Origin of the sequence: Janthinobacterium sp. PSPC3-1, assembly GCF_049896105.1 — a bacterium.
In the GTDB taxonomy this organism is placed as follows: Bacteria; Pseudomonadota; Gammaproteobacteria; order Burkholderiales; family Burkholderiaceae_D; genus Janthinobacterium.
Genome location: NZ_JAFCTQ010000030.1, coordinates 1 through 57,671, shown reverse-complemented (window position 1 = coordinate 57,671; position 57,671 = coordinate 1). Strand labels below are relative to the sequence as shown.

At 63.1% G+C, this 57,671-nt stretch carries 49 protein-coding genes and 1 pseudogene (1 of these 50 running past the window's edge); 27 read left to right on the top strand and 23 right to left on the bottom strand.

The genetic code is table 11. The features are described from left to right. Positions 1-434: the beginning of an Hsp70 family protein gene (locus tag ACP7B7_RS24230; protein WP_426078397.1), read on the bottom strand. It extends 1,417 nt beyond the left edge of the window; only the first 434 of its 1,851 coding nucleotides appear in the window; the start codon lies at positions 432-434; its stop codon lies beyond the left edge, outside the window. Beyond that, complete coding sequence (locus tag ACP7B7_RS24225) at positions 431-1,006, bottom strand: DUF2760 domain-containing protein (protein ID WP_308921940.1); 576 nt, start codon at positions 1,004-1,006, stop codon at positions 431-433. The genes ACP7B7_RS24230 and ACP7B7_RS24225 overlap by 4 nt, the downstream gene beginning before the upstream one ends. Before the next feature lie 229 nt (positions 1,007-1,235). Between ACP7B7_RS24225 and ACP7B7_RS24220 the strand changes: the two genes are divergently transcribed. The 6 genes from ACP7B7_RS24220 (at position 1,236) to urtE (ending at position 7,861) form a co-directional block, all read left to right on the top strand. Beyond that, entirely contained in the window at positions 1,236-2,051 is an 816-nt protein-coding gene (locus ACP7B7_RS24220; protein ID WP_426078395.1) for a DUF4349 domain-containing protein, read from the top strand. 198 nt (positions 2,052-2,249) lie between these two features. Next, positions 2,250-3,503 (top strand): urea ABC transporter substrate-binding protein, encoded by a 1,254-nt coding sequence (gene urtA, locus ACP7B7_RS24215; protein WP_308921935.1) that lies wholly within the window; start codon positions 2,250-2,252, stop codon positions 3,501-3,503. Between the two features lie 102 nt (positions 3,504-3,605). Next, complete coding sequence (gene urtB, locus ACP7B7_RS24210) at positions 3,606-5,210, top strand: urea ABC transporter permease subunit UrtB (protein WP_426078394.1); 1,605 nt, start codon at positions 3,606-3,608, stop codon at positions 5,208-5,210. Then, positions 5,207-6,328, top strand: a complete 1,122-nt coding sequence (gene urtC, locus ACP7B7_RS24205; RefSeq protein ID WP_308921933.1) for an urea ABC transporter permease subunit UrtC — start codon at positions 5,207-5,209, stop codon at positions 6,326-6,328. The genes urtB and urtC overlap by 4 nt, the downstream gene beginning before the upstream one ends. Next, positions 6,325-7,161 (top strand): urea ABC transporter ATP-binding protein UrtD, encoded by an 837-nt coding sequence (gene urtD, locus ACP7B7_RS24200; RefSeq protein WP_374694199.1) that lies wholly within the window; start codon positions 6,325-6,327, stop codon positions 7,159-7,161. Before urtC ends, urtD begins: the two co-directional genes overlap by 4 nt. A gap of 1 nt (position 7,162) precedes the next feature. Beyond that, positions 7,163-7,861: an urea ABC transporter ATP-binding subunit UrtE gene (gene urtE, locus ACP7B7_RS24195; protein WP_308921932.1), complete on the top strand. Its 699-nt coding sequence runs from the start codon at positions 7,163-7,165 to the stop codon at positions 7,859-7,861. 1 nt (position 7,862) lies between these two features. Here urtE and ACP7B7_RS24190 read toward each other — a convergent pair whose 3' ends face one another. The 5 genes from ACP7B7_RS24190 to ACP7B7_RS24170 all read right to left on the bottom strand — a co-directional run bounded on the left by ACP7B7_RS24190 (position 7,863) and on the right by ACP7B7_RS24170 (position 11,086). Then, the gene (locus ACP7B7_RS24190; RefSeq protein WP_308921931.1) at positions 7,863-8,447 is read right to left on the bottom strand and encodes a chromate transporter; all 585 of its coding nucleotides are present in this window, start codon (positions 8,445-8,447) and stop codon (positions 7,863-7,865) included. Then, positions 8,444-9,046: a chromate transporter gene (locus tag ACP7B7_RS24185; RefSeq protein ID WP_308921930.1), complete on the bottom strand. Its 603-nt coding sequence runs from the start codon at positions 9,044-9,046 to the stop codon at positions 8,444-8,446. Before ACP7B7_RS24185 ends, ACP7B7_RS24190 begins: the two co-directional genes overlap by 4 nt. A 123-nt stretch (positions 9,047-9,169) precedes the next feature. Further along, positions 9,170-9,391, bottom strand: coding sequence for a hypothetical protein (locus tag ACP7B7_RS24180; protein WP_308921929.1), 222 nt, complete (start codon positions 9,389-9,391; stop codon positions 9,170-9,172). A gap of 180 nt (positions 9,392-9,571) precedes the next feature. Next, complete coding sequence (locus tag ACP7B7_RS24175) at positions 9,572-10,162, bottom strand: response regulator (RefSeq protein ID WP_308921928.1); 591 nt, start codon at positions 10,160-10,162, stop codon at positions 9,572-9,574. A 348-nt stretch (positions 10,163-10,510) separates the two neighbouring features. After that, positions 10,511-11,086, bottom strand: coding sequence for a phosphohydrolase (locus ACP7B7_RS24170; RefSeq protein WP_308921927.1), 576 nt, complete (start codon positions 11,084-11,086; stop codon positions 10,511-10,513). A 135-nt stretch (positions 11,087-11,221) separates the two neighbouring features. On the opposite strand from ACP7B7_RS24170, the gene ACP7B7_RS24165 reads away from it, so the two are divergent. Together ACP7B7_RS24165 and ACP7B7_RS24160 are read left to right on the top strand one after the other, a co-directional pair. Beyond that, positions 11,222-14,362 carry an NAD(P)-binding protein gene (locus ACP7B7_RS24165; RefSeq protein ID WP_308921926.1) on the top strand — a complete coding sequence of 1,047 codons (3,141 nt, stop codon included), beginning with the start codon at positions 11,222-11,224 and terminating at the stop codon, positions 14,360-14,362. Positions 14,363-14,400: 38 nt separating this feature from the next. Next, positions 14,401-15,294, top strand: coding sequence for an alpha/beta hydrolase (locus ACP7B7_RS24160; RefSeq protein ID WP_308921925.1), 894 nt, complete (start codon positions 14,401-14,403; stop codon positions 15,292-15,294). Here the strand turns inward: ACP7B7_RS24160 and ACP7B7_RS24155 are convergent. Then, positions 15,286-18,195, bottom strand: a complete 2,910-nt coding sequence (locus ACP7B7_RS24155) for a hybrid sensor histidine kinase/response regulator (protein WP_308921924.1) — start codon at positions 18,193-18,195, stop codon at positions 15,286-15,288. The two genes, ACP7B7_RS24160 and ACP7B7_RS24155, sit on opposite strands and share 9 nt — an antisense overlap. A gap of 147 nt (positions 18,196-18,342) precedes the next feature. Between ACP7B7_RS24155 and ACP7B7_RS24150 the strand changes: the two genes are divergently transcribed. Next, positions 18,343-18,972, top strand: coding sequence for a LysE family translocator (locus tag ACP7B7_RS24150; RefSeq protein ID WP_308925798.1), 630 nt, complete (start codon positions 18,343-18,345; stop codon positions 18,970-18,972). On the opposite strand, the gene ACP7B7_RS24145 is transcribed toward ACP7B7_RS24150, so the two are convergent. Together ACP7B7_RS24145 and ACP7B7_RS24140 are read right to left on the bottom strand one after the other, a co-directional pair. Then, entirely contained in the window at positions 18,935-19,651 is a 717-nt protein-coding gene (locus ACP7B7_RS24145; RefSeq protein ID WP_308921923.1) for a YceI family protein, read from the bottom strand. The genes ACP7B7_RS24150 and ACP7B7_RS24145 overlap by 38 nt on opposite strands. A 507-nt stretch (positions 19,652-20,158) precedes the next feature. Then, on the bottom strand, positions 20,159-22,828 hold the full coding sequence (locus tag ACP7B7_RS24140) for a M1 family metallopeptidase (RefSeq protein WP_426078393.1): 2,670 nt from the start codon (positions 22,826-22,828) through the stop codon (positions 20,159-20,161). A 211-nt stretch (positions 22,829-23,039) separates the two neighbouring features. Between ACP7B7_RS24140 and ACP7B7_RS24135 the strand changes: the two genes are divergently transcribed. After that, positions 23,040-23,663, top strand: a complete 624-nt coding sequence (locus ACP7B7_RS24135) for a glutathione S-transferase family protein (protein WP_308921921.1) — start codon at positions 23,040-23,042, stop codon at positions 23,661-23,663. Here ACP7B7_RS24135 and ACP7B7_RS24130 read toward each other — a convergent pair whose 3' ends face one another. Further along, the gene (locus ACP7B7_RS24130; protein ID WP_426078392.1) at positions 23,664-25,778 is read right to left on the bottom strand and encodes a prolyl oligopeptidase family serine peptidase; all 2,115 of its coding nucleotides are present in this window, start codon (positions 25,776-25,778) and stop codon (positions 23,664-23,666) included. A 186-nt stretch (positions 25,779-25,964) separates the two neighbouring features. Then, entirely contained in the window at positions 25,965-26,363 is a 399-nt protein-coding gene (locus ACP7B7_RS24125) for a RidA family protein (protein WP_426078406.1), read from the bottom strand. A gap of 131 nt (positions 26,364-26,494) precedes the next feature. Between ACP7B7_RS24125 and ACP7B7_RS24120 the strand changes: the two genes are divergently transcribed. Next, complete coding sequence (locus ACP7B7_RS24120) at positions 26,495-27,424, top strand: LysR family transcriptional regulator (RefSeq protein WP_426078391.1); 930 nt, start codon at positions 26,495-26,497, stop codon at positions 27,422-27,424. On the opposite strand, the gene ACP7B7_RS24115 is transcribed toward ACP7B7_RS24120, so the two are convergent. Then, a complete protein-coding gene (locus ACP7B7_RS24115; RefSeq protein WP_426078390.1) occupies positions 27,408-27,809 on the bottom strand; it encodes an RcnB family protein in 402 nt (133 codons plus the stop codon). The two genes, ACP7B7_RS24120 and ACP7B7_RS24115, sit on opposite strands and share 17 nt — an antisense overlap. 100 nt (positions 27,810-27,909) lie before the next feature. Continuing rightward, the gene (locus tag ACP7B7_RS24110; protein WP_426078389.1) at positions 27,910-29,541 is read right to left on the bottom strand and encodes a CehA/McbA family metallohydrolase; all 1,632 of its coding nucleotides are present in this window, start codon (positions 29,539-29,541) and stop codon (positions 27,910-27,912) included. A gap of 322 nt (positions 29,542-29,863) precedes the next feature. Between ACP7B7_RS24110 and ACP7B7_RS24105 the strand changes: the two genes are divergently transcribed. From ACP7B7_RS24105 to ACP7B7_RS24075, 7 genes and pseudogenes are all read left to right on the top strand, one after another. After that, entirely contained in the window at positions 29,864-31,156 is a 1,293-nt protein-coding gene (locus ACP7B7_RS24105) for an MFS transporter (RefSeq protein WP_308921914.1), read from the top strand. A gap of 10 nt (positions 31,157-31,166) precedes the next feature. Then, a complete protein-coding gene (gene nirB, locus ACP7B7_RS24100) occupies positions 31,167-33,719 on the top strand; it encodes a nitrite reductase large subunit NirB (protein ID WP_426078388.1) in 2,553 nt (850 codons plus the stop codon). A 3-nt stretch (positions 33,720-33,722) separates the two neighbouring features. Next, on the top strand, positions 33,723-34,085 hold the full coding sequence (gene nirD, locus ACP7B7_RS24095; RefSeq protein WP_308921912.1) for a nitrite reductase small subunit NirD: 363 nt from the start codon (positions 33,723-33,725) through the stop codon (positions 34,083-34,085). Next, complete coding sequence (locus tag ACP7B7_RS24090) at positions 34,082-35,320, top strand: NAD(P)/FAD-dependent oxidoreductase (RefSeq protein WP_426078387.1); 1,239 nt, start codon at positions 34,082-34,084, stop codon at positions 35,318-35,320. Before nirD ends, ACP7B7_RS24090 begins: the two co-directional genes overlap by 4 nt. A gap of 13 nt (positions 35,321-35,333) precedes the next feature. Continuing rightward, positions 35,334-38,021 carry a molybdopterin-dependent oxidoreductase gene (locus ACP7B7_RS24085; protein ID WP_426078386.1) on the top strand — a complete coding sequence of 896 codons (2,688 nt, stop codon included), beginning with the start codon at positions 35,334-35,336 and terminating at the stop codon, positions 38,019-38,021. A 273-nt stretch (positions 38,022-38,294) separates the two neighbouring features. Further along, positions 38,295-38,897 (top strand): adenylyl-sulfate kinase, encoded by a 603-nt coding sequence (gene cysC / locus ACP7B7_RS24080; protein WP_426078405.1) that lies wholly within the window; start codon positions 38,295-38,297, stop codon positions 38,895-38,897. A gap of 143 nt (positions 38,898-39,040) precedes the next feature. Next, positions 39,041-41,056: pseudogene (locus tag ACP7B7_RS24075) on the top strand (diguanylate cyclase domain-containing protein). Here the strand turns inward: ACP7B7_RS24075 and ACP7B7_RS24070 are convergent. Then, a complete protein-coding gene (locus ACP7B7_RS24070; RefSeq protein ID WP_308921907.1) occupies positions 41,053-41,568 on the bottom strand; it encodes a MarR family winged helix-turn-helix transcriptional regulator in 516 nt (171 codons plus the stop codon). The pseudogene ACP7B7_RS24075 and the gene ACP7B7_RS24070 overlap by 4 nt on opposite strands. A 328-nt stretch (positions 41,569-41,896) precedes the next feature. Next, entirely contained in the window at positions 41,897-42,658 is a 762-nt protein-coding gene (locus ACP7B7_RS24065; protein WP_308921906.1) for a DeoR/GlpR family DNA-binding transcription regulator, read from the bottom strand. A gap of 167 nt (positions 42,659-42,825) precedes the next feature. Between ACP7B7_RS24065 and glpD the strand changes: the two genes are divergently transcribed. The 8 genes from glpD to glpK all read left to right on the top strand — a co-directional run bounded on the left by glpD (position 42,826) and on the right by glpK (position 51,941). After that, on the top strand, positions 42,826-44,334 hold the full coding sequence (glpD, locus tag ACP7B7_RS24060; protein ID WP_426078385.1) for a glycerol-3-phosphate dehydrogenase: 1,509 nt from the start codon (positions 42,826-42,828) through the stop codon (positions 44,332-44,334). 76 nt (positions 44,335-44,410) lie between these two features. Beyond that, complete coding sequence (locus tag ACP7B7_RS24055; protein ID WP_426078383.1) at positions 44,411-45,502, top strand: ABC transporter ATP-binding protein; 1,092 nt, start codon at positions 44,411-44,413, stop codon at positions 45,500-45,502. 1 nt (position 45,503) lies between these two features. Beyond that, positions 45,504-46,595 (top strand): ABC transporter ATP-binding protein, encoded by a 1,092-nt coding sequence (locus ACP7B7_RS24050; protein ID WP_426078382.1) that lies wholly within the window; start codon positions 45,504-45,506, stop codon positions 46,593-46,595. Further along, complete coding sequence (locus ACP7B7_RS24045; protein ID WP_426078381.1) at positions 46,595-47,464, top strand: carbohydrate ABC transporter permease; 870 nt, start codon at positions 46,595-46,597, stop codon at positions 47,462-47,464. Before ACP7B7_RS24050 ends, ACP7B7_RS24045 begins: the two co-directional genes overlap by 1 nt. Beyond that, positions 47,464-48,267, top strand: a complete 804-nt coding sequence (locus tag ACP7B7_RS24040) for a carbohydrate ABC transporter permease (protein ID WP_426078404.1) — start codon at positions 47,464-47,466, stop codon at positions 48,265-48,267. Before ACP7B7_RS24045 ends, ACP7B7_RS24040 begins: the two co-directional genes overlap by 1 nt. Before the next feature lie 31 nt (positions 48,268-48,298). Next, positions 48,299-48,574, top strand: a complete 276-nt coding sequence (locus tag ACP7B7_RS24035) for a DUF2160 domain-containing protein (protein WP_308925794.1) — start codon at positions 48,299-48,301, stop codon at positions 48,572-48,574. A gap of 65 nt (positions 48,575-48,639) precedes the next feature. Then, on the top strand, positions 48,640-50,370 hold the full coding sequence (locus ACP7B7_RS24030; protein WP_426078380.1) for an ABC transporter substrate-binding protein: 1,731 nt from the start codon (positions 48,640-48,642) through the stop codon (positions 50,368-50,370). Between the two features lie 77 nt (positions 50,371-50,447). Further along, positions 50,448-51,941: a glycerol kinase GlpK gene (gene glpK / locus ACP7B7_RS24025; protein ID WP_426078379.1), complete on the top strand. Its 1,494-nt coding sequence runs from the start codon at positions 50,448-50,450 to the stop codon at positions 51,939-51,941. 4 nt (positions 51,942-51,945) lie between these two features. On the opposite strand, the gene ACP7B7_RS24020 is transcribed toward glpK, so the two are convergent. Both ACP7B7_RS24020 and ACP7B7_RS24015 read right to left on the bottom strand, forming a co-directional pair. Continuing rightward, positions 51,946-52,497 (bottom strand): YdcF family protein, encoded by a 552-nt coding sequence (locus ACP7B7_RS24020; RefSeq protein ID WP_426078378.1) that lies wholly within the window; start codon positions 52,495-52,497, stop codon positions 51,946-51,948. Between the two features lie 26 nt (positions 52,498-52,523). After that, a complete protein-coding gene (locus tag ACP7B7_RS24015) occupies positions 52,524-53,156 on the bottom strand; it encodes a cysteine hydrolase family protein (RefSeq protein ID WP_426078376.1) in 633 nt (210 codons plus the stop codon). Positions 53,157-53,278: 122 nt separating this feature from the next. On the opposite strand from ACP7B7_RS24015, the gene ACP7B7_RS24010 reads away from it, so the two are divergent. Continuing rightward, the gene (locus ACP7B7_RS24010; protein ID WP_426078403.1) at positions 53,279-54,250 is read left to right on the top strand and encodes a GlxA family transcriptional regulator; all 972 of its coding nucleotides are present in this window, start codon (positions 53,279-53,281) and stop codon (positions 54,248-54,250) included. Here ACP7B7_RS24010 and ACP7B7_RS24005 read toward each other — a convergent pair. The 5 genes from ACP7B7_RS24005 to ACP7B7_RS23985 all read right to left on the bottom strand — a co-directional run bounded on the left by ACP7B7_RS24005 (position 54,238) and on the right by ACP7B7_RS23985 (position 57,496). Continuing rightward, complete coding sequence (locus ACP7B7_RS24005) at positions 54,238-54,375, bottom strand: hypothetical protein (protein WP_426078375.1); 138 nt, start codon at positions 54,373-54,375, stop codon at positions 54,238-54,240. The two genes, ACP7B7_RS24010 and ACP7B7_RS24005, sit on opposite strands and share 13 nt — an antisense overlap. Before the next feature lie 49 nt (positions 54,376-54,424). Next, on the bottom strand, positions 54,425-54,661 hold the full coding sequence (locus ACP7B7_RS24000) for a T6SS immunity protein Tdi1 domain-containing protein (protein ID WP_426078374.1): 237 nt from the start codon (positions 54,659-54,661) through the stop codon (positions 54,425-54,427). Further along, positions 54,624-55,103, bottom strand: coding sequence for a GAD-like domain-containing protein (locus tag ACP7B7_RS23995; RefSeq protein ID WP_426078372.1), 480 nt, complete (start codon positions 55,101-55,103; stop codon positions 54,624-54,626). The genes ACP7B7_RS24000 and ACP7B7_RS23995 overlap by 38 nt, the downstream gene beginning before the upstream one ends. A 63-nt stretch (positions 55,104-55,166) precedes the next feature. Then, positions 55,167-55,832, bottom strand: coding sequence for a GAD-like domain-containing protein (locus ACP7B7_RS23990; RefSeq protein WP_426078371.1), 666 nt, complete (start codon positions 55,830-55,832; stop codon positions 55,167-55,169). 644 nt (positions 55,833-56,476) lie between these two features. Continuing rightward, a complete protein-coding gene (locus ACP7B7_RS23985) occupies positions 56,477-57,496 on the bottom strand; it encodes an IS110 family transposase (protein ID WP_426078370.1) in 1,020 nt (339 codons plus the stop codon). Positions 57,497-57,671 lie beyond the last annotated feature (175 nt).

Below are 57,671 nucleotides of genomic sequence, written 5' to 3'. Positions count from 1 at the left end.
CGCAAGTGCGTCAGGTAGCGCGTGGCGGCGGTGATCGGCGAGATGCGCGCCACTTCCGGCGGCGCGTCGTTCGGCAGAATCGCCGCCCGGCGATCCACACCCGGGTGGCACAGCCAGCTTTTTGCGCTCGACACCAGGCGGATCGGCGTGGTGGCGCCACGGCTGCGCGCCATCTCGCCGACCACGAACGGCGCCTCGGCTTCTTCCGTTACCCAGGGCAGGGCCAGGTCGCCGGGCGCCAGTTCATCGGCGTGCGGCAGGTAGACAAACGACGGCAGCAGCGGCAGCTCTTCCAGGGTGCCCGGGCTTGATAACTGCGATACCTGCAGCACGCCGTGGACGGATTTTTCGCCGTCGCTCTGGCCCAGGTTCACATACGACAGGGCGCTGTGGGTGGTGCCCAGGTCGATGCCGATGGCGTAGAGCGCGCTCACAGTTCCACCTCGGCCGGCGCCAGGATGGCTGCGTCGTGTTTGTCGTTCAGTTTCGGCAGGCGCACGGAAGCCGCGCGCCAGCCGCGGTGGCTCAAGGTACCCTTGAACGGAGCCGAGCCGACCACATTGCCGGTCAGGCGCACGCTGGCGGGATCAAAACCTTCCTGCAGCACGATGCGGCTGCCTTCGTTTTCCGCGCGCACGGGTTCGATGCTGAAGTACTCGCGCAGCACCTTGGCGCAGCCTTCGTGCACCACGCGGGCGGCCGCGCCGATATCGGCGTCGGCATGGCTGGCCAGGTTTTCCTGGGTAAAGTCGATCAGGCGCGCTTCGCGTTGCAGCAGGGCCAGCAGTTGCAGGGCAGCGTCCGGCGTGGCTTCCTTCAGGATCACGGGAGCGGCGGCGGGCGTTGGCACCGGTGCAGGCGCCGGTGCCGGAGCGACGGGCGCCATCTCGGGCAGGTTCAGCTTTTCCACGCGGGCGGCATAAGCGCCATCGGACAGGGTGCTGAAAAAGGCGCCAAAGGCCAGAGGGATGCGGCGCCAGAACGACGGATGATTGGGTGTGCTCATGATGGATGGTTTCTCTTATAGTATGGCGTCGGCGGCGCGCACGTGCGCGGGATCGCTTCGCGGTGTGTTGCAGGGCTGGGGCCGCCTGAGCGGCCAGCGTTTGCCCGCATGATACCAGTTAGCGGCGCTGGGCCAAAGCGGGCAGGTTCGTCGGCTTCTCCGCCGCGTTGGCGATAATTTACGTTTGACAATAAAATGCAAGCAATAACATATTAATAAAAAGGAAATCATGCAATTTTCTAACAAGCTGGTCAAGACAATGGCCGTCGCGGCGCTGCTCGCGCTGGCCGCTTGCAGCAGCAAGGGCGAGCTCGATGGCGGTGGCCAGTCGAGCGCCGCGCGCCTGCAAGGCAAGGAGAAGGGCGCCGAATTTCTCGCCTATGAACATTCGGTCGGCGTCGATACGGGCGAGGCGCGGGTGCGCCCTCTGTACGAAAAGGTGGTGGCCGCCTGCAAGGCCGATACAGCCAATGGCTGCATGCTGCTCGATTCCAGCCTGGACAGTGGCCGCTACATGCATGCGCGCATCAGCCTGCGCGCCAAGCCGGCCGGCGTGCAGAAGATCGTCGCACTGGTCGCGGCCGAAGGCGAGCTGACCAGCCAGGGGACCAAGGCGGAAGACCTGGGCCGTCCCGTCATGGACAGCCGCAAACGCCTGGAAATGCTCAGGCAATACCAGGCGCAGCTGCAGGCATTGGAAAAGAAATCGGGCAACAATGTCGACGCACTGATCAAGGTCACCAAGGAACTGGCGACAGTGCAGACCGAACTGGAAGAGGCGACGGCTGCCAATTCCCTGCTGATGCAGCGCATCGACACCGATTTGCTCAAGATATCGATCAGTGCGCAGGGCAAGCATTCGTTCTGGTCGCCGGTCAAGCGCTCGCTGGGCAATTTTACGGAGAACCTGTCCGAGGGCACGGCCAACGCCATCACGGCGCTGGCCTACATCCTGCCGTGGCTGGTCGGCTTCGGCATCCTGTTCCCGCTGTTGCGCAAAGGCTGGCGCCGCTTGCGTGCACCACGCAAGGGCGTTCAGAAGTAAAGCACCATCGCATTGCATGAATCAAACCCGGTTGCACAGTCCTTGTGCAGCCGGGTTTTTTTTCGTGCAACAAAACCACCTGCGCACCACATCGTGGCGCTTTTACTCCTGTCGCGTCATGGCCAATGCTGGCATGCATTCTGCTTTAACAACATTCGTATGCCCCTCTCGACTATCCATCCACACTCAGGAGTCCACATGTCACGACGCATCATCTTGAAAGCGGCAGCAGCAGGCGCATTGGCCATGGTTGCCTCGGCCTACACGCAGTCGGCCTTTGCCGCCGACACCATCAAGGTAGGGATACTGCATTCCCTGTCCGGCACCATGGCCATTTCCGAAACGTCGCTGAAAGACGTGGCGCTGATGACGATCGCCGAGATCAATGCCAAGGGTGGCGTGCTGGGCAAGAAGCTGGAACCGGTGGTGGTCGACCCGGCCTCGAACTGGCCGCTGTTCGCGGAAAAAGCGCGCCAGCTGGTGGCGCAGGACAAGGTGTCGGTGGTGTTCGGCTGCTGGACCTCGGTGTCGCGCAAGTCCGTGCTGCCGGTCTTCAAGGAACTCAACAGCCTGCTGTTCTACCCGGTGCAGTACGAGGGCGAGGAACTGGAAAAGAATGTGTTCTACACGGGCGCCGCGCCAAACCAGCAGGCGATTCCCGCCGTCGAATACCTGATGAGCGCCGATGGCGGCGGAGCGAAACGCTTCGTGCTGCTGGGTACCGATTATGTGTATCCGCGCACCACCAACAAGATCCTGCGCGCCTTCCTGAAAAGCAAGGGCGTCAAGGACAGCGATATCAGCGAGGTCTACACGCCGTTCGGCCATGCCGACTACCAGACCATCGTTGCCAATATCAAGAAGTTCTCGGCCGGCGGCAAGACGGCCGTTATCTCGACCATCAATGGTGATTCGAACGTGCCGTTCTACAAGGAACTGGGCAATGCGGGCCTGAAAGCGACCGATGTGCCGGTGGTGGCGTTCTCGGTCGGCGAGGAAGAGCTGCGCGGCATCGACACCAAGCCTTTGCTGGGCCACCTGGCGGCATGGAATTATTTCGAGTCCGTCAAGAACCCGGTGAATACCGACTTCATCAAGAAGTGGAAAGCCTATGCGGTGAAACAGAAGCTGCCGAACGCCGGTTCGGTGGTCACCAACGATCCGATGGAAGCGACCTATGTCGGCATCCACATGTGGGCGCAGGCCGTGGAAAAGGCCAAGTCGACCGATACCGACAAGGTGATCGCCGCCATGGGTGGCCAGACCTTCAAGGCGCCGTCCGGCTTCACCCTGACCATGGATGCCACCAACCACCACCTGCACAAGCCGGTGATGATCGGCGAGATCAAGGCCGACGGCCAGTTCAATGTGGTGTGGAAAACCAAGGAGCCGATCCGCGCCCAGCCATGGAGCCCGTTTATCAAGGGTAATGAGGCGAAGCAGAAACTGTAAGTTAGCTGTTGAAAGGCCGGGGTCAGACCCGACGGAACTCGGCGTTCCCGTCTGACCCCGGATTTTCGCTTGGGCTGAAGTAAAAATGAGAGGTCTACCCGCATGCGTCTGCTTAGCCGTATTTTGCTGTTACTCTGCCTGCTACCGTTGTATGCCCAGGCCGCCATCGATCCCGCACTATTGAAACCGCTGGCCGGCGACGACTCCGAAGCCCGGATCGCGGCCGTCGGCCAGATCGCCGCGCTGGCCACGCCCGAGGCGGCCCGCGTGTTGCAGGCCTTGCAGGCCGAAACCCTGTATGCCACCCCAGGCGGCGCTGTGCTGATCGTCGACGGCGATGGCGGGCAAGCCTACGATCCGTCCACCGGCAAGACCGCAGCAACGCCGGATGGCATCGATGGCGTGATGGTCAACAACCGCCTGCGCGGCGTGGTCGAGGGCGCGCTGTCGGGCCTGAAACTGCTGGCGCCGGAACGCGCCGCGCGTCTTGCCGCAGCCCAGGAATTGCAAAAAGCCGTCAGCCCGGCGCAGCTCCCGCTGATCCGCAAGGCGCTGGCGCAGGAGAGCGATGGCGAAATCAAACAGATGCTGCAGGTGCTGATCGCCAGCGCCAACCTGCATGCGCCGGACGCGGCCACGCGCAGGCAGGCGGTGCAGGACCTGGCCATCAGCAGCGACGCGCGCCTGCTGGCGCCGCTGCAGGCAATGATAGACAAGGGCGCGGACGGCAAGTCCGGCGAGCCGGACGAAGCCGTGCGCATCGCCGCCGTTGATACGATAGGCCAGATCAAGGGCCGGGTGCAGCGCACCGAATTCATCGGCAATATCTTCTATGGCCTGTCGCTGGGCAGCGTGCTGCTGCTGGCCGCGCTGGGCCTGGCCATCACCTTTGGCTTGATGGGCATTATCAATATGGCGCACGGCGAGCTGCTGATGATAGGCGCCTACACCACCTATCTGTGCCAGCTGTTCTTCCGCGCGTATTTGCCCGGCATGCAGGACTGGTATCTGCTGGCGGCGCTGCCGGCGGCGTTTTTTGTCGCCGGTTCGGTGGGCGTGGTGCTGGAACGCACGGTGATCCGCTGGCTGTACGGCCGGCCGCTGGAAACCCTGCTGGCCACCTGGGGCATCAGCCTGATTTTGATGCAGCTTGTCCGCACCATCTTTGGCGCGCAGAACGTGGAAGTGGCCAATCCGGCCTGGATGTCGGGCGGTGTCACCGTGCTCGGTTCCCTGGTGCTGCCGTACAACCGCATCGCCATCATCGTGTTCGCCATGCTGGTGGTGGTGGCCGTGTGGCTGATCCTGAATAAAACCCGGCTCGGCCTGTTCGTGCGCGCCGTTACGCAAAACCGCCGCATGGCCGATTGCGTGGGCGTGGCCACCGGCAAGGTCGACATGCTGACCTTCGGCCTCGGTTCCGGGATTGCGGGCCTGGGTGGCGTGGCGCTGTCGCAGCTGGGCAACGTGGGGCCGGACCTTGGCCAAAGCTATATCGTCGACTCCTTCATGGTGGTGGTGCTGGGTGGCGTGGGCCAGCTGGCCGGCACCGTGATCGCGGCGATTGGCCTGGGCGAAGTCAACAAATTCCTGGAACCGGTGGCGGGCGCGGTGCTGGCCAAGATCGCCATCCTGGTGTTCATCATCATCTTTATCCAGCGCCGGCCGCAGGGCCTGTTTGCCATGAAGGGACGCAGCGTCGAATGATTACCTCACTTCGTGTCAACCAGGGCCTGTTTTCGCGGCCCGTCTGGGCGGCGATTGCCGCCTTCACCATCGTGGCGGCCTTGCTGCCCATTTTTAACCTGCTGTTTGCCGAAGGCCATCCGCTGCATGTGTCGGCCTATACCGTGGGTCTCGTTGGCAAGTTCATGTGCTATGCGCTGGCCGCGCTGGCGCTGGACCTGGTATGGGGCTACACGGGCATATTGTCGCTGGGCCACGGCGTATTCTTTGCGCTGGGTGCGTATGCGCATGGCATGTATCTGATGCGCGCGATCGGTGCCGAGGGCCAGTATCAAAGCGCCTTGCCCGACTTTATGGTGTTCCTCGACTGGAAGACCTATCCCTGGTACTGGGCGTTTACGGAACATTTCTGGTACTGCATGGCGCTGGTTGTCCTTGTACCGGGCGTGCTGGCGTTCGTGTTCGGTTATTTCGCCTTTCGTTCGCGCATCAAGGGCGTGTATTTTTCCATTATCACGCAAGCGATGACGTATGCCTTCATGCTGCTGTTCTTCCGCAACGATACCGGCTTTGGCGGCAACAACGGTTTTACGGACTTCAAGACCATCCTCGGCCATAGCGTGACGGCGCCCGCCACCAAGGCCGTGCTGTTTCTCCTGACCCTGGCGTTCCTGGTCACCGCGCTGATCGGCGCGCGCGCCATCGTCAGCTCGAAACTGGGGCGGGTGCTGCAGGGCGTGCGCGACGGCGAGGCGCGGCTGATGTTTTTGGGTTACAACCCGCTGTGGTTCAAGCTCTTCGTGTGGACCCTGTCCGCCGTGCTGTGCGGCATCGCTGGTGCACTCTACGTGCCGCAGGTGGGCATTATCAATCCGTCCGAAATGTCGCCCGCCAATTCCATCGAGATGGTGGTGTGGGTGGCGGTCGGCGGGCGCGGCACCCTGATCGGCCCGATCCTGGGCGCATTTACCGTCAATGGCCTGAAAAGCTGGTTTACGGCCGCCTTGCCCGAGCTGTGGCTGTTCGCGCTGGGCCTGCTGTTTATCGTCGTCACTTTGTTCATGCAGCAGGGCATCCTCGGAGTGCTGGCCAAACTGAAACGCAAGAAAGCCGCCGTGGCGGCAGAGGAGGCCGCATGAGCATCCGCATGGTTCCCGGCATGGCTGGTTCGGAAGCGGGCTCCGGCTCGTCGTATGCGCGCGTGAAAGGCGAGGGTCTCGATACCACCCATGGCGCGATTTTGTACCTGGAAGACATCACGGTGTCGTTCGACGGTTTCAAGGCCATCAACAAGCTGAGCCTCGATATTTCGGTCGGCGAGTTGCGCTGCATTATCGGCCCTAACGGCGCCGGCAAGACCACCATGATGGACGTGATCACCGGCAAGACGCGGCCCACCTCCGGCACGGCCTGGTTCGGCCAGACCATGGACTTGTCGACCATGACCGAATATGCGATCGCCCATGCCGGCATCGGCCGCAAGTTCCAGCGCCCCACCGTGTTCGAGCAGCACACGGTGTTCGACAACCTGGAACTGGCGATGAAGATGAACAAGCGAGTGGCGCCGACCCTGTTTGCGCGCCTGAACTCCGAGCAGGAAGGCAAGATCGAAGCCATCCTGCGCCTGATCCGCCTGCACGGCCAGGAAGCGCGACTGGCCGGGCTGCTGTCGCACGGCCAGAAGCAGTGGCTGGAAATCGGCATGCTGCTGATGCAGGAGCCGCAATTGATCTTGCTCGACGAACCCGTGGCCGGCATGTCGGACGCGGAAACGGCGCGCACGGCGGAATTGCTCAACGAGTTGCGCGGCAAGCACTCCATCATGGTGGTCGAGCATGACATGGGCTTTGTCACGGAAATCGCCCAGCAGGGCATCGTGACCGTGCTGCATGAAGGCTCGGTGCTGGCGCAGGGCCGCATGGACGAAGTGCAAGCCGACGAACGCGTCATCGAAGTCTACCTGGGAAGATAACATGCTGGAAGTGACGCAACTGAACCAATATTATGGCTCCTCGCACACCTTGCGCGGCGTGTCCCTGACGGCAAAAAAAGGCGAATGCCTGGCCTTGTTGGGCCGCAATGGCGTCGGCAAGACCACCTTGCTCAAGTGCCTGATGGGCGTGCTGCCCGTGGCGCAGGGCAAGGTGGTGTTCAATGGCCGCGACATCACGAAGTTGTCGCCGCATGCGCGGGCAAAATTGGGCATCGCCTATGTGCCGCAGGGGCGCGATATCTTCGCCCGCCTGACGGTCGAGGAAAACCTGCTGATGGGCATGGCCGTTAAAAGCGGCCGGCAGGCCTCGCGCATCGACGACATGGTGTATGACCTGTTTCCGGTGCTGAAGGAAATGCTGCAGCGGCGCGGCGGCGATTTGTCCGGCGGCCAGCAGCAGCAGCTGGCGATCGCGCGCGCCTTGCTGGCCAGCCCGGAACTGATCATCTTCGATGAGCCGACGGAGGGTATCCAGCCGTCCGTGATCAAGGATATCGGCCGCGTGATCCGGCTGCTGAAACAGCGCGGCGATATCGCCATCGTGCTGTGCGAACAGTATTTCGATTTCGCACGCGAACTGGCCGACCAGTTCATCGTGCTGTCACGCGGCAGCGTGGTGGCCAGCGGTGGGGCGGACTTGATGGATGGCGAGGATGTGAAACGGCATCTGGCCGTGTGATTCAGATCAGCTGAAACCAGCCCAGCACGGCGCCTGTCGCCAGCAGCCACAGCAGATGTATTTTGGTGCGCCAGATGATCAGGCCGGCCACGATGGATAAACTCCAGATCGGCCAGTCGGTGGTGACGTTGTGGTTGGCGCCGCCGAGGATCATGCCGGTGGAGATCAGGAGCGCGACGACGATGGGCGCCATGCCCTGCTTGAAGGCGCGCACGCCGCGCAGGTGGCGGTTGCGGTGGCCCCAGCGCGCAGCCATATAGGTCAGGGTGGTGCTGGGCAGCATGATGCCCACCATGGTGACCAGCACGCCCAGGCAGGCGGCGGCCGTGCTGCCGGCGTTCATCCCCACGTTCCAGCCCATCAGGGCGACAAACAGCACGTTGGGTCCGGGGGCGGCCTGGGCGATGGCGATCGATTCATTGAATTGCGCCTGCGTCAGCCAGCCATGCTGTTCTACCAGGAAGCGGTGCATTTCGGCGGTGGTGGAAATGGCGCCGCCGACCGACATCAGGGACAGCATCAGGTAGTGGCCGAACAGGCTGAGCCAGTCGGAGGTGCTCAGCACCAGTTGCAGGGGCGGGCTCATGGCGACAGCCTGCGCCAGGTTAGCGTGCAGCCCAGGCCGCCCAGCACCAGCAGCACATACACCAGGGGCAGGCGCAGCACGGCCACGGCCAGCACGCCCAGCGCCACCAGGCTCAAGCTCAGCCATAGCGGCAGCGGGTGCCTGGCCAGGGCGGCGGCCAGCTTGATGCCGGTGGCGGCGATCATGCCGGCCGACACCGCCGCCATGCCACGCAAGGCGCCTGCCAGTTGCGGGTCGGTGCCGAAGCGCGTGTACAGCACGCCCAGTACCAGCACGATCAGCAGCGGCACGGCCAGCATGCCGGCCAGCGCCGCCAGGGCGCCGGGCAAGCCGAAATAGCGGCCGCCCACCATCAGCGCCAGGTTCACCACATTCGGGCCTGGCATGATCTGCGCCACCGCCCAGTCTTCCAGGAACTGTTCCTGCGTCAGCCAGCGCTTGCGCTCGACCATTTCGCGCTGTATCACGGCCAGCACGCCGCCAAAGCCCTGCAGGGCCAGCCAGGTAAACGAGAAGAACAGGTCGGACAGCGAGGCAGGCCGGGGCTGGCTGCCCTCGGGCGGGTCGGCGGCGGGCGGGGCGAAGGAGGGGGTGGTCATGTCAGATTATCACCGCGCCTGCGCGCCCTTGTCCATGGCTTTTGCCGCTACCTGAATTCAAGCGGCGGCGCCGCCGCAGTCCGCCTCGGCTACCCTTGCCAAGTTATTTGCAAATTGCAAATGTTATTGCAGAAAGCGTAGCACCAGGCTTGCCGAAATGATCATTGCGGCGCAGTTATGCACAAATGATGAGATCGCGAAATCCTGGAAATTATTTTCGGCTGTCGATAGATGGTTTTGTAACTGTTTGATTTTGTTAGGTTTTATTTTTGCTGCTTGATTGAGCAGTTTATTGAAAGCCGCACGGGCTGTGGCTTTGAGGGCTGTCAAGAGGCGCTTATCCACAAAGATATCCACAATCTGTGTGGATATCTGAAAAAGCGCTTAACAATCCGCCACTTAGCGCTTGTTCGGCAAAATACAGTGTTTTTTTTGGTTCCGGAGCCAGGGCCAGGCGGCAGGCTGGAAGTGCTGTATGCCCATCCAGTGCTGTTGTTTACCGAGCAAAAGTCACACGTGCCGGCATCAGCGTGCAGGGTGAGGCGGCAGCTCGATGCAGTGCTCGAGCGCCGCCGCCAGGTCGCTGACCTGCCGCTCGGCGTCGCGCAGGCTGGCGTAGGTGCGCAGCGAGGAAATCACGGTGGTAAACAGTTTGCGCGTGGTGAGATCGGTCTTGCACCAGAAATCGTTGATGTCGTAGTCGATGATGATGCGGTGCTCGAGCGCCTGGCCCGGCTGGCCGGTGCGCAGGATGATGCGCACGGCACTGTTGTGCAGGTCTTCGCGGATCTGGCGCGCCACGTGCAGGCCAGCATCCTGGGTTTCCATGATAACGTCGAGCAGCACCACCGCGATGTCTTGTGTACTGCGCAGCAAGGTCAGTGCTTCCTCGCCCGTATAGGCGTGCAGAAAGCTCAGCCTGCGGCCTTCGAAGCTGGCCTGGCTGAGAGCGAATTTGGTGACCACGTGGACGTCGACGTCATCATCGACGATCAGCACCCGCCACGGTTGCGCGATGGCCTGGGCGGCGTCTTCGTCATCGCCGTGCTGCGGATCGTCGACCAGCCAGTCGGGTTCATCATCCGCGTTGGCGGCTTTTACAGTATCGGTATTCATGCATTTCCCAGCGTTGAGCGTGCGCGCCGCATCTACCTTAGGCCAGTGCGCGCGCTTTGTCAAAGGGCAGGGCGGTTTTACGCCCCGCGCTTATGCACAGAAAAAATATTTTTCCTCATGGACAAAACATTGCTGCGCCAGCGCAAGGGTGGTGTTGCAAGTCATTGATTATATTCAGGAAAAAAATTGCCTGCGAATTCAGCAAATTATTGAAACCCGCATCAATACTGGCGTTGCGGCTTGTCAAGAGGGGTTTATCAACAACTTTATCCACAGTTGCTGTGGATATCTGAAAAAGCCGTGCAAAAACCGGGGCTTAGCGTGCCAGCACGCAATCAGCCCGCGGCCTCAAGCGCCGCGCAATGCATGGAAACGCTGCAGGAAGCATTGCTTCGCTTCGCCAGGATCCATGGCAACAATTATACCGGGCAAGGGGGCGATGCCGTCAAGGTAGGCCCAGCGCTCGGCGGAATGGGGCATCAGGTCGCGCTTTTCCGTGGCCAGCGCGATCAGGTCGGCCCGCTTGATGGGCGCGTAGTCGGAAAAGTCGATGCCGTAGGTGGCGGCGATAATCGCCGTCACCTGGTCTTCCAGCGCGGCAAATTCCGGCATCAGCACTTTCAAGGGCTTCACCATGTCGCCCAGGTAGGCTTCGGCCGCGTCATGCAGCAGGGCGGCCAGGCGCAGCGGCGGCGGCACCAGGCCGGCGACGATCAGGCTGTGCTGGGCAATCGAATAAAAGGTTTTCGTCTGGCCATTGAAGCGGCACTGGTAGGCCAGGCCGTGGGCGATGTCCTCGATGGCGACCCGGTCGATATGCGGCCGCAGCGGATAGAAGCGATTGCCGGAAAAGGTGGAAACGTAATCGGTGGTCACGGTAGCGGCTTGCATGTCGATAGTCTGGTTGGCGGGTGCGAGTGGCATGCCGCCATCGTACACCGCGCGGCGCGCCGGGGTGGGTTCGCCTTGGCGAGCCCGGCAATTAATTTCATATCGTTAATCTTTCATTTTCACCTAGACTATATGCAACATTTTTTCTTCAGCTGCGGGGGCAAGGCGATGATGGCAAGACCTTCTTATATCTACCAGGGCGGCTCGGTGATGATGCACTCGCCGCTGCAACTGAAACAGTCCGAAATGTACGGCTACTTCGTCAAGGGCGACCTGGCGAAGCTGCAGGCCACCGTCAACGCCTGCCTGAACCAGGTGGCAGGCAAGCGCATGACGTTCAAGGCACTGTCGCCGTACGTGATGCTCACTTTTACCAGGGTCAACCATGCCGATTCGGCCAACCCGGTCGACCAGGCCAAGGGCTGGATCACAGAAGTCGATATCGTCACCTGGATCATGGTCGGCGAGATGGACCAGCACGGCAAGCTGGCGCATATCTACTGGTATCCCTGCCATATCTTTGTCGATGACGCGATGGCCCTGATTAACGGGCGCGAATTGTTCGGCTACCCGAAATACCTGTGCGAGTACGAGATCCCCGAAGCCGGCAGCGAGCCGCTGCGCTGTTCGGTGGCCGCCAAGGGCTTCCACCCTTTTTCGCCCGAGACGAAAATCGCGCTGCACCCGCTGCTGGAAGTGAACGCCACCGTGCAGACGGGGCTGCACAAACCCGTCAACAGCTTCCTGGAGCTGATCGAGCAGGCCTTCAAGATTTTCCTGTCGATCCCCGACTTTTTCGACCTCGATGCGGCCGGCTGGCAGGATATCCTGTCGCTGCTGCGCAATCCGCGCATCGACCAGATTTTTCTCAAGCAGTTCCCCGACAGCGCGGGCGTGAAAGCCGTCTACCAGGCGCTGGTGGCGGCGCCGGCCGAAATCAACCGCCTGCACAGCGGCCGTTTGCTCGGCCATGAATACGAGTGCACCTTGCACGCCTTCGACAGCTTCCCGCTGGACCAGACCCTGGGACTGAAGCTGGGCACGCAATCGGCGATCCTGCCCTTCAATATCAATTTCGACTTTACCGCCATGCCGGGCGAGGAACTGGTCGACAACTCGGCCATCGCGCCCGAGAAAATCGCTATTCTCGGCGGCGGCGTCGGCGCGCTGACTGCGGCGTATTACCTGAGCGACCAGCCGGGCTGGCAAAACCAGCATGAGATCACCGTCTACCAACTGGGCTGGCGCCTGGGCGGCAAGGGCGCCAGCGGGCGCAATGCGCAACTGGGCCAGCGCATCGAGGAACACGGCCTGCATATCTGGTTCGGCTTCTATGCCAATGCCTTCAGGATGATCAAGGAGGCGTATGCCAGCCTGGATCGCCCGCCCGGCGCGCCGCTGGCCACCTGGCGCGACGCCTTCAAACAGCAGGATTACGTGGCGCTGTCGGAAGACGTGCGCGGCGAATGGCGCAACTGGTCGATCGTGTTTCCCACCTTGCCGGGCGAACCGGGCGAGGGCGGCGAAGACGTCACCCTGTGGCAGATGGCGGTGGCGATGGTGGGCTGGATCGAGCAGTGGATACGCCAGATCCGGCAGGTGGCCGAGGCCGACGCGCGCATCGCTCGCGCCGCGGCCGACCTGGGCCAGGGTGGCGAAGGCAAGTGGCCGGGCTGGCTGCGCCGGCTGGCCGATGAAGTGGTGGAGCAGGCCGACGAGCTGGGGCTGGACGTGGGGCTGTCGGTAGGCGCGCTGGTGGCGCTGGTGGCCGACCTGGCGCCCGACTCCACGCGCCACGATGCGGCCCGCCACCAGCTGCTGGCCGGTACGCTTGCCGGCATCCGCGCCTGGCTGCGGCTGCGCTACCGGGCGCTGATCGACGCCGACGATGAATTGCGCCGGCTGTTTACCTGCCTGGACCTGGGCATCACGGTGCTGAAGGGCTGTTTCGAGGACGGCGTGTTCAAGAACGGGTTTGACGTCATCAACGATATCGACTTCCGCGACTGGCTGCGCAAGCATGGCGGCGACGAGCGTTTCAGCGTCGATTCGGCTCCCGTGCGCGGCTTTTACGACCTGGTGTTCGCCTACGAAGGCGGCGATTTTTCGAAGCCGAACATCGAGGCCGGCACCTTGCTGCGTTCGATGGCGCGCATCGGCCTGGCCTACAAGGGCGGCATCATGTTCAAGATGCAGGCCGGCATGGGCGACACCATTTTCACGCCGCTGTATGAAGTGCTGAAAAAGCGCGGCGTGCGGTTCAAATTCTTCCAGCGGGTGGAAGAACTGGTGCCTGGTAACGGAACCGGCGAGATCGACAGCATCCGCATTACCGAACAGGTGGCGCTGCGCGACCCGGCCGATGGCTACGCGCCGCTGGTCGACGTGAAAGGCCTGGCCTGCTGGCCCAGCGCGCCCGATTACGCCCAGTTCGAGCCGGCCCAGGCGGCGCTGTTGCAACAGGCCGGCATCAACCTGGAATCGTACTGGAGCGACTGGCCGCAGCAGTACCGGCAGGCCTTCGGCCAGCCGCTGCCCGTCACGGTATTGAAGAAGGGCGTCGACTTCGACAAGGTGGTGTTCGGTATTTCCATCGGCTCGCTGCCGGCCCTGTGCCCGCAGTTGCTGGCGGCCAGCCCCGCGCTGGCGCAGACGGTCGACAAGGTGAAAACCGTGGCCACGCAAGCCTACCAGGTGTGGCTGAACAAGGACCTGGCGCAGATGGGCTGGACCAGGCAGCCGGGTGGCCAGCAGCCGGTGCTGTCGGCGTTTACGGAACCCTACGATACCTGGGCGCCGATGGACCAGCTGCTGGCGCACGAAGACTGGCCGGCGGGTCATGAACCCAAAAACGTCTCGTACTTTTGCAGCGCGTTTCCGGTCGCCAGCTATCCGCCCGTCACCGATACGGGGTTTCCGGCCCGCTGCGCCGCGCAGGCGAAACAGGGCGCCGTCAATCAGCTGGAAAACCAGATCGCCGCGCTGTGGCCCGAAGCGGGGCCGGCCGGCGCATTTCCCTGGCAATGGCTGGTCGATGCGAAAGAGGCCAGCGGGCCGGCGCGTTTCGACAGCCAGTACTGGCGCGCCAATGTCGACCCGTCCGAGCGCTATGTGATGTCGGTGGTCGGCAGCACCCAATACCGGCTGGCCACGGACGGCTCGGGGTTCGGCAATCTGTTCCTGACCGGCGACTGGATCAAAACCGGCTTGAACGCCGGCTGCGTCGAGGCGGCCGTGATGGCCGGCATGCAGACCTCGCGCGCCATGACGGGGCACCCGGCCGTGATCAAGGGCGAGACGGATTTTTAGACTTGCTATCATGGTGCATCCTGTTTTTCGGAGCGCCCATGAAACGCCTGCCTGGTCTATGTCTTGTGTTTGCCAGCCTGCACGCGCTGGCCATGCCGCCCGGCGCGATCGCCCTGTGGCCCGGCGCGCCGCCCGGTGGCGCGGCTGGCGGGCCGCAGCAGGCGAGCGGCAAGGGCTCGATCACGCAGGTGGCGCAGCCCTACCTGATCGCCCACCTGCCGGCGCGGAGCACTGGCATGGCCATGCTGGTGATCAGCGGCGGCGGCTATGCGCATATCGAGGCGGGCAAGGAAAGCGGACCGGCGGCAGCGTGGCTGCAGGCGCAGGGCATTGCCGCCTTTGAACTGGTCTACCGCCTGCCGCGGGAGGGTGGCGGCACGCAGGCGCCGTTCCAGGATGCGCAGCGCGCCATGCGGCTGCTGCGCTTCCACGCGGCGCAGTGGCAGATCGATCCGGCGCGCATCGGCGTCCTCGGTTTTTCCGCCGGCGCGCATCTGGCCGGCATGACGGCGGTGCGGCCCGATGCGCCACTCACCACCGCCATCGACAAGGTCGATGCGGTGTCGGCGCGGCCCGACTTTGCCGTGCTGTTATACCCCGTGTTGACCATGCAGGCGCCGTTCGACACCACGCATGCGAAAAAAATCCTGCTGGGCGCGGCGCCCTCGCACAGTGCGCGCGATGCGCTGTCGGTGGAATTGCAAGTCGATGGCCGCACGCCGCCGGTGTTCCTGGCACAGGCGCTGGATGATCCGATAGCTCCGGTCGACAACAGCCTGCTGATGTTCGCGGCCCTGCGCCGCGCACAAGTGCCGGCGGAACTGCATGTGTTCCAGCGCGGCGGCCATGGATGGGGCATGGGCAAGCCCGGCAGCGAGCCGGCCGCCTGGCCGCTGCTGCTGCAGGCCTGGCTCAAGGCCCGTTCAGATTGACGCGCCCAGGTCGCGCCGCGCCTCTTCCAGCGCGGCCTCGATCTGCGGCAGATGGTCTTCCACTTCGTCGAGCTTGCCTTCCGACGCCAGCGTTTCCATCTGGTGGCACAGGGCGTGCAGTGTGGGACGGCTCAGGTAGCCCGCGCTGCCTTTGAGCGCATGGAAGGCGGCCGCCACCGCGCTGGCGTTGCCGTCGCGTACGGCGTGGCGGGCCAGGTCGAAGCGGCGCGGCGCCTCGCCAAGAAACGCCTGCGCGATGCGCTGCAAATGCTGCTCCGACAGGCCGGCCAGCGGCAGGATGTGCACGGGCGCCGTCATCGGGTCGAGCGCGGCCGGCGCGCTGGCTTCCTCGCGGACGGGTTTGCCCAGGCCAAACTGGCGTGCCAGCGCATCTTCGTGCATTTGAGGCGGCGGCAGGGGCGCGGTGGATGGCAGCGCATGGCCGCGCGCCAGCAGCAGGTCGATCAGCGCGTCGATCTTCTGGAACAGCAGCGCTTCGTCAACAGGCTTGCTGAGGAAGTCGTCCATGCCGGCGTTCAGGTAGCGCTGGCGGTCATGTTCGCTGGCGTTGGCCGTCAGCGCGATAATGGGGATCTGCGGGTCCGGAATCGGGAAAGCCTGGTTGCCGCCGGCGCGTATCAGGCGCGCCGCCTGTTCGCCATCCATCAGCGGCATGCGCCCGTCCATCAGTACCGCGTCGTAGGCGCTGCCGGCCAGCGCGCGCAGCACTTCCTCGCCGTTTTCGACGATGGTCACGGTGTGGCCCATGCCTTCCAGCAGGGTGCCGATAATGATCTGGTTGGTGCGCACGTCTTCCGCGCACAGGATATGCAGGCGGCACTCGTGGCGCGCATTGCGCGGCACGTGGCGTGCGTCGGCCAGCGGCGCGCTGCCTGCGGGCAGGGGCAGGGTGAAATGAAAGCGCGAGCCGATGCCGACCCGGCTTTCCACGCCGATGCTGCCCTTCATCAGTTCGACCAGCTGCTTGCAGATGGCCAGGCCCAGGCCCGTGCCGCCGTAGCGGCGCGTGGTGGAGTGGTCGGCCTGCTCGAATTTCTGGAACAGGCGGGGCAGGGTGTCGGCGTCGATGCCGGCGCCGGTGTCGCTGATGACAAAATCGATCTGGTGGCAATCCTTGTGGTGCGACGGCGTGCTGCTGCAGCGGACTTCCAGCAGCACTTCGCCGTTGGCGGTGAATTTGATGGCGTTGCCCAGCAGGTTGATCAGGATCTGGCGCAGGCGCGTGGGGTCGGCCCGCACATAGCGCGGCAGGTCCAGCGCCAGTTCGCGCCGCAGCAGCAGGCTCTTGGCGTCGGCCTGGCCCTGCACGATGCCGGCCGCGTCGCCGATCAGGGCCAGCAGGTCGAAGTCCACCGTTTCCAGGGTCAGCTTGCCGGCGTCGATCTTGGAAAAATCGAGGATGTCGTTCAATATCGTCAGCAAGGATACGCCGTTGTGCAGGCCGATGCGCAGGTATTCCTGGGTGCGCCCGCGCACGGTCTGGTCGCGCAGGGCGAATTTCAGCATGCCGATCACGCCGGCCAGCGGCGTGCGGATATCGTGGCTCATGGCCGACAGAAAATCGATGCGGTGGCGGCTGACCACCTCGGCCTGGGTCTTGGCCGCCAGCAGCGCTTCATTGCTATGGGTGAGGGCCTGCGTGCGTTCCTGCACCCGCTGTTCCAGGTGGTTGCGCAGCAGCCGGATCTGTTCGGCCAGCGCAAACGCCAGCAGCAGGCCGTCGAGCGTGCCGCCCAGCAGCGTCAATAGTTGCGCGTTGCTGACCACGGCCGGTATCAGGCCCAGGTTGGCCGGCAGGATCACGAAGCCTGGCAGCATCAGGGCGACAAAGCCCAGCACGAAAAAGCGCGCCGGCTGGTAGCCGCCGCGCCACACGACGATGCCGCAGACCAGGGCCAGCACCATCCAGATGGTGATGGCGATGGTGGCCAGCGCATGCGCATACTGCGGATAAAAAAAGCAGCTGGGCATCAGCAGCAGCGGCAGCACCAGGTTGATGCTGCTCCACCGGTGGAGCCGGGGCGCCAGCTCGCGCAGGCGCAGGAAGTGCGTGTAGAACAGGGTGCTCAGTAACGGCAGCAGGAAGAACGGCACGTAATGGAACTGCAGCCAGCGCCAGTCGAACAGGTCGGAAAACACGTGGAAGGTGATGGCCCACGCCAGGCCATAGGTCAGCACATACAGCGCGTAATAGAACGAGGCTTTTTCGCGCGTCAGGGAAAAAATGAAGAAATTGAACAGGCCCAGCGCCAGCAGGGCGCCGAGCGAGGCGATGATCTGGAAGTTTTCCCTGCCCACCAGCTTGCGGTATTCCAGCTGGGTCTTGACGGCAAACAGCGGCGGACGCGCGTAATAGGGACTGGAAAAGTGAATCAGGATGTCATACGTGGCGCCCGGCGCCAGGCTGATGTTCTTGCCATAGTGCAGCAAGTATTCGTGCGGCCGCTGGTAGCCGGACAGCAGGGTGACGGGCGCGCCTGCCTGGCCGGGGCCATACACGTGAATGTCGACGGTGTCGATCAGGGTGTCGTTCGGGTCGATCACCCAGGCTGTCTGACTGGAGTCGTTGCGTACGCGCGCATGCAGCCAGTAGGCGCCGCCGAACAGGTCGACCTCCAGCGCCGGCCGCTGGCGCGCCAGCCAGGCGGGCAGGGCGCTGGCGTCCAGCGGCGCCGCGTCATTGCTGGCGCTGTAGAGTTTTCCTTGCGTGCCCAGGTGATGAATGCCCTGCAACGGCAAGGCGATGCTGGCCGTTGCCGCCTGCCCTTGCGCGCGCGCGCCGCCGGCCAGGCAGACCAGCATCAGCACGGCCAGCCACGCCACCAGGCAGCGGCGTGTCAGGCAAAGACGGCGGTGGAAAGGGAAGGAAAGGGCTGGCATCGTTAGGCATGGTGGCCCTGGGCTGGGATCTCTCATTCTAATCGACAAGTACAGGGCGGATGCAAGTACTTGCATTTAAGGCATTAAAGCTGATGCAGCCGCAACAGTTTCTGTATCATGGCAGTTTTTCCCTGCGAACCGAAAATCATGCTCAGTCCCGAACAATTGATGGCCTTCCTGGCCGCCGCCATGCTGGTCACGGCCAGTCCCGGTCCCGACAACCTGATGGTGCTGGGCGTGGGCATGTCGCGCGGACGGCGCCAGGGCATGGCCTTCGGCCTGGGCTGTGCGCTGGGCTGCCTCACCCATACTCTGCTGGCGAGCATAGGCGTGTCGGCCCTGCTGGCGGCCTCGCCGACGGCGTTTACGGTGCTGAAAGTGGCCGGCGGCCTGTACCTGGTGTGGCTGGGCATCGGCGCTATTCGCAGCCGCGGCGGCGCCAAAGTCGATGGCGCGGCAGCCTTGCCCGACGAATCGCTGGGGCGCCTGTTTGCCAAGGGATTGTTCGCCAACAGTATCAATCCGAAAGTCGTGCTGTTCTTTTTGTCGTTCCTGCCGCAATTCGTGGTGGCTTCACAAGGCAATGCCAGCTGGCAAACAGCGCAGCTTGGCCTGGTCTTCACGGCCCAGGCTTGCGTGCTGTTCGGCCTGCTCGGCTACTTTTCTGGCGCCGTCGGCAAGTGGCTCAACCGCCGCCCGCGCGCCGGCCTGTGGCTGGACCGCGTGGCCGGCACCATCTTCATTGCGCTGGGGCTGAGGCTGATCCTGGCGCGCTAGCCGGGGCAGTGGCGGTGATATCGAAAGCCAGCTCCATCGGGTCCTGCACCGCCATGGCGCCACCGAGGATGGCGAACGGCACGATGTCGAAGTCGCTCTGTTTCAGCACCAGGGCGCCGCTGGCGCGCAAGCGGCTGCCATCGGGCGCCTGCGCCAGCGTGACGGGCACCACCACCTGGCGCGTCACGCCGTGCAGGGTGATGGCGGCGTCGACGGCGTTGCCGCTGGCCTGCAATGTCGCCCGCACCCTGACCTCCGGATAGCGTTCGGCATCCAGCACGCGCACCAGCATATTGTGGCGCGTGCCGGCAATCGCCTCGGCCGATGGCGTGGTTTCCAGCCCGGCCCTGGTACGCAGCGCGCTTTCATCGACGCTCATGGCGTCGAGCCGGAACTGGAAGTCGGCCTGTTTCAAGTCCGGCGCCACCCAGCCCGTGACCGTGCGGCTGGCCACCACATGATCGTGCCCCAGCCGCGCCAGCGCGCCGCCGCGCCGTACGGTAATCGTCAGCAAGGTGGCTTGGGTATCGATGGTCAACAGCTTTTCCCCCCTGGCAGGCGGCGCCAGCGGCACGCTGGCCGCCGCCGGGCTGGCGGGGACCGGTGGCGTGACGGCCAGCGGGGTGCAGGCGGCCAGCAGCAAGCAGGTCATTAATAAAGGCAGGCCAAGATGGCGCATGGTGGTTCCCAGGCAAAGATAATGTGCTGATGGTAAGCGATTGCGGCATGGACAGAAAGCACACAGTTGGCGCACGTCATACTGGCGTCATATCGCGCTGTTATTCTCTTTTTGTTGGCACAGCATGTGTGGCGCAGATCACTACGCTCCGGGAGCGATAGGATGCCCATATGACTCAACAGCTTAGCCGGTGAGCTCAACCATCGGCACCAATTCAGCAGGGAAATAATAACGGGGTGGAAAATCAGGCGGGCTTAATGAAGTCCTAAGCCTGATCAAAGGCAGGACTGGCATAGTACGTACATGGCGCACGGACATCACCGGGCGCAAGGTTGCCGGACACCTCAATGACCGGCACGAATATGTTGTACGTACCGTACCGCGGTGTATTGCCTGAATCACTGCCCCCTGTTTATCCCTGCGCTCTGAACAAGCGTTTCAACCGGCTGCCGCTTAGTGCGAAGCCGGTTTTTTTTTGCTGATTGTTAACCCTTGAATGACTGGGGTTTAACTCTGCGTAGCCAGCCACTTGTCGATCGCCGGCAGCCGTTGCGCCCGCACCTTGATGCGGTACTGGATATCGGCAATCGAGGTGTCGGCGTCGCCGCGCGCGGTGGCGGCCAGGTGGGCCTTGGCGTAGGCGTCCAGCTTGCCCAGCATGGCTGCTTCGCCGGAAGCGGCGGCCAGGCGCGGGAAGTAGCGGCTGCGCGAGCTGGCGTCGATGCGCTGGTTCACCTGGTCGATATGGGCCAGCGCAAAGTCAAACGCCAGGTCCGGGTGGGCACGCGCCACGCGGCTGATCATGGCCGGGCTGTTGGTGAGGCCCGGTTCGTCCGTCAGCGCCAGCGCCAGGGCGCGCTGGGCCAGGGCCGTGTCGTCGCTCGAGGCCAGCAGGTCGTACAGCTGGTTGCGGATCAGCGGCGTTTTCTCGGCCTGCGCCTCGGCGTGCAACTGGTCCCAGGTGGCGCTGTCGGCGTGCTGGGCCACCACGCCCAGGATGGTGCGGCGCAGCGCGGCCGGCATGGCGGCTGGGTCGCTGACGCGCACGGCATGGCGGCGGCGGGCTTCGGCGATCACGGCGGGGTCGCCCAGGTCGCTCAGGGTGCCGATCAGCTGGCTGCGCAAGGTGGCCACCGTGGCCGCCTCGCCTTCGCGCGCCTGCCAGCCGGTCTGCGCCATCACCGGGGCCAGACGGGCGATGGCCCAGGTATCGAAGCGGCGCTGGCGCGCCTGGTCGCCCGCATATTGGTCGTGCAAGCCATTCAAGGCGCTGGCCACCTTGCCCCACACTTGCGGGTCGGCGGCCAACGGCGTGGCTTTCACCAGCTCCAGGAAGTCGGCCGGGTTTTGCAGGCCGGCCAGGCCCAGCGACTGGCTGTCCGACAGCAGGCCCAGCTGGTCGATGGCGGGCAGCCGGGCAAAGCTTGCCGCCAGCGCACCGGCCTGTTTCGGCGCATACAGAGTGCGGTAGTAGCCGCTCTGGCCGGCGTTCACCAGCAGCGGGCCGCAGCCGGGCACGCTCAATGTCGCCTTGCCGTTCTGTACCAGCACTCTTGCCTGTTTTGCATTGCCGACGGTTTGCGCGATCACCGGCACGCGCCAGGACAGCGGTTTTTTCTGTTCGCGGTCCTTGGTAAATTCGCCTTGCGTCAGGGTGACGCTGGTATTGCCGGCCTTGCAGACGGCCTCGCCCACGCGTATCAATGGCACGCCAGGCTGCAGGGTGAAATCGTGCGCGATCGCGCTGACCGGCTTGCCGGCGGCGGCGTCGACTTCGCGCCACAGGTCGTTCGACACGGTATTGCCGTAGGCGTGCTTGCGCATATAGTTGCGCACGGCCGTGCGCCAGGTGTCGGCGCCCACATAGGCTTCCAGCATGCGGATCACCGACTCGCCTTTTTGATAGGTGATGGTATCGAAGGCCTGGCTGGCCTGTTCGACGGTGGCGATGCGCTGCACCACCGGGTGCGTGGTGGCCAGCGCGTCGCGGCTCATCGCGCCTTCGCGCACGCGCACGCTGGACAAGGCCGTATTCCATTCCGGGTGCATGCGTTCGGTGGTGCGGCTTTCCATCCACGAGGCAAAGCCTTCGTTCAGCCACAGGTCGTCCCACCAGCGCATGGTGACCAGGTCGCCGAACCACTGGTGCGCCATTTCGTGCGACAAGGTGGTGTAGATGTTTTCCTTGTCCGACTGGGTGGAAATGGCCGGGTCCAGCAACAGGCTGTATTCGAAGGTGAACACGGCGCCCCAGTTTTCCATGGCGCCGAAGAACTGGCTGCGGCCCGGCGCGGCGATATTGTCCAGCTTCGGCAGCGGGTAGCGCACGCCGAAATAGTCGTTGTATTCGCGCAGCAGGGCGGCTGACTCGTCGAGCGCGAAGCGGCTTTGCGCCAGCGCGCCTTTCTTGGTGATCACGCCCACTTCGGTGCCGTCGGCCATGGCCGTGGCGCGCTCGAAGTCGCCCAGGCCGAAGAACAGCAGATAGGTCGACATGCGCGGCGTGACGGCAAACGTCACGCGTTTCTTGCCATTGCCCAGCTCCGTGCTGCTGGCAATCGGCATGTTGCCGACCGCCATCTGGGTGCTTGGCACCGTCACGTCGAGCGCGAAGGTGGCCTTGTAGTCGGGTTCATCCCAGGAAGGGATCACGCTGCGCGCGTCCGAATTTTCAAACTGCGTGTACAGCGCGCGCTGGCGGCCGGCCGGCGTATCGTAGTCGAGCGAGAACAGGCCCGTGGCCTGGGTGCCGATCTTGCCGCTGTAGCTGATCGCCAGCGTATGCTTGCCCTTGGCCAGCGGCTGGGCAAAATGCAGGGTGGCCGTCTGCGTGGCCGCATCGACATCGATCTTGCTGGCCTGCTGCGTGCCGCCCGCGCCTTCGGCGGTGGCACCGACAAAGGCCAGTTCCAGCGCATTGAGGGTAACTGCGTTGGTCGGCGCGGCGACGTCCACCGTGATCACCACATTGGCCGTAAACGTGGCCGCCTGCGCATCGGGCGTCAGTGACAGCGCGTAGTGGCTGGGCGTGACGCCGCGCGGCAATTGCGTGGTGGTGGAAAGGGCGTGGCTGGCCGACGCCTGAGGCGCCGTTGCATGCGCGGCATGGCTGGTCAAGGACGCCAGCGCGAGGATGACGGCGGCGGCGATACGGTTGCGTGAAAGATTGCGGTGCATGAAAACCCTGTTGATAAAGAGTGTGGCGCCAGCCGGCCTTGTAAGCGGATGGCGCAATGGAAGAGGGGTGGGTGCGCTGGCGTCGGCATGGCGTGGCCAGCATTCCCGTCCAGCAATCTAGTTGTAAACCGGGGCAAAGTCAAACGCCGGCGCCTGCGGCGGCTGATAAGATACAAGCTGTAATAAACAAGACGACAACCCGGAGACCCCCATGAAACTGTATGTCAGCCCCCGCACGCCCAATCCACGCCGCGTCACCATGTTCATCGCCGAAAAAGGCATCGCCGGCATCGCGGAAGTCTCGCTCGACCTGATGGCGGGCCAGCACCGCGATCCGGGATTTTTGGAAAAAAATCCGATGGGCAGGGTGCCGGCGCTGGAGCTGCCGGACGGGCGCGTGCTGGCCGAAACGCGCGCCATCTGTACCTATCTGGAAGGGCTGCAGCCGGAACCGAACCTGATGGGCGAAGGGTTCGAGGAGCGCGCCTTTATCGAAATGGCCGACCGCCGGGTGGAACTGCATCTGTTCCTGGGCGTGGCCAACTGCGTGCGCCACAGCCATCCGGCGCTGGCGGTGCTGGAAAATCCGCAGTTCCCCGACTTTGGCGCGGCGCAGGGCGCCAAGATGCGCGAGACGGCGCAGTGGCTGGATCAATTGCTGGCGCGCCAGCCGTATGTGGCCGGCGCGCGGTTTACCATCGCCGACATCACCGCGTTCTGCGCGCTGGAATTCGCGCGCGGCCTGATGAAATACCGGCCGGGCGCGGAAGGGTTGGAACATCTGCAAGCCTGGCGCGACCGGATTGCCGAGCGGCCAAGCGCGCAAGCCAGGTAATTATTTCAACTGCCCCTGCAGGAAGGTATACGTCAGCGCCCACATCAGCGCCTGCTGGTCGTTATTGGCGGCGCCCGCATGGCCGCCTTCCGTATTTTCCCAGTACAGCACGTCGTGGCCTTGCTCTTCCATCTTGGCCACCATCTTGCGCGCGTGGCCGGGGTGGACCCGGTCGTCGCGGGTCGAGGTGGTAAAGAACACGCGCGGATATTTTTTATCCTTGAAGACGTTCTGGTAGGGCGAGTATTTGCTGATGTAGGCCCATTGTTCCGGCACATCCGGGTCGCCATATTCGCCCATCCAGGAGGCACCGGCCAGCAGCTTGTTATAGCGGCGCATGTCGAGCAGCGGCACCTGGCTGACCACGGCGTTGAACAGGTCCGGCCGCTGCGTCAGCACGGCGCCCACCAGCAGGCCGCCATTGCTGCCGCCCATGATGCCCAGGTGGCGCGGGCTGGTCAGCTTGCGCTTGATCAGGTCCTGCGCCACCGAGATGAAATCGTCATAGGCGCGCTGGCGGTTTTCCTTCAGCGCCGCCTGGTGCCAGCGCGGGCCGAATTCGCCGCCGCCGCGGATATTGGCCAGCACGTACACGCCGCCCTGGCTCAGCCAGGCAGTGCCGGTAATGCTGCTGTAGCTGGGCTTGAGCGAGACTTCGAAGCCGCCATAGCCGTACAGCACCGTGGGGTTCTTGCCGTCGTACTTGGTCTTCTTGTTCATGATGACGAAATACGGCACTTTGGTGCCGTCCTTCGAGGTCGATTCGAACTGTTCCACCTTGTACGGACTGGCGTCGAAATAGGCGGGCAGCGACTTGATCTTCGTGCGCTGGTCGCTGCCGGCGGTGGCCAGGTACAGCGTGGTGGGGGTCAGGAAATCGGTCACGGTCAAAAAGTACTGGTCCGAGTCGACCGCATCGAGCGGGCTGGCCGCCAGGGTGCCCAGCTTGGGCGCGTCGACCACGCGGCGCTGCCATTTGCCATTCACATGGCGCAGTTCCGTCAGGCGGTTTTTTACCTTGTCCAGCGTGGTCAGCAAGATGGCCGATTTGGTCACCGACATATTGTCGAGCGAGGAGGTGGCGGTGGGCGCAAACAGCACCTCGAATTCCTGCTTGCCCTGCATGAAGGACTTGAAGTCGGTCACCAGCACGGCGCCTTGCGGGTAGGTCGTGCCGTTGACTTTCCAGTCCGAGCGCAGGTTGATCACCAGCTGGTCGCGCATGGTAGCGGCCGTGGCGTCGTCCGGTTTCGGTACCTTGTTCAGGCTGTCGCCTTCGCGCAGGAACATCTCGCCGCTGTAGAAGTCGATCTGGCGCTCGACGAACTGATATTCATGGCCGGGCGTGAAATCCTTGTAGGCGCCGGCGCTCATGTCGTCCGGCCTGGCTTCGTACAGCGTTTTGGCCTGCTCCAATGGCGTGCCGCGCTTCCACTCCTTGATGATGCGCGGATAGCCCGAGCTGGTCATCGAACCGGGGCCGAAATCGGTGGACACGAACAGGGTGTCGTCATTGATCCAGCTGGCGTTGCTTTTCGCCTCAGGCAAGGTGAAACCGTCCGCCACGAAAGCGCGTTTGGCGACATCGTATTCGCGCACCACCTTGGCGTCGCCGCCGCCGCGCGACAGCGAAATGAGGCAGCGTTCGCCTTTCGGATACAGACAGGACGCGCCGCCCCAGACCCAGTTCTCGTTCTCGCCGGCGGCCAGCTGGTCGAGGTCGATCACGGTTTCCCATGCCGGCTCGGGCAGCTGGAACTGCGCCAGCGTGGTGCGGCGCCAGATGCCGCGCACATGCTGGGCGTCGCGCCAGAAATTATAGTAATACTCGCCTTCCTTGCTCACATACGGAATGCGCTCTTTCGAATTGAGGATGGTCTTCAGCCGCGCCTGCAAGGCCGGGAATGTTGGCTTGCCTTCCAGTTCCTTGGTGCTGACGGCATTATGCTGGTGCACCCAGGCCATCGGTTTTTCGCCGGCGACTTCTTCCAGCCATTGCAGCGGATCGGTGGGGGGCGTGGAAGCGGCGGCGGTAGACGGCGCTTGCGCATGGGCGGCGCCCGCTGCGGCCATGCCGAGCAGCATGCTGCCGGCAAACTTGCGATAAAAAGACATGGACAGGGTTCCTTGACTATGGTCGGTTGTTGCGCGTTGCTTGTCAGAACGGCGCAGCCATGTTGCCATGGATTCCAGACTGGAACCAGAGGCCAAGGACGCCTGGCAAGGAAAAACCATGCTTTTCCAATATTGTTTGCTGGAATGGACGATGGCCGCAGAATCTGCGGCCTTCTTCCCGTCCGCTCAGCCGTTCGGCAGCCTGGCCACCACCTTGATCTCGAAGTCAAATCCATACAACCACGTCACGCCCACGGCCGTCACTGTCGGATGCGGCGCCGCGCCCCAGTAGTCGGCCTGCACGATATCCCAGATGCGCTGAAAGTTCGCTTCGGGATTGACGATAAAGATGGTGACGTCCTGCACGTCGTCGAAGGTGCAGCCGGCGGCGGCAAGGATGGCGTTCAGGTTGTCGAAGGCGCGCCGCACTTGCGCTTCGAGCTCGGGTTCGGGCGAGCCGTCTTCGCGGCTGCCGACCTGGCCCGAGACGAACAGCATGCCGTTGGCGCGTACGGCCGGCGAATAGCGGTTCTTTTCATACAGGGCCTGGCGGCCGGGTGGAAAAATTACGTCTCGTTTGCTCATCATTCACTCCTGTCGTCATGCAGCGCGAGGCTGCGGAAGACTTCACTGTAAGCGCCTGCGGCCTGCCGATAAACAGGCAACGGTGCGCTAGACTGTTTGTATAATCCAAACAATCAGAGCAAGGAGCGTACATGGACAGGTTTGACGCAATGAGCGCTTTTGCGCGGGTGGTCGAGACGGGCAGCTTTACCAAGGCGGCGCAGACGCTGCACATGAGCCGCACTACGGTGACGCAGCTGGTGCAGCAGCTCGAAGCCCGCTTGCGCCTGAAGCTGCTCAACCGCACCACGCGCAAGGTCAATGTCACGGCCGATGGCGCCGTGTATTACGAGCGTATCGTCGAGGTGCTGGCGGCGCTGGAAGACGTGGAAACCAGCCTGCCGAATGCGTCGGCATTGCCGCGCGGCCAGCTGCGGGTGGACGTGCCCAGTCCGCTTGCGGCCATGCTGCTTGTGCCGGCGCTGCCGCAGTTCCATGTCTTGTATCCCGATATCGTGCTCGACATGGGCGCCAGCGACCGCATGGTCGATGTGATCGGCGACAATGTCGATTGCGTGATACGCGGCGGTGAAATGAGCGACCAGTCGCTGATGGCGCGCAAGCTGGCCGACTTGCAGTTGGGCGTGTATGCGGCGCCCAGCTATCTGGAACGGGCGGGCACGCCGGTGCATCCCGGTGAGCTGGAAGACGAGCGGCACAGCATCGTGCGTTTTCGTTGGTCGAGGCGTGGCAACGGGTTTCCGCACGTGATGCAGCGCGGCGGCGAGACCGTCAGGATACAGGGGCGATACATATTGTCGATTGACGATGGCAACGCCTATCTGGCGGCGGGGGTAGCGGGCTTGGGGGTCTTGTGGCTGCCGGACTATATGGCGAAAAAGCATGTGGCGGCGGGCGAGCTGGTAGCGCTGTTTGCGGCGTGGACCATCGAGCCGATGCCCTTGTATCTGGCCTATCCACCCAACCGTCATGTCAGCAAGAAGCTGCGCGTGTTTATCGATTGGGTAGTGGCACTGATGGACCGGCATGCGCCGGTCGGCAAAATCAATTCCCCAGAATAATCTGCGCGATCAGGCCGGTGGCGGCCGCCATCAGCACATAGTCGTTATCGACCTTTACCCACTGGTGGCCACGTGGCGGCGCGCTCAGGCGGCGGGCGCGCCAGTCGTTGACGACATGTTTCCGGTTGCGGTACTCGGGCGGCAAGCGATTGCCCTTGTACAGATTGTGGCGCGGACCGACGCCGCGGTTGCTGGCACGCGGGTTGCCGTTGTTCGGACGCGCATGGTCGTTGCCGCGCTCATCGTGGCGCTCGCCACGCTGGTCATGCTGGTCTTGCTGTTGTGGCCGGTGGTCATTCCGGTCATGGCGGTCCTGGGCAAAGGCCGAGGTGCTGCAAACCATGAAGGCTGCGATCAGGGAGGAGACGAGGATTTTCTTATTCATGTGGTGTTCCTTTTTTGACAGGACCGAGCAGGGCAGCTGGCCAATAGTTGCAGTAGACCACCCTTGCTGCACGGCTTCAGTCTGCTAGCGCACGTAGTCTTCAAGGCAGCTGGTTGACCCACACGGGCGCCGACCACAGCAAGTTGCCGTCGTCCTGCGTCACGCGCGCATAGTAGAAGTGGGGGCCGGGCGAGGGCGTCAGGCTCAGGCTGGCCTGGTCCGACAGCGCGGTGACGCTGCCGTTGCCGCCCGGTACGCCCTGGAACACGGTGATGGCGGCCACCCGGCGCCCGCGCGTATTGCTGAAACCGACGGCCAGTTGCAAGGGGCCGCGATTGTCGAAGCGTTCGCCCATCATCCTGCCGTTGGCCGTGAAGATCAGTCGCGCATGCTTGTCCATGGTGGCAAACACGCGCCGCGCGCGCAGGGCTTCGAACAGGCTCTCGCGCGACAGGGCGGCGTCGCGATCGATCAAGATGGCGGTGCGGTTGCCGTAGGCGGCGCCCCAGTTGGCGCAGTGATTGTCCTGGTTGCTGCTGAAGGCCAGGTGGTAGCCGGCCGCCAGGGCCTTGTTGCAGGCCGCCTCGAAATTGCTGCGCCGGGTTTCCGTTTCCTGCTCGTTGGTGGAAAAAGCCGAGGTGTTCATCACTTCGCACAACACCATGGCGGCATCGCCATCGGGCGTAAAGCCGAGCGGCTCGCCACCCACCAGGAACTGGCCCGAACGGGCCGGGTGGTTGAACTGGCCCAGCCAGCCGCGCTCGCGCATCAGGGTGTACAGGCCGGCATAATCGCCTTTCGGCGTGTTGATTTCCGCCAGCAATTGTCCACGGCCATTTTTTTCCCAGCCCAGCAACTGCTCGCTGTTGAAGATGTTCAGGTGGCCGCCCTTGTTGATCACGCCCCATTCCATGCCGTACAGGGCCAGGAAGCCGGGGTGGGCCGTGGTGTAGGCGGCCGCTTCGGCCAGGCCGGCGTGGTACAGGGCGATCGCATCGAACGGCTCGGCCGCCGCATTGGTGCCGTCCGAACCGTCATACATATGGTTGTGCTCGGAAGTGAGCAGCACGTCCAGCCCATGCTGTTGCGCATAGCGGTAGGCGTCGAGCGGGCCATAGGGCGCCGATTGCGGCTCCTGCGCGCCCTTGCAGGCACCCGTCGCGGCGCCGCCGTCGCTGTGGCGGGTCTGGCTGTGCAGGTTGGCGTAGACGACGCGATAGGGGAAGGTGTTGTCGACCTTTGGTGTGGACATGGACGCCATGGCGGCCATGCGCGACGAGGCCGGCGCGCCACGGTCGACGGCGATCTGCCATTGCTGCTCCACAATATCGTCGCCGCTGCCCGCCACCAGGCGCAGCTCGTACAGGCCTGCCGGCGCGCGGCGGCCATCGCTGCCGCGGCCGTCCCAGTGCAGGCGCAAGGTGGCGCTGCCGCCATCCAGAACTTGCCGCCCCGACCAGCTGCGGCGCAGCAACCCCTGCGGGCCTGGACCGGACAAGGTCAAGTTCCAGTCGATGCCATGCGTGCTTGCGCCATCGGGATGGTCCAGCTGCACGACAAACGTGCGCGCCTGCGTGCGGCGCTGTGCCGCTGCCGCGTGGAACGGCGCGGCCACGGTCGCTTCCAGTTCGCTGTGTTCCTTCGGTTCGGCCGCCTGCGCGGGCCAGGACATCACCGAAAAGGCCAGCGCACACGCGGCACCGGCCACCATTTGCCGCCATCGTCCAGGCATGATCGCCTCCATCGGGATGACTCCAGTAGTATTTAGACAAGCTCTGCCATGTTTCGGTTCCCCTCATGCACCACGAAGTGGCAATGCTGCACCGCGATATGCCATGACAGGGCGCAAACGGGCTGCATTTGATACGCCAGCCCCTGGGAAAACCTGGCACGGCGCTTGCTAAAGAATAGAAACGGATCAACGGCGATCCCCTGAACAAACAACGGTCCAACGACGGACCACCATGGACAACGGCGTCCGCTCAAACTGATTTCATGATCGGTGGGAGCGGGCGCCGTTTTTGTTTTTCTAACGGGATACTTCGGGAACCATCATGGCCAGCAAAGCTACCAGCATCACCCTCTTTTCCCTCGCCACGCCACCCATGCGCGCCTTCCACCTGACCTGGATGGCGTTCTTCGTCTGCTTTTTCGCCTGGTTCGCCTGCGCGCCGCTGATGCCCATCATCAAGGGCGAGTTCGGCCTGTCGCTGGCGCAGGTGGCCAATATCAATATCGCCGCCGTCGCCATCACCATCCTGGTGCGCCTGATCGTCGGCCCCATGTGCGACCGCTACGGTCCGCGCAAGACCTATACCGGCCTGCTGCTGCTGGGCGCGATTCCCGTGCTGGGCGTGGCCGCTTCGCAAAGTTATGAAAGCTTCCTGTTCTTCCGCCTCGGCATCGGCGCGGTCGGTGCGAGTTTTGTCATCACCCAGTACCACACCTCGGTGATGTTCGCGCCGCGCGTGGTCGGCACGGCCAATGCGGCCGCCGCCGGCTGGGGCAATGCGGGCGGCGGTGCGGCGCAGGCGCTGATGCCGCTGATGCTGGGCGCACTGGTGATGTTGGGCGTGTCCGAATCGCTGGGCTGGCGCGTGGCGCTGCTGGTGCCGGGCGTGCTGATGCTGGTGATGGCCGCCCTGTACTGGCGCTTTACGCAGGACTGCCCGGAAGGCAATTACTCGGACCTGCGCAAGGCCGGCATCGCCATCGAAGGCGGCAAAAAGGGCGGCTGGGCCAGCTTCAAGGCCGCCAGCGCCAACTACCGCGTGTGGCTGCTGTTCGTTACCTACGGCGCCTGCTTCGGCATCGAAATCTTTATCCACAATATCGCCGCCGTCTACTACGTCGACCATTTCGGCCTGTCCCTGAAATCGGCTGGCCTGGCCGCCGGCAGCTTTGGCCTGCTGGCCCTGTTTGCCCGCGCCCTGGGTGGCTGGATGTCCGACAAGCTGGCGCTGCGCGGCAACCTGAACAGCCGCGTCACCCTGCTGTTCATGCTGATGATCGGCGAAGGCGTGGGCCTGCTGTGGTTCGCCAAGGTCGACAGCGTCACCTGGGCCGTGATCGCCATGCTGGTGTTTGGCCTGTTCACCCATATGGCTTGCGGCGCCACCTATGCGCTGGTGCCGTTTATCGACAGCAAGGCGCTGGGCGGCGTGGCCGGCATTATCGGCGCCGGCGGCAATGTCGGTGCGGTGGCGGCCGGTTTCCTGATGAAGGGCACCGGCGATATCCGCCAGACCCTGATCATTTTGAGCGTGCTGGTGGTGGTGTCGGCGCTGTGTGCCATTGCCGTGCGTTTTACCAGTAGCACAGCCGAATCGAAGATGGCTGCGGCCTGAGGAGAAGAAGATGAGCAACCCCCTGAAAATCGTCGTCCTGGGCCATGGCATGGTCGGGCATAAATTCCTCGAACGCCTGGCGCTGGAAAACAATACGCGTTTGTCGGTGACGGTACTGTGCGAAGAGCCGCGCCCGGCCTACGACCGTGTGCACCTGTCCGAGTTTTTCAGTGGCAAATCGGCGGACGACCTGTCGCTGGTGGCGCCCGGCTTTTTCGACCGGGGCAATGTGGCGTTGAAGTTGAATGCGCGTGCCATCGCGGTCGATCGGGCGGCGAAAACCGTCACCGTCAGCACCGGCGAGCTCCTCGCCTACGACAAGCTGGTCTTCGCCACCGGCTCGACCCCGTTCGTGCCGCCGCTGCCGGGCAAGGACCGCGACGGCTGCTTCGTCTACCGCACCATCGAAGACCTGGAAGCGATGCTGGCCTGGGGCGACAAATCCAGGACCGGCGTGGTGATCGGCGGGGGGCTGCTGGGCCTGGAATGCGCAAAAGCGCTGCGCGACCTGAAACTCGAGACCCACGTGGTGGAATTCGCGCCGCGCCTGATGGCGGTGCAGGTCGATGAAGGCGGCGCGCGCGTGCTGCGCCGCAAGATCGAGGAACTTGGCGTCACCGTCCACACGCAAAAGAACACGCTGGCCATCGTCGACGGCGAGGCGGCCACGCACCGCATGCAGTTTGCCGACGGCAGCCACCTGGAAGCGGACATGATCGTCTTCTCGGCCGGCATTCGCCCGCGTGACGAGCTGGCGCGCGCCTGCGGCCTGGAAGTGGGCCCGCGCGGCGGCATCGCCATCGACGACAGCTGCGTCACCTCCGACCCGGACATCTACGCCATCGGCGAATGCGCGCTGTGGGGCGGGCTGATCTTCGGCCTGGTGGCGCCTGGCTACGAAATGGCCCGCATCGCGGCGCGCCATGTGCTGCAGGAGGAGGGCGAGGCGTCGTTCAAGGGCGCCGACATGAGCACCAAGTTGAAGCTGATGGGCGTGGACGTGGCCAGCCTGGGCGACCCGCACGGCAACGCGCCGGGCAGCCGCTCCTACCAGTTCATGGACGAGCGCAAGCAGATCTACAAGAAGATCGTCGTCTCCGACTGCGGCAAATACCTGCTCGGCGGCGTGATGGTGGGCGACGCCAGCGAATACGGCACCCTGTTGCAGATGATGCTCAACAAGATCGAACTGCCCGAGTCGCCAGAATTCCTGATCCTGCCGCAGGCGGACGGCCAGCAGAAGGTGGGCCTGGGCGTGGACGCCTTGCCCGATGGCGCGCAGATCTGCTCGTGCAATGACGTCTCGAAGGGAGCGCTGTGCGCGGCGGTGGCCGATGGCGCCACCACCATCGGCGCTTTGAAGTCCTGCACGAAAGCCGGCACCGCCTGCGGCGGCTGCGTGCCGCTGGTGACGCAGATCATGAAGGCGGAAATGAAGAAGCAGGGCATGGCTGTCAACAACCATGTCTGCGAACACTTTGCCTACACGCGCCAGGAGCTGCACCACCTGGTCCGGGTCGGCAAGATCCGCAGTTTCAATGCGCTGCTGGCCGCGCACGGCCACGGTCTCGGTTGCGACGTGTGCAAGCCTTTGGCGGCCAATATCCTGGCCTCTTGCTGGAACGATTTCGTGCTCACGCCCGTGCATGCCAGCCTGCAGGACAGCAACGATTATTTTCTCGGCAATATCCAGAAGGACGGCACGTATTCGGTGGTGCCGCGCATGGCCGGCGGCGAAGTGACGGCCGATGGCCTGATCGCGGTCGGCACGGTGGCGAAAAAATACGGCCTGTACACCAAGATCACGGGCGGCCAGCGGGTCGACCTGTTCGGCGCGCGCGTGGATCAGCTGCCGGCGATCTGGGAAGAACTGATCGCGGCCGGTTTCGAGTCGGGCCACGCCTACGGCAAGTCGCTGCGCACGGTGAAATCGTGCGTCGGCTCGACCTGGTGCCGTTACGGTGTGGCCGACAGCGTGGGCTTTGCAATCGAACTGGAAAACCGCTACAAGGGCTTGCGCACGCCGCACAAGATCAAGTTCGGCGTGTCCGGCTGCACCCGCGAATGCGCCGAAGCGCAAGGCAAGGATATCGGCCTGATCGCCACCGAAAAAGGCTGGAATCTGTACGTGTGCGGCAATGGCGGCATGAAGCCGCGCCATGCCGAACTGATCGCATCCGATCTTGATGAAGCCACCCTGGTGCGCTATGTCGACCGCTTTCTGATGTTCTATGTGCGCACGGCCGACCGCCTGCAGCGCACCAGCGTGTGGCGCGACAATCTCGAAGGCGGCCTCGATTACCTGAAGCGCGTGATCATCGACGACAGCCTGGGCCTGGGCGCCGAACTCGAAGCGGACATGCAGCACGTGGTCGACACCTATGCGTGCGAGTGGAAGATGGCCGTCAACGACCCGGCCGTGCGCCAGCGTTTCCGCCATTTCGTCAACAGCGACAAGAACGATGAAAACGTGGTGTTTGTCGAAGAGCGCGGCCAGATCCGTCCCGCCACCGAACTTGAACGCCGCAGTACCGTGATCCCCATCCTTGCCGTGGAGGCTTGATTCATGAACGCGATTAACGAACTTTCCGGCGTCACCGCCGACAACTGGATGGCCATCTGCCAGCTCGACGATATCGTGCCCGACACGGGCGTGTGCGCGCTGCTGAAGGGCCGCCATGTGGCCGTCTTCCGCATCGGCGACAGCAGCCCGAAGATCTTCGCCATCGATAATGTCGACCCGAACGCGGGCGCCTCGGTGCTGTCGCGCGGCCTGGTGGGCAGTTTAGGGGAGCGCATCGTGGTCGCCTCGCCTATCTACAAGCAGCATTTCGACCTGCACACGGGCGAGTGCATCGAAGCGCCCGAGCATTCGGTGGCCGCCTGGCCAACGCGCGTGTTCGGCGGCATGGTGTGGGTGGCGCTGTGAATGCCGCAGTCAATGCCAACGCCCGGCCATCCTTGGTGGTGGTCGGCAACGGCATGGCCGGCATGCGCACGGTGGAGGAATTGCTGAAACTGGCCCCGGACCTGTACGACATCACCGTCTTCGGCGCCGAGCCGCACGGCAATTACAACCGCATTTTGCTGTCGCCGGTGCTGGCTGGCGAAAAGACGGTGGATGACATCATGCTGCACACGCGCGAGTGGTATGCGCAGAACGGCATCACCCTGCATGCGGGCGACCCGGTGGTGCGCATCGACCGCAAGGCGCGCACCGTGCAATCGCTGTCGGGCATCAAGGTGAGCTATGACCGCCTGCTGCTGGCGACCGGCTCCACGCCATTCATCGTGCCGGTGCCGGGCCATGAACTGCCAGGCGTGATCGGCTTTCGCGATATCGACGACGTCGACACCATGCTGCGCGCGGCGCGCGAGCACCGCCACGCGGTGGTGATCGGCGGTGGCCTGCTGGGACTGGAAGCGGCCAACGGCCTGCAGCGCCAGGGCATGGACGTCACCGTGGTCCACATGAGCGGCAGCCTGATGAACCAGCAGCTCGATGCCCCGGCCTCGATGTTGTTGAAAACGGCACTGGAAGCGCGAGGCCTGCGTTTTCTGATGCAGGCGCAGACGGCCGAAATCCTCGGCACCGGGCGCGTGCAGGGCGTGCGTTTTGCTGACGGCAGCAGCATCCCGGCCGACCTGGTGGTGATGACGGCCGGCGTGCGGCCCAATATCATGCTGGCCAGGGAAGCCGGCCTGCACTGCGAGCGCGCCATCGTCGTCGACGACTGCCTGCAAACTTACGATCCGCGCGTGTATGCCGTCGGCGAATGCGTGCAGCACCGGCGCGCCACGTTCGGCCTGGTGGCACCGATCTGGGAACAGGCGCGCGTCTGCGGCGCGCATCTTGCCGGCGCCGGGCACCGCCGCTATGTGCAGCAGGCCAGCGCGACGAAACTGAAAGTGACCGGCATCGACCTGTATTCGGCCGGCGACATTATCGGCGGCGAGGGCAGCGAAGACCTGGTGCTGCGCGATCCGCGCCGCGGCGTTTACAAGCGCCTGGTGGTGCAGGGCAACCGCCTGGCTGGCGCCGTGCTGTATGGCGAGGTGCAGGACGGCCCGTGGTATTTCGACCTGATACAGAAGCGCAGCGACATCAGCCGCCTGCGCTCGCACCTTTTGTTTGGCCAGGCCTTGTGCGACCTGGCTGCCTGACTGGAAAACTCCCATGACGACCTGCACGCCCGTGAAAACCACTTGCCCTTATTGCGGCGTCGGCTGCGGCGTCGAAGCGACGCGCCTGCCCGATGGGGCGATCCGCATCGCCGGCGACGCCAGCCATCCGGCCAACCTGGGCCGGCTGTGCGTGAAGGGCTCGGCCCTGGGCGATACCGTCGATCTCGATCAGCGATTGCTTTACCCGCAGGTACGCGACAACGGAGTATTGGCGCGGGTTTCCTGGGATAACGCGCTTGACAAGGTCGCCGGCGGCCTGCGCGCGATTATCGATGAACACGGTCCCGATGCGGTGGCGTTGTATGTCTCGGGCCAGCTGCTGACGGAAGATTATTATGTCGCCAACAAGCTGATGAAAGGCTATGTCGGCAGCGCCAATATCGACACCAATTCGCGCCTGTGCATGTCGTCGGCGGTGGCCGGCCACAAGCGCGCGTTCGGCGAAGACATCGTGCCGGGCTGCTACGAGGACCTGGAACTGGCCGACATGGTGGTGCTGGTGGGCTCGAACACGGCCTGGTGTCACCCCATCCTGTTCCAGCGCATCGCGCGCATCAAGGAAAGCCGGCCACAGATGAAACTGGTGGTGATCGACCCGCGCCGCACCGCCACCTGCGAGCTGGCCGACCTGCACCTGCCCGTCAAACCCGGCACCGATGTGTGGCTGTTCAACGGCCTGCTGTGCCATCTGGCGAAAGAGGGCGTGATCGCCGACGATTTCGTCACGCGGCACAGCAGCGGTCTCGATGAAGCCCTGGCGGCCGCCCATGTCGACTGTGCCGACCCCTTGCAGGTGGCGAAAATCTGCAAGGTCGACCCGCAGGCGCTGCTGGCGTTCTACCGCGATTTTGCGGCCACGCGCAAGGTCGTCACCGCCTATTCGCAGGGGGTGAACCAGTCGTCGAGCGGCACCGACAAGGTCAACAGCATCATCAACTGTCACCTGGCGACGGGGCGCATCGGCCAGCCCGGCATGGGGCCGTTCTCGCTGACGGGCCAGCCGAACGCCATGGGCGGGCGCGAAGTGGGCGGCCTGGCAAACATGCTGGCGGCCCACCTGGACCTGGACAAGCCACGGCACCGCGAAGCCGTGCAGACCTTCTGGGATTCGCCCGCCATCGCCGGCAAGCCGGGCCTGAAAGCGGTCGAGCTGTTCCAGGCCATCGAGGCGGGCACCGTCAAAGCCGTGTGGATCATCGCCACCAATCCGCTGGTCAGCATGCCGGACGCCGATCAGGTGCGCCGCGCGCTGGACCAATGCGAACTGGTGGTGGTGTCCGACATCAGCGCGCAGTCCGATACCAATGCTTACGCGGACGTGCTGCTACCGGCTTTGGGCTGGGGTGAAAAAGACGGCACGGTGACCAATTCCGAGCGCCGCATCTCGCGCCAGCGCGCCTTTCTGCCGGCGCCGGGCGAAGCGCGCGCCGACTGGTGGGCAATATGCCAGGTGGCCACGTGCATGGGCTACGACGGTTTTGATTTCACCTCGCCGCAAGCGATTTTCGACGAGCATGCGCGCCTGTCCACCTTCCGCAACGAGGGCGAGCTGGCGCGCCTGTTCAATCTGTCGCACCTGGTGGCGCTGGACGCGGCGCAGTACGAGGAGCTGGCGCCGCAGCAATGGCCACAACACCAGCCACGATTGTTCGGCGACGGCCGCTACGCCCATCCTGACGGGCGCGCGCGCTTTATTGCCACCGCGCCGCGTGCGCCGCACCACCTGCCGGACGAGGATTTTCCGCTGGTGCTCAATACCGGCAGGGTGCGCGACCAGTGGCACACCATGACGCGCACCGGCAAGGCGGCCCGATTGTCCGGCCATATCGCCGAATCGTTCATCGACATCCACCCGCAGGACGCGCTGCTGTACAGCGTGCGCGAAGGCGAGCTGGCGCGCATCTCCAGCCGCTGGGGCGCGATGGTGGCGCGCGTGGTGCATGGCGGCGGCATCGCGCGCGGCCAGGTCTTCGTGCCGATCCACTGGAGCGACGCCAATGCGTCCGACGCGCGCGTGGGCGCCGTCGTCAACCCGGTGGTCGATCCGGTCTCGGGCGAACCGGAATTCAAGCATACGCCGGTTCGCATCGAACAGTTCCGCGTGCACTGGCATGCGTTTGTATTGAGCCGCGCGCCCTTGAAGCTGGACGGCGTGGCGCACTGGACGCGGGTGCAGGGCGAGCAATTCCTGCGCTACGAGCTGGCCGGGCGCACCCGTCTCGACGACCTGGCCGGCTGGGCGCGCGATTTGCTGGGCGTGACGGATCTTGATGCCGACTGGCTCGATTATGCCGACGCCAGCGCGGGCGTTTACCGCGCGGTGCACCTGGAAGAGGGGCGCATTGCGCAATGCGTGTATGTGTCGCCACGCCCGGACCTGCCGTCGCGCGCCTGGCTGGCCGGCCTGTTCGCGCACGCGCAGCTCGACGCGGCGGACCGTGCCGGCGTGCTGCTGGGCCAGCCGATTACAAAGGGCGCCGATGCCGGCCCCACCGTGTGCTCGTGTTTTGGCGTGGGCCGCAACACGATCTGCGACGCCATCCGCAAGGATCATCTGACGACGACGGCGCAGGTGACGGCCTGCGTCAAGGCGGGCGGCAATTGCGGTTCCTGCGTGCCAGAGATACGCCAGCTGATCGCGGTGGTGGCGGCCGAAGCGCTGGCCGAGCGCGCGGCATAGGCTGTAATGCCGTTCAGTTAAGCTGTCAGACGCATGTCAATGCGTAAGAATTAGAAACGTAAAAATGGCGTGCCGGAGACGCGCGCCTGAGAAAATGCCGATGGCGGCGTTGCAGCTCCTCGCCGTACATGCGTACTGTCTTCGTCGCTGCGCCTTGCCCTCGACATTTTTCAGGCTCGCTTGGCCCGGTGTGTCTGTGCGGGCGACCGGGTTTTTAATCCGTTTTGCAGGTTTGCCGGGAGCGTAGGGACGCTAACTGAACGGCACTACGGCATAAGCTGTCTTTTTTGTTCCTGCTTTGTTATATTTCCTGTCACGACAGGAGAGCAGATGAAGCAAGCACAAAGCAGGGCGGCCACGGTCTGGCTGACGGGATTGAGCGGCGCCGGCAAGACCAGCATTGCCGGGGCGCTGGCGGGGCGCCTGAAGGCCGATGGGCGGGCCGTCACGGTGCTCGATGGCGACCTGCTGCGCCATGGCCTGAACCGCGACCTGGGCTTCACGCCGCAGGACCGGCATGAAAACATCCGCCGCACGGCCGAAGTGGCGCGCCTGATGAACGAGGCGGGGCTGGTGGTGATCGCTGCCCTGATTTCGCCCAACCGCGCCGACCGCGCCATGGCCGCCGCCATCATTGGCGCCGCCCACTTCATCGAAGTGCATGTCAGCACGCCGGTGCAGGTGTGCGAAGCGCGCGATCCCAAGGGCCTGTATGCGCGCGCCCGCGCCGGCCAGATTCCGCAATTCACGGGCGTCTCCGCCCCCTATGAAGCGCCGCTGTCGCCGGCACTGACGCTCGATACCCAGCAACAGGCGCTGGAGGACTCGGCCGGCCAGTTGTACCGCCATCTGCTGGCGCATGCGACCCTGTTGTAAGTCTGCCCGTGTCGCCCATGGGTATGGACAATTTGGTATCATATCGTAAAGCAATATTATTTTTTGCCTGCTGGCGCACGCGCCAGGACTGGCGACGACGATAGCAGGGGCGCAGCGCCAGGAAGTCCCGGACCCCTGATTCCATGAAAACGAGACTACGCAAGAGCATCGGCAAAACCCTGCCCGCCAGCCTGAAGGCGCGCATGAGCGTGGTTGTCTTCCTGCTGGTGCTGGGCGCCGTCGCGCTGCTGGCGCTGGCGACCCTGGCCGTGGCCGAACGCGACATGCGCGGCGTGACGGGCCAGCAGCAATATGCCTCGCTGGCCAGCGCCGCCGTGTTCATCGATGAAGAGCTGGCGACCAAGCGCGATGTGCTGCGCGTGATGGCCGACAGCCTGGCCGCGCAGGACGTGCATGACCCGGCCGGCCTGCAGCGCTTCCTGTCTGCCCAGACGGTGCTGGGCAAGGAGTTTTTCACGGCCGGCCTGGTCGGTCTCGACGGCAGCGTGCTGGCAAGCCTGGGCCCGGTCAAGCCGCGCGCCGGCACGACGGTCAAGGACCGCCCGTATTTCACGCAGACCTTGCAACAGAAGCGCTCGGTCATTTCCGAGCCGCTGCAAGGCAGCATCTCCGGCATGCCCATCGTCGTCGTCACGCAACCCGTGTTCGATGCGCGCGGCCAGGTGCGCCTGGTGCTGGCGGCCAGCGTCAACTTGCGCCAGCCCGATTTCCTGGGCCGGCTCGACGCGCTCAAGCCGGGACCGGGCGGCCATCTGTACATCATGACGGAACAGGGCATCGTCATCGAGCATCCCGACAAGTCGCTGATCATGCGCCATATCGGCGCGCTGTGCCCGCCCAGCGTGCCGACCCGCAGCGCCATGCAAGGCTTCCAAGGGGCGATGGCGGGCAAGACCAGCCATGGCGACGACGCCCTGTTTGCCTACCATCGCATCGCCAGCACCGGCTGGATACTGGCCTCGGTCTACCCCACGCGCGATGCCTTCGCGCCGCTGCGCGCCATCCGCAGCAAGATCTTGCTGGCGGCGCTGGTGCTGGCGGCGCTGGCGGGCCTGGCCGGCTGGCGCGTGGTATTGCGCCTGCTGCGTCCGCTCGAACGCCTGCGCAGCCAGGTGCACCAGATCCGCCGCCACCGGCTCGGCATCGAGGCGCTGCAGATCGAGCGGCGCGACGAGATCGGCGACTTGAGCCGCGATTTCTATACCCTGGTGGCCGAACGCGAACTGGCCGAGACACAGACGCGCGACAGCGAACGGCGCTTGAAACTGCTGACCGATCACGTGCCGGTGGTGATCGTGTATATCGACCGCGAACACCGCTACCAGTTCATCAACGCCACGTTTGAAAAATGGTTCGGCATCTCGGCCAAGGAGGGCATGATGCGCTCGATCAGCGAGGTGCTGGGCGAAGCGGCCTATCAGCTGCGCGAGCAGTACCTGCGGCGCGCGTTTGCCGGCGAGGAGGTGGAATATGAATTCACGGTCGATGACGGCGCACCCGAGCGCGCCGGCAACGGCCGCGCCTTCCAGACCAGCTACGTGCCCGACGTCGACGAGCGTGGCGTGGTGATCGGCGTGTATGGCCTGATCCATGAAATCACCAAGGTCAAGGCGGTGCAGTCGGCGCTGCGCTTCGCCGCCGGCACCGATACCCTGACGGGCATCGCCAACCGGCGCCGTTTCGACGAACACCTGGCGCAAACCATGGCGCGCGCGCAAGCGGCGGATGCGTCGATGGCGCTGGCCTATCTCGATATCGACCGCTTCAAGGCGATCAACGACAGCCTGGGCCACCAGGCCGGCGACGAAGTGCTCAAGTAATTTGCCCAGCGCTTGCTGCGCAGCGTGCGCGCCAGCGACCTGGTGGCGCGCCTGGCCGGCGACGAGTTCGTGATCGTGTTCGAGGGCGTCAGGAGTGCGGCGGAAGTGCGCCAGATCGGCGCCAAGATCGTCGACGCCATCCGTGTGCCGTTCGCGCTGGACAGCGGCCCTTTGAGCGTGACCACCAGCATCGGCATCGCCATCTACCACGAAGGCGAGCTGACGCCGGAACAACTGCTGAACCTGGCGGACCAGGCGCTGTACCAGGCCAAGGGCCAGGGCCGCGATGGCGTGGCCTTGATGGACGGCAGCGTCTAGTTCAGCGGCTCGCTCTTGAGCTGGTGCGTGCGCGCCACTTCCTTCATCGCCACCAGCAGGTTCTCGCGCAATTCCGGCGGCAACTGGCCGAAGAATTCCTCGTCGTTCTGGTCGGCCATGCCAGCCAGCACCGGCACCAGCGCTTCGCCTTCGCTGGTCAGCTCGATCGAGTGCTGGCGGCGGTCGGCCAGCAGGATCGATTTGCTGACCATGCCCTTGCCTTCCAGGCGGTCGATCAGTTTCGAGACGGCGCCCTTGCTCATGCCGGCCACTTGCGCCAGCACGGTGGGCGAGGTGCAGCCGAGGCGGAACATTTCGCGCAGCACCACCCATTCGGACACCGTCACGCCATTGGCTTCGGCTTTTTTCTGGAAGCTGTGCGACACATGGTTGGAAACAAAACGCAGCCAGTAGCCCAGGTGGGCTTCCAGCTCGCTGACGCTGGCCGCATTGGCCGCGTTGGTGGCACTGGCGGGGGCCGGCATGGTGGCCGATTCAATATTGTGGTTCATCTGTTTTCCTTCACTGGGCAGCATCGGGCAGGGTCGGGGCGCTTGCGGTCGAGTGCATGGTTGTCGGTATGCGTGCGGGAGGCGGCGTTCCCGCCGTTGCCGGGAGAGCGCTGCGCCACAAGTTTTTCTTCCTTCCGCTACCGTCGCGACCAGTCATGGCAAGCATGCAATAGTGTTGCCAGAGAGGAAGATTAAAAAACCAACTCTTGTTGCCTCAATGGTAACAGGATTTTTGGGTTTTGCTAACTATTTCATTGCGTTAAGTGAGATTGTCCACACATGGCGGCATTGCACCGCCATTTTCCTGCCCGGAAAGGACCTCAGAACCTCAGCCGGCCACCACCAGCTTGACGGCGGCGTCGCGCAAGACCTGGGCAAACAGCGCCGGCGGCGGGGCGTCGGTAAACAACATGTCGACCTGGGCCAGGTCGGCCAGGCGCACCAGGGCCTTGCGGCCGAACTTGTGCTGGTCGGCCACCAGCCACACTTCGCGCGACTGCTCGATGATGGCTTGCGCCACCTTCACTTCGCGCGCGTCGAAGTCGCGCAGGCTGCCGTCCTCGTCGATGCTGGAAATGCCGATGATGCCGATATCGACCTTGAACTGGCGGATGAAGTCGATGGTGGCTTCGCCGACGATGCCGCGGTCGCGTCCGCGCACCACGCCGCCGGCGACGATCACTTCGCAGCCGGGATTGTCGGCCAGGATGGCGGCCACGTTGAGGTTGTTGGTCACCACGTGCAAGCCCGTGTGCTGGCCCAGCGCGCGCGCCACTTCCTCGGTGGTGGTGCCGATATTGATCAGCAGCGAACAGCCATGCGGCACCTGCAGCGCGACGGCGGCGGCGATGCGGCGCTTCGCTTCGCTGTTGAGTACCTGGCGCTGGCTGTAATCGATGTTTTCCACCGACGAGGGCAGGCCGACGCCGCCATGGTAGCGGGCCAGCAGCCGCGCTTCCTCCATCTGCTTGACGTCGCGGCGCACGGTCTGCGGCGTCACTTTCAATTGCTGGGCCAGTTCTTCGACCGACACGGTCAGGTGCTGGCGCACGGCGTCGAGCAGGCTGCGCTGGCGGGGATTGAGGATCATGGTGCATTCTTTCTTTATAAACGAACAGAAACGAACAGGTAATGATGAAAATATGTTGCCATGAGTTCGTATTCTGGCGTAATCTTATTCATCTGGCATATGAATTATATCTTTATTGATTACAACGACATGGAGTTTTGATGGTGGCAGCACAGGCGAGCACGAGGATGGAATGCGATCTGCTGGTGGTCGGCGGCGGCATCAATGGCGCCGGGATCGCGCGCGATGCGGCGGGGCGCGGCCTGTCGGTGGTGCTGTGCGAAAAGGATGACCTGGCGTCGCATACCTCGTCCGCTTCGACCAAGCTGATCCACGGCGGCCTGCGCTACCTCGAATATTATGAATTCGGTCTGGTGCGCAAGGCCCTGATCGAGCGCGAAGTGCTGCTGCGCTCGGCGCCCCACATCATGTGGCCGCTGCGTTTCGTGATGCCGCATGCCCAGGGCCAGCGCCCGGCCTGGCTGATCCGTGCCGGCCTGTTTCTGTACGATATGCTGGCGAAACGTGAACTGCTGCCGGCCTCCAGCAGCATCACCCTGAACCGCCATGCGGCCGGCCAGCCCTTGAAGCCGCAGTTCAAGCGCGGTTTTGTCTACTCCGACGGCTGGGTCGACGACGCCCGCCTGGTGCTGCTCAACGCCCTTGATGCGAAGGAGAAGGGCGCCACGGTCCTGACGCGCACGCGCTGCGCCAAGCTGGTGCGCGAGGCCGATCACTGGCAGGCCAGCCTGCAGCAAGGCGATGGCGGCACGGTGCAGGTGCGCGCGCGCAGCGTGGTCAACGCCACCGGCCCGTGGACGGCCGACTTCCTGAAGCAGGCGGCGCCCACCGCCCAGGGCCGCCATTTGCGCCTGATCAAGGGCAGCCATATCGTCGTCAAGCGCCTGTTCGAGCATGATCACGCTTATATCTTTCAGCACCCGGACGGGCGCATCGTGTTTGCGATTCCTTACGAGAACGATTTCACCCTGATCGGCACCACCGATCTCGATTACCAGGGCGACAGCGGGAAAGTTACGATCGACGAGGCGGAAATTAGTTACTTATGCCAACTTTCCAGTTACTATTTCAGCAAGCCCATCGTGCCTGCCGACGTGGTCTGGACGTATTCCGGCGTGCGGCCGCTGGTCGAAGATGCGTCGGCGCAAGCCAAAGCCGTGACGCGCGATTACCGCTTCGAGCTGGACCGTGATGGCGCGCCGCTGCTGAGCATTTTCGGCGGCAAGATCACCACCTTCCGCAAGCTGGCGGAAGAAGCGGTCGACCTGCTGGCGCCCTTGCTCGAAAACAAGCGAGGGTCTTGGACGGCGCAAGCCTGCCTGCCCGGTGGCGACGTGTTCGGCAAGGTGCCCGACAACCGCGCGGTGCGCGAGTTTGGCGCCTTTGTCGACGGCTTGCAGCGCCAGTATGGCTGGCTGCCGGCCAAACTGGTGGCGCGTTACGCGCGCGCCTATGGCACGCGCATCCATGCGCTGCTCGACGGGCGCGCCAGCGTGGCGCAGATGGGCGAGGAGGTGGCCAGCGGGCTGTACGCGGCCGAGGTCGATTATTTGCGGCGCCATGAATGGGCCGTCAGCGCCGCCGACATCTTGTGGCGGCGCTCCAAGCTGGGCTTGCATTTGCCGGCCGGTACGGAGCAGCTGCTCGATGCCTGGCTGGCGGCGCATCCCCTGTAGCAATACGTAGCAGTAGCAAGCGGCAAGCGACCATGCCCCGACAGAGGGCGCGGCGACCATACCTGGAGGAGACGACGTGCAACTTGACTTGAGCGAGATCAGCAAGCAGCAGGGTGCTGACACTTATCTGTATCCGATGTCGCTGGCGCTGGTGCCGGGCGCCATCAATGTGCTGCTGGGCACTACGCGTGCCGGCAAGACCACCCTGATGCGCGTGATGGCGGGGCTGGACAAGCCCACCTCCGGCAAGGTGGTGGCCGATGGCGTCGACGTGACGGGCATGCCCGTCAGCCGGCGCAACCTGGCCATGGTCTACCAGCAATTCATCAATTACCCCGCTTTTTCCGTCTACGACAATATGGCGTCGCCCCTGCGCCTGCGCAAGGAGCCGGAAGCGCAGATCCGCGGCAAGGTGCTGGCGCTGGCCGAGCGCCTGCATATCACGCCCTACCTGGAACGCCGGCCAGGCGAGTTGTCGGGCGGCCAGCAGCAGCGCACGGCGCTGGGCCGCGCCCTGATCAAGGATGCCTCCCTGCTGCTGCTCGACGAACCACTGGTCAATCTCGACTACAAGCTGCGCGAGGAATTGCGCCGCGAACTGACGGAACTGTTTTCCAGCGGCAGCACCACCGTGGTCTACGCCACCACCGAGCCGCTCGAAGCGCTGCAGCTGGGCGGCCATGTGGCGGTGCTGCACGAAGGCCGCTTGCTGCAGCAGGGCCGCACGCTCGACGTCTTCAATGCGCCCAACAGCATCGCCGTGGCGCGCACCTTCAGCGATCCGCCGATCAACCTGATCGACGCCCGGCTCGACGCGCAAGGCGTGGCACAGGCCGCCGATGGCCTGTCGATTCCCTTGAGCCAACAGCAACTGGCGGCACTGGTTGGCCAGCGGCAAATCACTCTCGGCGTGCGCGCCCACAGCCTGCACCTGGCGCCGCAGTCACCGAACGACCTGGCGATCGCGGCGCAGGTGGACCTGGCCGAAATCAGCGGCTCGGAAACCTATGTCCACGCGCGGCGCGGCGCCCTGGCGCTGGTGGCGCAACTGGGCGGCGTGCACAACCTCGACATCGGCAGCGCCTGCACTGTGTATTGCCAGCCGCAATCGCTGTTCATCTTTGGCGCCGATGGCGGCCTGCTGTTTGCGCCACAAGGAGGGGCTTGAGATGGCGCGCATTGAACTGGTGGACCTGGCGCACGCCTACAAGCCGAACCCTTCCGCACCGGCCGACTACGCGCTGCGGCCGATGAGCATGAGCTGGCAGGACGGCGGCGCCTATGCCTTGCTGGGGCCGTCCGGCTGCGGCAAGACGACCTTGCTCAATATTATTTCCGGCCTGGTGAAACCGTCGCATGGCAAGGTGCTGTTCGACGGCAAGGACGTGACGCAACTGCCGACCGAGGCGCGCAATATCGCGCAGGTGTTCCAGTTTCCCGTCATCTACGACACCATGACCGTGCACGACAACCTGGCTTTTCCGCTGCGCAATCGCGGCTGGAAAGAGGCGGAAGTCAAAAAACGCGTGCAGCAGGTGGCCGAGATGCTGGAACTGTCCGGCGACCTGAAAATGCGCGCCAGCGGCCTGTCGGTGGACGCCAAGCAAAAAATCTCGCTGGGCCGTGGCCTGGTGCGGCCCGACGTGGCGGCCGTGCTGTTCGACGAACCGCTGACGGTGATCGATCCGCACCTGAAGTGGTTATTGCGCCGCAAACTCAAGGAAATCCATCACGAACTGAAGCTTTCCCTGATCTACGTCACGCACGACCAGGTCGAAGCGCTGACCTTTGCCGACCAGGTGGTGGTGATGACGCAGGGCGAAGTCGTGCAGACCGGCAGCGCGCAAGCGCTGTTCGAGGCGCCCGAGCATACTTTTGTGGGCTACTTTATCGGCAACCCCGGCATGAATTTGCTGGAATGCACGGTCGAAGATGGCCAGGCGCGCGTCGCTGGCCAGTCCCTGGCCTTGTCCGAACCGGCGCGCGCGGCGCTCTCTGGAGCGCAGGGCAAGATCACCCTGGGCGTGCGGCCCGAGTTTGTCGAGTGCGTGAGCGCTGGCCAGGCTGGCGGCGATACCCTGGCCGCCACCGTGCTGGCCGTGCGCAATATGGGCACGCACTACCTGGCCGAGTTCCAGCTGGGCAGCGTGACGGTGGCGGCCAAACTGCGCGCCATCGACGCGGTGGCGGGCCAGTCCGTGCGCTTGCGCTTTCCGCGGGAACGCACCTTGTACTACCTTAACGACAAACGGGTGGCTTGATGAAGACCGATAACAACCGTGCCTGGTTTCTGATTTTACCCGTGCTGTTGTGCGTGGCGTTTTCCGCGATTTTGCCGCTGATGACGGTGGTGAATTATTCCGTGCAGGATATTTTGAGTCCCACGCAAAAAGTGTTTGTGGGCACCGAATGGTTCCGCATGGTGATGCTGGACGGCGACCTGCACAGCGCCTTGCTGCGCCAGCTGCTGTTCTCCGCTTCGGTACTGGCGATCCAGATTCCGCTGGGCATATTGATCGCCCTGTGCATGCCGGCCGATGGCTGGAAGGCGTCGCTGGCGCTGGTGCTGATCGCGCTGCCGCTGCTGATCCCCTGGAACGTGGTTGGCACCATCTGGCAGATCTTTGGCCGCGGCGATATCGGCTTGATGGGCTACACGCTCAATGCGCTGGGCATCGCCTATAACTACAACGGCAATTCGCTCGACGCCTGGCTGACCGTGATGGTGATGGATATCTGGCACTGGACGCCGCTGGTGGCCCTGCTGTGCTATGCGGGCCTGCGCGCGATTCCCGACGCCTATTACCAGGCGGCGCGCATCGACGGCGCCTCGCGGCTGGCCGTGTTCCGCTATATCCAGCTGCCGAAATTGCGCAATGTGCTGATGATCGCCGTGCTGCTGCGCTTTATGGACAGCTTCATGATCTACACGGAACCGTTCGTGCTGACCGGTGGCGGACCGGGCAATGCCACCACCTTTTTGTCGCAATACCTGACGCAAAAGGCGGTGGGGCAGTTCGACCTGGGACCGGCCTCGGCCTTCTCGCTGATTTACTTCCTGATCATCCTGCTGTTCTGCTTCGTGCTGTACACCTGGATGCAACGCGTGGGTACGGGAGACCAAAAATGATGAACAAGAAAATCAGCGGCGCCATCCTGCTTGCCTTCCTGGTCGCGTCCATGTTGCCGATCTACTGGATGTTGAACATGTCCTTGAAAACCAACGAGGAGATCGTCGGCGTGTTGAGCCTGTGGCCGCAGCAACTGACGTTCGCCAACTACCACACCATCTTTACCGATCCATCCTGGTACAGCGGCTATATCAACTCGATGATCTATGTGGCGCTGAACATGGTGCTGTCGGTCACCGTCGCCTTGCCGGCCGCGTATGCGTTCTCGCGCTATAACTTTGTCGGCGACAAGCACCTGTTCTTCTGGCTGCTGACCAACCGCATGACGCCGCCGGCCGTGTTCCTGGTGCCGTTCTTCCAGCTGTATTCGACCGTCGGCCTGATGGACACCCACCTGGCCGTGGCGCTGGCGCACATGGTGTTCAACGTGCCGCTGGCCGTGTGGATACTGGAAGGCTTCATGTCGGGCGTGCCGAAGGAAATCGACGAGACGGCATATATCGACGGCTACAGTTTTCCGCGCTTTTTCGTGCAGATTTTCCTGCCGATGATCAAGTCGGGCGTGGGTGTGACGGCCTTTTTCTGCTTCATGTTCAGCTGGGTTGAACTGCTGCTGGCGCGCACCTTGACGTCGGTCAACGCCAAGCCGATCGCCGCCACCATGACGCGCACCGTGTCGGCGGCCGGCATGGACTGGGGCGTGCTGGCGGCGGCCGGTGTGCTGACCATCGTGCCCGGCGCGCTGGTGATCTGGTTCGTGCGGCATTACATCGCCAAGGGTTTTGCCATGGGGAGGGTGTGAGATGGAACCAAATGTAGACAGCACGGCCAGCCTGTTCGGCTGGATGGCGTGGACGCCGGAAGTGGCGATCTTTTTTTGCTGCATCGGCCTGATGCTGGCCGGCATGACGATCTGGCAGATCCGCTCGCCCAGCATCGAACGGAAAGGTTTCCTGCCGATGCCGACCACGCGCGGCGACCGCCTGTTCGTGGGCCTGCTGGCGGCGGCGTATGTCAACCTGGCCTGGGCCGGTTTTACCGAATTTCAACAAACCATAGGAGCGGCGATCAGTTTTGTACTGTTATTGGTAGTGATGCGTTGGGGATGAAGTCGTAGATGCGAACACCGTGCCGCTTTCGGCAGCGCGGATGACAACTATAAAGGAGAATCACGATGAAATTGCAGTGTACGGTCATTGCGGCGGCAGCCGCGCTGCTGGTGTCGGGTGCGGCCCTGGCCGACGTCAAGCAGGCGCAAACCTGGATCGACAAGGAATTCCAGCCTTCCAGCCTGAGCAAGCAGCAGCAACTCGATGAGATGAAATGGTTTATCGACGCCGCCGCCAAGCTGAAAGCCAAGGGCATCAAGGAAATCAGTGTTGTGTCGGAAACCATCGACACCCACGTCTACGAATCGAAGACCCTGGCCAAGGCCTTCGAGGAAATCACTGGCATCAAGGTGCGCCACGACATCATCCAGGAAGGCGACGTGGTGGAAAAGCTGCAGACCTCCATGCAGTCGGGCAAAAGCATCTATGACGGCTGGATCTCGGACTCCGACCTGATCGGCACCCACTACCGCTACGGCGCCGTCGAGCCGCTGTCCGACTATATGGCGGCCAAGGGCAAGGAGTTCACCAATCCCGGCCTGGACCTGAAGGATTTTATCGGCATCAGCTTTACCACCGCGCCGGATGGCAAGGTGTATCAGCTGCCCGATCAGCAGTTCGCCAATCTGTACTGGTTCCGCGCCGACTGGTTCGCGCGCAAGGACTTGCAGGCCAAGTTCAAGGCCAAGTATGGCTACGAGCTGGGCGTGCCGCAGAACTGGTCCGCCTATGAAGACATCGCCGACTTCTTTACCAATGACGTGAAAGAAATCGATGGCAAGAAGGTGTACGGCCACATGGATTACGGCAAGAAAGATCCATCGCTGGGCTGGCGCTTTACCGATGCCTGGCTGTCGATGGCCGGCGCGGCCGACAAGGGCATTCCGAACGGCATGCCGATCGACGAGTGGGGCATCAAGGTGGCCCCCGACAAGTGCACACCGGTGGGCGCCTCGATGTCGCGCGGCGGCGCCACCAATTCGCCGGCGGCCGTGTTTGCGCTGACCAAATATATCGACTGGATGAAGAAATACGCGCCGCCGCAAGCGAACGGCATGAATTTCTCCGAGTCCGGCCCGGTACCGGCCCAGGGCGAAATTGCCCAGCAGATTTTCTGGTACACGGCCTTTACGGCCGGCATGGTGAAGCCGGGCTTGCCGGTGGTGAACAAGGACGGCACGCCGAAATGGCGCATGGCGCCGTCACCGCACGGCCCGTACTGGAAGGATGGCATGCAGAACGGCTACCAGGACGTCGGTTCCTGGTTCCTGTTCAAGTCGACGCCGGACGACCGCAAGGCCGCCGCCTGGCTGTACGCGCAATTCGTGACCTCGAAAACCGTGTCGCTGAAAAAATCCATCGTCGGCGTGACGTTCATCCGCGATTCCGATATCCGCCACGAGTATTTCACGAAGCACGCCAATGAATACGGCGGCCTGATCGAGTTCTACCGCAGCCCGGCCCGCGTGGCCTGGACGCCGACCGGCAACAATGTGCCCGATTATCCGAAGCTGGCGCAGCTGTGGTGGAAGAACGTGGCCACCGCGATCACCGGCGAAAAATCGCCGCAGGCCGCGATGGACAACCTGGCCGAGGAAATGGACCAGGTCATGGCGCGCCTGCAGCGGGCCGGCATGAAGGCGTGTGCACCGAAACTGAATGCCAAGGGCGACCCTAACCAGTATCTGTCGGACCAGCACGCACCATGGAAAAAGCTGGCCAATGAAAAACCAAAAGGAGAGACCATCGCCTACGATAAATTGCTGCAAGCTTGGAAAGAAGGCAAGGTAAGATAAACTGCCGCGCTGTCATGAGGGCGCAAGCACCCAGTCGCTTGCGCCTGTTTTTACCGGTTTTTTTGTAGTAGCAGACAATGACTAAATACATACTCGCTTTAGACCAGGGCACCACCAGTTCGCGCGCCATCCTGTTTGACCATGCCGGCCACCTGCACGCCTGCGCCCAGGGCGAATTTCGCCAGATCTTTCCGCAGCCGGGTTGGGTCGAACACGACGCGAACGAGATCTGGGACTCGCAGCTGGGCGTGCTGCGCCAGGTCATGCGCGACAGCGGCGTGGCTGCAGCGGACGTGGCAGCCATCGGCGTCGCCAACCAGCGCGAAACCACGGTGCTGTGGGACCGCGCCACGGGCCAGCCGGTGGCCAACGCCATCGTCTGGCAAGACCGCCGCAACGCCGCCTTCTGCGAGCAATTGCAGGCGGAAGGCAAGGCCGAACTGATCCAGCAAAAAACCGGGCTGGTGCTGGACGCGTATTTTTCCGCCACCAAACTCAAATGGCTGCTCGACAACGTGCCCGGCGCCCGCGCGCGGGCCGAACGGGGCGAGCTGGCCTTCGGCACCATCGACAGCTGGCTGATCTGGAAGCTGAGCGGCGCCCATCTTACCGACACCAGCAATGCCTCGCGCACCATGCTGTTCAATATTCATGCCCAGCAATGGGATGGCGACCTGCTGGCGCTGCTCGATATTCCCGCCTCCTTGCTGCCGCAAGTGGTGCCGTCGAGCGGCCTGGCCGCGCACACCCATGCCGAGTTGCTGGGCGTGTCCTTGCCGATCGCCGGCATCGCGGGTGACCAGCAGGCCGCCACCTTCGGCCAGGCCTGCCTGAAGCCTGGCATGGCGAAAAATACCTATGGCACCGGCTGCTTCATGCTGATGAATGTCGGCAAGAAGCCGCTGCCGTCGAAAAACCGTTTGCTGAGCACGGTCGGCTGGCGCCTGGGCGACGGCCCCGACAGCACCGATTACCTGCTCGAAGGCAGCGCCTTTGTCGCCGGCGCCGCCGTGCAATGGATGCGCGACGGCCTGGGCATCATCCAGCACTCGTCCGAAGTCGAAGCGCTGGCCACCAGCGTGCCCGACACGGGCGGCCTGGTCTTCGTGCCAGCGTTTGCCGGCCTGGGCGCGCCGTACTGGGACCCGTATGCGCGCGGCACCCTGATCGGCATCACGCGCGGCACCGGCAAGGCGCATATCGCGCGCGCGGCGCTGGAGGGCGTGGCCTACCAGAACGTCGACGTCCTGTCGGCGATGCAGGATGACGCGGGCATTGCGCTATCCGAACTGCGCGTCGACGGCGGCGCGGCCCGCAACGACATGCTGATGCAGTTCCAGTCCGATATCCTGAACGTGCCGGTGGTGCGCCCCGAAGTCACGGAAACGACGGCGCTGGGCGCGGCCTACCTGGCCGGCCTGGCCGTGGGCTTCTGGAGTTCGCTCGATGAAATCGCCTCACAATGGCGGGTGGCGCGCCGTTTCGAGCCCAAAATGGCCGACGACGAGCGGCTGACGCGCCTGCACAAATGGCAACGGGCGGTGGAACGGTCGCGCGACTGGAGCGAATGAGGTTTTATTTCTTCAGGTAATACACCGCGTAGCCGACGGCTTCGCGCGGTGTCGAGTACAGGTCGCGCAGCTCGGCATAAGGCGCGTGCACCTGGGCGCTGACGGTGACGCCGGCGCGTTCCAATGCCAGGCGGAAGCGTGGCACATGGAAGTATTGCGTGGCCACCATGGCGGTCGTCAATCCATGCGCTTGCAGATAGGTGGCGGCGTTCCTTGCCGTCGCTTCCGTGGTCCAGCCCTGGTTGTCTTCGATAATCGCCGCCTCCGGCACGCCCTGGCGTTTCAGATAAGCGGCCATGGCGGCCGCTTCGTCAAAGCCTTCCTTGCCGGTGCCGCCGCTGACAAACATGCGCGGCGCCTGCCTGTTCCTGAATTGTTGTAGCGCCACGTCGAGCCGCGCCTGCAAGCGCGGGCTGGGCGTGCCGTCCGGCGCCACCGTATTGCCGGGCACCACGATCATGTCGGCCGGCGCGATCTGGTCATCGAGGCCGGCGGCGACGATGGCCGCCGACGCCAGCAGCAGGGTAGCGGGAAAAATCAGCAGGTATTTGAGCATGGCGCATCATACCTGCCGGCAGCTTTTCAAGCCTGGCGCGCGCGCTGGCTGGACAGATAAATATTGTCCTTGGCCAAAGGCTGGCCTTCCTGCACCGCCTTGAGCCAGTCGGCCGTGCTGGCCACGGCGGCAAAGTTCGAATGGATCACGGTGCTGTAGATGCGGTGGATTTCCTCGGCACTGGCTTTGCCGGCCGCGTTTTCATACGGCAGGGAACCGGTGGCGTCGACCAGGAACTCCACCTGCAAGCCGTCGTGCGATGCCTGGTAGATGGTGGCCGCGTCGCAATTATGCGTCATGTAGCCGACGACGGTCAGCGTATCGACGCCACGGCTGGCCAGCCATGCGCGCAGATCCGTGCCGGCAAAGGCACTGCCCATGGTCTTGTGGAGATGGTGGTCGGCTTCGATGGCGGCCACTTGCGGGTGCAGCTGCCAGCTGGCGCTGCCCTTGGCAAAAATCGGCGAGGTTTCCGGCGCGTCATGCTGCACCACGATCACCGGTACGCCGGCCGCGCGGGCGGCGTGCATGGCGGCCGTGATATTCGGCAAGGAAAGTTCGACGGGCGGGTATTCGATCCGCATCTGGCCCGTGAAATATTCGTTTTGCACGTCGATGACCAGCAGGGCGCGGCGCGGTGCGGGAGTCGTATTGGACATGGTAGTTCCTTTCAAGGTGGACAGTATGATGATTCTGGCCTGCGCCGCCGTGCCCGGACAGTGGCCTGAAGGCCTGTCTGCGATACAATCGGGCCATGCTCACACTCTCCGCTCGTCGTCCCTTGCAAGTTGCCGTGATCGCCTATGACGGCATCACGCCGTTTCACCTGTCCGTGCCCTGCCTGGTGTTTGGCGCGCAGATGGGCGAACCCGGCGCAGCGCTGTTTGCGGTCAAGGTCTGCGCCGCCGATGCTGCGCCCTTGTCCACGGCGGCCGGTTTTGCCATCGTGCCCGGGCATGACCTGTCGCTGCTGGAGACGGCCGATATCGTCATCATGCCGTCCTGGCATGACGATTGCCGCGCGGCGCCGGAGGCCCTGGTCACGGCGTTGCAGGGCGCCCACCGGCGTGGCGCGCTCATGGTGGGCCTGTGCCTGGGTGCCTTTCCGCTGGCGCAGGCGGGGGTGCTCGATGGCAAGCGGGCCGCCACCCACTGGGGCATGGCGGCGATGCTGGCGGCGCGCCATCCGCGGGTGTCGGTCGAGCAGGAAATGCTGTATGTCGACGATGGCGATGTGCTGACGTCCGCCGGCGTGGCCGCCGGCCTCGATTGCTGTTTGTATCTGCTGCGCCAGCTGGCCGGCGCCGAACTGGCCAACCGCGTGGCGCGCCGGCTGCTGGTGGCGCCGCACCGGCAGGGTGGCCAGGCGCAATTTATCGAGCGGCCTTTGCCGGTGTCCGGCAGCGAAGGACGCTTTGCCGAGGTGTTGGCCCATGTGAGCGCGCACCTGGGCGCCGTGCACAGCATCGATGCGCTGGCCGAACGGGCCGCCATGAGCCGGCGCAACTTTACCCGGCATTTTCGCCAGGCGACCGGGACCTCGTTCAAGCAATGGCTGCAGGCCCAGCGCCTGGCGCACGCACAGGGCATGCTGGAAAAAAGTGCCGTCTCGATCGATATGGTGGCGCAAGCGGCCGGCTTTGGCACGGCCCTGTCGCTGCGCCAGCACTTTCGCGCCAGCCTGCATACCTCGCCGTCGGCCTACCGCAAGCTGTTCCGCCAGCAAGCTCCGCGCACGGTTCAGGCAGACTGAGCTGCCCACAGCCTGGCCGGGTCGCGCCCGCTGTCGGCCAGCAGCGCGCTGACGGCGATCTGGCGGGCAATGTAAGTTAGGACGCTTTGGCGATAGCGGAAAATATCGTGCAGGGTGGTAGCCAAGTCAAATTCCCGGCTGTTCTTGTAACGCTCCCAATAATCAGGCGGGCTTTTATGATTTTAATAATTTTTCGATATCAACATTGGAAAATGGAATTTCTGGCTTAGCCAGTTGCCGCAGAATGGTCAAATGAACATCCAAATCAAGCTTCACGATATTTTCTATCGTTATTTTTCCACCCAGCACGATGGCAGGTTCAAAGCCGTACACTTCGTCAGCAGCCAGTGCACCTGATTTTGCAACTGTCCGATCAAAAAAGTTGCACGCCAGACTCGTCCTTGAGGTCACACTCGTTGCGACTTAATCCTAAAAATGATCGAACTGACCAATCCTGGTCTTTTTTGCTTTTTGATTTCAGCTCTTTTGGCAATGCAAATATTGCGTTAAGCGGACAATTAATTGTCACACTTACGCCGGTACGTTCACCGCAAACATAGAGTTTCCCAAACGCGGTTCTACCGATAACGTGAAATGCATCGATCTGTTCGAGGCTCGTATCTTCAAGCCACTCATCAACAAGGTCTTCATAATCATCTGGATTGACAATCCAAAAAAGACCATTTGCGTAGCCACACCAACCTTCTTCCTGCCAGTATGTCAGCAGTTGATCAGGCAGCTTTCCGCGCCATTTTTTTATAGATTCTGACGGAACATCGACATGCTCCGTCGCCTCTCCAAATTTACTAATAAAATACGCGAAGTCATCATCTCTCATCTTCTCCTCTTGCATGGGCAAGATTCCTGTCTTTATGTAATTTCAAAGGTAATATGATCTGGCTTAATAATAATATTTTTATGGATACATCAGTTTGTCGATATCGATATGGTCGAACGGTAAACTCGGTGTTGCAAGTTGTCTAAGAATGGTCAAATGCACCTCCAATTTTACCCTGGCTAAATTCTCAAGAAGCATCTTTCCGCCAAGAACTATAGCGGGTTCAAATCCGTACATTTCGTCTGACGCAAGTGAACCCAGCGCAACCATCGCGCGCTCGAAAAGTGGTTGGCCACTTTCGTCCAAAGGATTGAAATCTTTTGGCTCGATAAAAGAAAAAAAAGAGCGTATGGATAAATCCAAATTTTTTTTATCCTTTGTCTTTAACTCCTTTGGCAGGGCGAATATTTTATTGATTTGAGATGCTATAGTTATGCTTTCCCCTGTTTTTTCACCACAAACATAGAGATTTCCAAATGCAGACCTTGCGATGACATGGAATGCGTCGAGCTGTTCCAATTGGGTGTTTTCCAGCCATTCATCGAGCAGGTCTTCATACTCATCCGGGTCGACGGTCCAAAAAAGTCCGTTGGCATATGCGCACCATCCTTCTTGCTGCCAGTACTTTAATAGCTGATCAGGCAATTTTCCGCGCCACTTTTCAATGCTCGATGTCGGCACCTCGACGCGTTGTGTTGCCTCTCCAAATGTATCTATGAATATTTCAAAATCCTCATCTCTCATCGCATAATCCTTCCACGGCAAGGTTCCAGTTTGACGTTATTTTTTGTGAGTATTTAGCAGCTATGGCAGCAGTAAAAATTGTAAACAGTTGCGGATAAGTTCATCATGCTGGCTATGGCAAAAACGCACCTTTCCCGACCTCTCCATCCTGACGCGCGGTGATGTGTCTTGATGGTTCATGAACTGTAGGGCTTGCCGTGAGAGCTGCGGTAATGTTTTTTGCTCTGGAAATGCAGCGGCTATCTCATCGCTGAGGTTAATTCGTCAAATCTCATAAATGCTTAAGGATTGATTAGCTTATCGATGTCGATATGTGAGAATGGCAAGGTCGGCGTAGCAAGTTGGCGAAGAATGGTCAGATGGACATCTAGGGAACCGCTTATATGGACGCCTCCCGGAGGTCAAGTAACTTCACACGATAGGTTCAGTTGAGGTCGCAGTCTTATATCCGGCCTGTTGGTGCAGGTCGATTGCCTGCTGGCCCTGATGGAATTCGCTGACGAGGTCCTTATCTGATTTGCGAGTTCAAGGGCTCCAATTCCCTATCAGGTTATCCTCGTCCCGGTCCTACCTGTTCGCCATCATGTGTTGGTCGCTTGCGCTCCTGAAGTGAAATGGTGTTGGCCTGTGCTACGGCGTGCTTTTCATATTGATGGCCCCGAGCTATGCTCGGGGTCAAATGGGGTATGGTGAAATAACACCGCCCAAATGGTGCGCGCCAGCTTGTTTGCCAGCGCCGCTACCGCAACGCTGTATGGCCGGCGCTTGAGGAGTTCCTCAATCCAAGGCGAGTGCTTGCTGCGCGCAATAATCGCCCTGGCGCCGTGCATGAGCAGTGTCCGCATATAGACGTCGCCACGCTTGCTTAAACCAAGTTGCCGTACGCGTCCGCCGGTTCCTGTCTGTCGCGGCACCAAGCCGAGCCATGCGGCAAATTGACGACCGGAACTAAAGGTGGCGGGATCGCCGATCGTGGCAACCGCTGCGGTCGCCGTGAGCAGGCCGACGCCTGGAATCTTGATCAGCTTTTTGCACTGCTCCGTTCGCCGCAACGAGTCTGCCAGGCGACGTTCAAGCACGGCAATGTCCTTGTCGAGCGACTGGACGCGGGCCCATTGCTCTTGCAAGCTCACGATCAGGATGGCGGAAAGCCGTTGCGCCGCCGACGCGATGGCGTCCGCCCAAGCTTTTGCCAGCGCGGGATAGCCGGATGGCAGCACAATGCCAAATTCGTAGAGTATGCCGCGCAACGCATTGGTCTGCATGATGCGAAATTTCATCAACTGTTCGCGCATCCTGTGCAATGCCAGAACAGTTTGTTGCTGCTCCGTTTTGACGGCAACGAAATGCGCTTCCGGCTGTTGAACGGCAGTCCAGATGGCCCTTGCATCGGCGGCATCGCTCTTGTTGCGCAATACGAACGGCCGCACCGATTTGGGCGCGAGCAGCCTGACTTCATGCCCGAGCGAGCAAAGTTGCCGGCCCCATTCGTGCGCACCGCCGCAAGCCTCGAGCGCAACCAGCGCCGGCGCACGCTTCACAAAAAATGGCAACACTTCGTCGCGACGTAATTTAATGCGATAGATCTCGCCTGTCTCAGGATCGACGGTATGTAATTGAAACACGTTCTTGGCGATGTCCATGCCGATGATAGTGGATTTCATTTGGGTTCTCCTGTTCAAGTGGATCTATCACTTTGACAATTCGCCACGGCCATCGTTTTGCTTCATCGACGAAGTCGGGAGGGAGGCGTCCATACCATCTGATTTATTCATTTGGCACCGTTCCCTGCTGAGGTCCGACCTGAGACAATAACGGCATCCCCACTGTCCCCCATCG

Bases quoted from the DNA above. Each gene is read 5' to 3' on its own strand.
- ACP7B7_RS24070 (WP_308921907.1), bottom strand. From the start codon at position 41,568: ATGAACCACAATATTGAATCGGCCACCATGCCGGCCCCCGCCAGTGCC.
- ACP7B7_RS24225 (WP_308921940.1), bottom strand. From the start codon at position 1,006: ATGAGCACACCCAATCATCCGTCGTTCTGGCGCCGCATCCCTCTGGCC.
- ACP7B7_RS23985 (WP_426078370.1), bottom strand. From the start codon at position 57,496: ATGAAATCCACTATCATCGGCATGGACATCGCCAAGAACGTGTTTCAA.
- glpD (WP_426078385.1), top strand. From the start codon at position 42,826: ATGGAATGCGATCTGCTGGTGGTCGGCGGCGGCATCAATGGCGCCGGG.
- ACP7B7_RS24115 (WP_426078390.1), bottom strand. From the start codon at position 27,809: ATGAATAAGAAAATCCTCGTCTCCTCCCTGATCGCAGCCTTCATGGTT.
- ACP7B7_RS24220 (WP_426078395.1), top strand. From the start codon at position 1,236: ATGCAATTTTCTAACAAGCTGGTCAAGACAATGGCCGTCGCGGCGCTG.
- ACP7B7_RS24160 (WP_308921925.1), top strand. From the start codon at position 14,401: ATGAAACGCCTGCCTGGTCTATGTCTTGTGTTTGCCAGCCTGCACGCG.
- ACP7B7_RS24185 (WP_308921930.1), bottom strand. From the start codon at position 9,046: ATGACCACCCCCTCCTTCGCCCCGCCCGCCGCCGACCCGCCCGAGGGC.
- ACP7B7_RS24140 (WP_426078393.1), bottom strand. From the start codon at position 22,828: ATGCACCGCAATCTTTCACGCAACCGTATCGCCGCCGCCGTCATCCTC.
- ACP7B7_RS24085 (WP_426078386.1), top strand. From the start codon at position 35,334: ATGACGACCTGCACGCCCGTGAAAACCACTTGCCCTTATTGCGGCGTC.
- nirD (WP_308921912.1), top strand. From the start codon at position 33,723: ATGAACGCGATTAACGAACTTTCCGGCGTCACCGCCGACAACTGGATG.
- ACP7B7_RS24170 (WP_308921927.1), bottom strand. From the start codon at position 11,086: ATGCCACTCGCACCCGCCAACCAGACTATCGACATGCAAGCCGCTACC.
- ACP7B7_RS24065 (WP_308921906.1), bottom strand. From the start codon at position 42,658: ATGATCCTCAATCCCCGCCAGCGCAGCCTGCTCGACGCCGTGCGCCAG.
- urtD (WP_374694199.1), top strand. From the start codon at position 6,325: ATGAGCATCCGCATGGTTCCCGGCATGGCTGGTTCGGAAGCGGGCTCC.
- ACP7B7_RS24015 (WP_426078376.1), bottom strand. From the start codon at position 53,156: ATGTCCAATACGACTCCCGCACCGCGCCGCGCCCTGCTGGTCATCGAC.
- ACP7B7_RS24045 (WP_426078381.1), top strand. From the start codon at position 46,595: ATGAAGACCGATAACAACCGTGCCTGGTTTCTGATTTTACCCGTGCTG.
- glpK (WP_426078379.1), top strand. From the start codon at position 50,448: ATGACTAAATACATACTCGCTTTAGACCAGGGCACCACCAGTTCGCGC.
- ACP7B7_RS24040 (WP_426078404.1), top strand. From the start codon at position 47,464: ATGAACAAGAAAATCAGCGGCGCCATCCTGCTTGCCTTCCTGGTCGCG.
- urtE (WP_308921932.1), top strand. From the start codon at position 7,163: ATGCTGGAAGTGACGCAACTGAACCAATATTATGGCTCCTCGCACACC.
- ACP7B7_RS24020 (WP_426078378.1), bottom strand. From the start codon at position 52,497: ATGCTCAAATACCTGCTGATTTTTCCCGCTACCCTGCTGCTGGCGTCG.
- ACP7B7_RS24190 (WP_308921931.1), bottom strand. From the start codon at position 8,447: ATGAGCCCGCCCCTGCAACTGGTGCTGAGCACCTCCGACTGGCTCAGC.
- ACP7B7_RS24105 (WP_308921914.1), top strand. From the start codon at position 29,864: ATGGCCAGCAAAGCTACCAGCATCACCCTCTTTTCCCTCGCCACGCCA.
- ACP7B7_RS24165 (WP_308921926.1), top strand. From the start codon at position 11,222: ATGATGGCAAGACCTTCTTATATCTACCAGGGCGGCTCGGTGATGATG.
- ACP7B7_RS24155 (WP_308921924.1), bottom strand. From the start codon at position 18,195: ATGCCAGCCCTTTCCTTCCCTTTCCACCGCCGTCTTTGCCTGACACGC.
- ACP7B7_RS24120 (WP_426078391.1), top strand. From the start codon at position 26,495: ATGGACAGGTTTGACGCAATGAGCGCTTTTGCGCGGGTGGTCGAGACG.
- urtA (WP_308921935.1), top strand. From the start codon at position 2,250: ATGTCACGACGCATCATCTTGAAAGCGGCAGCAGCAGGCGCATTGGCC.
- nirB (WP_426078388.1), top strand. From the start codon at position 31,167: ATGAGCAACCCCCTGAAAATCGTCGTCCTGGGCCATGGCATGGTCGGG.
- ACP7B7_RS23990 (WP_426078371.1), bottom strand. From the start codon at position 55,832: ATGAGAGATGAGGATTTTGAAATATTCATAGATACATTTGGAGAGGCA.
- ACP7B7_RS24110 (WP_426078389.1), bottom strand. From the start codon at position 29,541: ATGCCTGGACGATGGCGGCAAATGGTGGCCGGTGCCGCGTGTGCGCTG.
- urtC (WP_308921933.1), top strand. From the start codon at position 5,207: ATGATTACCTCACTTCGTGTCAACCAGGGCCTGTTTTCGCGGCCCGTC.
- urtB (WP_426078394.1), top strand. From the start codon at position 3,606: ATGCGTCTGCTTAGCCGTATTTTGCTGTTACTCTGCCTGCTACCGTTG.
- ACP7B7_RS24050 (WP_426078382.1), top strand. From the start codon at position 45,504: ATGGCGCGCATTGAACTGGTGGACCTGGCGCACGCCTACAAGCCGAAC.
- ACP7B7_RS24135 (WP_308921921.1), top strand. From the start codon at position 23,040: ATGAAACTGTATGTCAGCCCCCGCACGCCCAATCCACGCCGCGTCACC.
- ACP7B7_RS24130 (WP_426078392.1), bottom strand. From the start codon at position 25,778: ATGTCTTTTTATCGCAAGTTTGCCGGCAGCATGCTGCTCGGCATGGCC.
- ACP7B7_RS23995 (WP_426078372.1), bottom strand. From the start codon at position 55,103: ATGCAAGAGGAGAAGATGAGAGATGATGACTTCGCGTATTTTATTAGT.
- ACP7B7_RS24145 (WP_308921923.1), bottom strand. From the start codon at position 19,651: ATGCGCCATCTTGGCCTGCCTTTATTAATGACCTGCTTGCTGCTGGCC.
- ACP7B7_RS24030 (WP_426078380.1), top strand. From the start codon at position 48,640: ATGAAATTGCAGTGTACGGTCATTGCGGCGGCAGCCGCGCTGCTGGTG.
- ACP7B7_RS24175 (WP_308921928.1), bottom strand. From the start codon at position 10,162: ATGAATACCGATACTGTAAAAGCCGCCAACGCGGATGATGAACCCGAC.
- ACP7B7_RS24125 (WP_426078406.1), bottom strand. From the start codon at position 26,363: ATGAGCAAACGAGACGTAATTTTTCCACCCGGCCGCCAGGCCCTGTAT.
- ACP7B7_RS24150 (WP_308925798.1), top strand. From the start codon at position 18,343: ATGCTCAGTCCCGAACAATTGATGGCCTTCCTGGCCGCCGCCATGCTG.